This window comes from Shewanella sp. SM20, assembly GCF_025654545.1.
Classification (GTDB): domain Bacteria; phylum Pseudomonadota; class Gammaproteobacteria; order Enterobacterales; family Shewanellaceae; genus Shewanella; species Shewanella oncorhynchi.
On sequence record NZ_JAKKRK010000033.1, the window covers coordinates 1 to 57,671 of the forward strand.

Genomic DNA, 57,671 nt, shown 5'->3' on the forward strand with positions numbered 1-57,671 from the left:
GTTCAATGCCTGTTGTGTTCAATGCCTGTTGTGGCTAGTTGGTTTACACGCACAGCAACAGGGCTGGGATAAGCATTTTCAGGCCAATACCATTGGGCATCGAACGGTACTCTCAACGATTCGCTTGGGATTGGAGGTACTCAGGCGGCCTGATTATCAAATCACGGAGAAAGAATTGCTGGCGGCCTGGGTATTATTCGCCAATCAGTTGCTCAAATATGGCTATGCTATGGCTGATTTATGAGGGGATCCTTCAGAGCTAGGTGGGCTTTACGAGGTATCTTTATTTAAAGGTGAAAAAAATAGTGATTACGCTTACATCAAAGCATATACGAAGTAAGCACTTAGCAATCAAAATAATGTCGGCGCCAAAAAGCGCAAAAGTGCATTTTAAAAGAGGTGTTAACTATTCTTTATCAAGGTCCATTGTTAAATTTCGCTGCGTAAGCTATTAATCGTGGCTAACTTGCTTAAAGAGATATGACTGCTGAGATTGTTCGTTTGGTTTTCATGTCACGCTTAGGTGCTGTTTCAGACTAACAGAATACGATTTAGCTCGCGGCATTTGCACTTCTGTATGCAGCAGATGCCGCCGTTGAGCCTATAGGGACATTTCTTGTTAAACGAAGGGCGGCGAGTCACTAGAATGACAGTGCTTAATAGCTTAACGATTAACTTCCATAATAAATCAAGTGTTTAAGCCTTTTTTATCACCAAAGACTGGTCTGCATTGGGGAGCGTCGATTTTTCTTCTGCTGAGCGATAAGTTTGTCTGCTATTGGTATTCTGAACTCCATTCAACAGCTTAAGAATGCCACTTACACAGATCTTTTCGCGCTCTCGAACTACATGTCCGGCCTTTTTCTATGCTTAATTTACAATCTCTGGTAGGGCTTCTCTTAAAAGTTCCAACTCCTTTTTGTTTGCTTTAATCCAAAGTTTTTTCAAGTTTGGTATCGAAGCCAAGATTTCTACTGTCTCTTTAGTCTTAATTACATTTGTTTCAACAAGATACAACGCAAAAATATTTTTATTTCCACGCAACTCGTCAATACTGGACAACTGTGGGTTTCCACTGAGGTCTAAAATTTTTACGTTGTCCAGCGTTGAAATGATAGAACCAAAATCTAACTTTTGACATTTATTTAAAGATAAGTAGCTTAAATTCTGGGTGTTTCCGGTAATTTCAGAGAGTTTGCTTGCATGGGATACACTTAATGATTCAACTGAGTCTGAGCATAAATTAATTGACTCTAATGAACGAACAATGGAGCAGTTTAATGAAATTGCGACATCAACTTTTAGATTAATAACTTTGGAGTTGAATATATTTACATGCTTAATCCCGTCAACCAATTCAGATGATTCATTTTGCTCAACATAACCTTTCCGAATGAATGCCATTATGGCTTTCCAATCATCTCGCTGCCACTCAGCGTTATATACATAATCCAATATTGGTAATATAGAATCGAAGGTAGGTAATGAATTTTCCCATCTCTGCCATTCTGAAACATTTTCTGGTGCTAACTTTATATATTTCTTAAAAGATGAAATGTCCATATTATCACTTAATTAAAATTGGGTTGTCGAATTCAGAACGTTGATCTCTTCCGGTATATTTTTGCATTTCTTTTGAGAAGCGCCTCTAAATTCTGATGATTTATTCTGTCACGCTATCCCTTTACTCACTCTTATTTGAGCTGACTAAAGCTTTAAAGCGAAGGTCACTCTTGCTCAGAGGGGTAAGTGCCTCGGCTTGGGTGAGATATTGCATAGTGATGTGGATAGCATCTTGATGGTGACTAAATTCCCTAAAAATACGCTTTGCAATCAGCAGATTTAATTGATGTGTAGCTAATGAGGCATGCTCATGCTTTATCTGTAAAATAACATCTTCTAGGGAGATAGGGGGAATTTCTTCCAAGGTTATAAGAAAGGCTTTTGCGACAGTCCTGGCGTGTGATAAATAGTCTGAGTGCGCATCTAAGGCGTAAATATGCTTGAAAATGTGTTTGGGTAGGGCTTTATTGCCGTTGCGATAAAAAGATTCGCCATCAAAACAAATATCCCCTAGTCCTTCCATTATCTGTCTAGGGTTATCCGATAGAGAAAGCGCTTCAATTTCTTTTTGGTATTCCGAAAACTGATCCATATTCTCGACCTTACTGGCAATACAGTGTGACTTTTCGACTATTGAAGTGGGAAGGCTGACAATCTTAGCAAATCCACAAGGTTAAAGCGTAACGGTCTGAATAAAATCAACATCATTTCTGCAAACTCAAGCTTAATTTCGGTATAAAAAAATGCCACTACAAGGGGTTAGTGGCATAAATGCATAAGTCGGGCACACGCTTAAAAGGGTGGGTAGAAGACTGACATCTTGGCTGGGAACCGTTGCAACATCAGTCTCTACGCCGGGAAGTGGGTAAAACCTTTGGGTGTAGGGTAGTAAAACGGCGCGTTATTCCATGCTTACTGGGCCGTCGATTTTGTTAAATTTCACATCGCCAGAACCCGCCGCAAGAATCGTTAATCCCTTAGTGTTAAAGACATTAATGTCGCCTGATCCATCTGTAATGGTCACAGGACTCTGCACATTGGCGACTTCGATGTTGCCTGAACCATCATCGATGGCGATATTGCCGCGAACATCAGTCACCTTGATGGCACCAGAGCCATCTTCAACGGTTAGGTTGCCGTTGATTTGACTGACTTCAATGTCCCCTGAACCATCATCAATGCTGACATTGTTACCGCCGTTGATAGTGAGTTCACCCGAACCGTCTTTGACGTTCATGTCCGACGTCATCTTGCTGATCAAAATAGCCCCTGAACTGTCATCTATATCCAGTGTAAAGTTCGCAGGGACTTGCAGTTTTAGGTCTATATAGGGCGAGTTATTATTAGAATCTGCTTGCTCAAAGTTGGCCTTGAGCTTGGCTTTATTGGCTTTTTTCTCAAGGGTGAGAATGACTTTGCTGTCATCGTTGCCATCCTTATTGCTATAGATGTCGGCGACGAGTTTAATTTGGCTGAGGCCTTCGACACCGATAATTTCCAAGCTGCCTGCGCCTGTTTCTGCAATCAGGCCTTGTAAATCTTGGCTATCTAGTGTGAGTTCGCGTTGTTGGTGGTCTAAGTCTGGCATGCCTGCTGCGTTCACATTAAGAATGCAGCCAGTGAGCGATACCCCAGCAGTAAAAAACACTATAAAAGCGAGGGTGAATATAAATGGGCGTAGTGACATGTTAGCTTCCTTGTTTATCTGGCACTCGATTTTTTGGGTGAGTGCTGAGTCGTCTTGCGATGAATAAGACATTGCACAGCCCATGCCAATTTTAATTTTTATTTATAATCAATTAGTTAAGCCGAAAAGTGTCCGGGGTTCACTGTGCGGACATGTCCGCTACATGGGTGATTTACTCATAGATTAGTGAAATTGCTCATTTATTAAGTTAGTTTAAGCTCCGTAAGTCACGCGGAATCAAAAATACAAAAAAGACAAGAAGGGATGCTGATGGATTATTTAACAACAAACAAAACGGCTTGGGATGCGCGCACTCGGGTACATTTAACTTCTGATTTTTATGATGTGGCGGGCTTTCTTAGTGGTAAGACTTCGCTGCGGGAAATTGAGCTAGGTGAACTCGAGGTTGCAGGTAAAAGTTTGCTGCATCTGCAATGTCATTTCGGCTTAGACACCTTGTCGTGGGCGCGAATAGGGGCGAGAGTCACAGGCGTCGATTTGTCAGAAGTCGCGATTGTTGAAGCGCAAAAGCTGGCAGAACGGACACAGTTGTCCGCCGAGTTTATCTGTAGCGATGTTTACAGTGTGGCGAGCAAGGTTGAGCCTCACGATATTGTGTTTACGTCCTATGGTGCCATTGTTTGGCTGCCGGATTTAACCCTATGGGCGCAAACGGTTGCCGACTGTTTAACACCCGGCGGACAGTTTTACATGGCCGAGTTCCATCCTGCGCAGCAGTTGTTCGATGGCTATAGCTATTTTAATCGGGGTGAGCCAGACATAGAGCTGGAAGGCACATATACCGAAAATACCGGTGATGATCAGCAAACCTTAATGTGCTGGTCGCACAGTTTATCTGAAGTGATCAATGCGTTATTGCAGGCGGGCTTAGTGTTGGAGTTTTTCCACGAATTTGATTTCAGCCCCTATAACTGCTTTGAAGGGCTCGAAGCGCAAGAAGATGGTCGTTATGTGTTAACACACCAAGGGCAGAAGGTGCCCTTGGTGTATAGCATCAGTGCGCGTAAGCCTGCGTAATCACAACCTTTTGTAATCGCGATGATCAACGACTACGGTAAACCGGATACTTAAGGTATTGGTTATCGTAGTAAGGGCTACGTTCATAGAACCAGCGTAGGCGTGCCTCAGGATCGGCGGCAAACTCTGCATTGGTCAGTGCTTTGTCGAACTCAGCTTGTAGCTTAGGATCATCTTTTAGCATCTTGGCCGCCAGTGGCTCTACCGCATAATCTTCAATGTATTCAGTATGAGTGAAGATAGGATTGAAGAACCCCCATTGCAGTAAAGAATCTGGTGATTGCGGCTCAAGCAGTAAAATCGTCAGATCGCCTAGCGGTTGATCTGTACTGATTTTAATGGTGCCAGCGGGCAGAGTGGTGCTGATTTTGGTTAACTCTGACTCGGCTTTGACCGTTTGGCGGCCCTCAAAATCCTTAGTGTTAAACACGGGATTGCTGAGGGTATATTGCTGCAATTTTAACTCGGTTGGCTTTTTGAGCGTGGTCATGCGAATGCCATGCACGTTAAGACGATCAATCACTTGAGTCCATTGAGCGGGAATATAGTAAGCACTCGGACGAGTGACCTTAATGTCGGGCACAGTTTCAGCCATCACAGGCAAGTTAGGGTAAAGCTTAGGTTCACCTGTCCAGCGCACAACTTCAGCACCACTGATGGGGCTCTTTTCAAGTTGATAATCTATGCCTTTAAAATCCCAGCCTTTTTCTAATGGTGCTAATTTCCAAGTAAGGGTGATTAGCGGTGAGGCGCGGTATTTATCTTCTTGAATCGCACTCTTAAGTTTTGTCGCCTGTTCACCCACGGTTTTGAGGGTTTGCGCTAACATCACATAAGTGCCGAGCACCCTTTGCTTAAAGGGCTTTAGGCTGTGGTTTTCAACCAGAATGGTGGGCAAATGGCGAGCATCGCCATAACCGTTAGAGAAGCGCGGGCTTGGATTCCACAGCGACATACCCTTGTTAATATCGGCGTTATCCACGGCAAAAATCAGTGCGCCGGGAATATGGCCTTGTTCCGTTAATGCGGCTTCAACCGCAGGTCTGTAGCTGTTTTCGAGCCAGCGGTAGCTCGCAGGGCTTAAGCCTTGGGCAAGGTTATAACCAAAGGTAACATCGTATTGATAGTCGATGCCGTCGGTAACATGGACATCGATATACAGATCCGGTTGCCATACGTTGATTGCGCGCAGCATGTGCTGCATTTCTAAGCTGTCGGCCTTAGCATAATCGCGGTTAAGGTTGAGATTATTAGCCGTAGTGCGCCAGCCCATATTCACAGGGCCACGTTGATTTACACGATTAAATTCGCCGCTGCGCTCATGGGCATCAACACTAAAAATAGGCACAAACAAGAGGTTAGCTTTATCGAGCAGGGCACTTTTATCGCCTTGGATAATGTCACGTAGTAGCATCATGCCGGCATCCTTACCGTCGATTTCTCCTGCATGAATTCCCGCCTGCACTAGCACTGTCGGCTTAGTGTTTTGTTTGAGGCGTGCCGATTCATTAATGCCTTCGCTGCTGGCGATATACATCCAAATATCGCGCCCTTGTGGGCTCTTACCTAAGCTAACCTTTTGTAATTTATCTGTCTCGCCCGCGAGTTTGTCGAGCCAAGCGATAGTGGCATCGTAGCTTGGACTTTCAATACCGCCACTTTGCTCAAAGGGAGTCGCCCACTCGCTATCAACACTTAACATGAGCGATTCGCTGGCGCCAGACCAAGTGATGTTTGGCGGTAAAATCGCATCGTTGACAAAGGTGTTGGCTCGTTCAGGAATGGGCGCTGGTTGTGCTTCTGGCGCCGTAACTGTGGTATCGGCCAGTACATTAGTCGCAGTTTCAGTCGCTTGGCTATTCGCTGCTGGACTTGCATCCTGTGACGTTGTGATTACTGGGGAGCCAACTGCCAATGTTTCTGTGGTAGAGGCTTGCGCCATAGTGGCTGCCGGAGTTGTTTGGGCTGTGGTTTTCGCATCATTGGCAAAAGCATTCCCAGGGTACAGATTGCCCGTAGAGAGACAGGCAATGGCGATAACGGAGAAAGAAAACAAGCGCATGAAAAGAGTCCATCTATCGAATTTTTATTAGGACGGTATCTTTTCATTAAACGCCCCGTTAACGCAAGGGCGGCTAAGGGTTATCCGGCATTTCTGACATGGATTTAAGCACTAAGCGAAATGGGAAAATCGACTAAGCCGTTTTGTTGGGCGTTATCTGAGAAGCTGGCCGCTTGTGATAGGCAATGTCGATAATGGCAATGTCTTTATAAAGTGCTTCGACGGCAATCGCGAGCTGATAAATTAGCCAGCTATAACCTGTGAGCGCAAATCCCTGCGGCACTTGGTCGTTTACGGCTGTCACTGGATCTGCGGTTGATGCTTGAGTGGCTGCGACTAGGGCAAGCTGGAGTCTGTGTTGCAATTCTTGATCTAAGCATTCTGGCAGTGTCGGCAATTGTTGAGCTTTACCCGCTACAAATTCTGCAAGTTGTTGCAAATAGAAGGCAAGCTCAGAGGCAACCGCATTAATCTGCAGATAGGCGTCTTTGTCTTCTTCCTGCCAGCGGGTTAAGGGTAAGAGTTCAAGTAAGGTGATTAAGCGCACTTGTTTATTGGCTAACTGCGACAGTAGCACTTTGTGTTTTTTGAGGGTTTGACTTTCCCATTCCAAGGAGAAAAACAGTTTCTTTTGAGTGAGTACGGCTTTCATCGCAGCCTCTAGTCTAGCGCGAAAATCGAGCTCATGATTGGCGGGTGCCTTAAGGTGCTCGGCTAATACTTCGGCCATATTGTCGATGGCATGGGTGAGTTGGGAGCGCCAATCTTGTTTAGCTTTAATCGGAAAAATGAACAGTGAGACCAAAATAGCAATCACGCAGCCGGAGAGGATGTTGGCCGTGCGCCATAGTGCCTCAGAGGTGTCATGGTTGGCGTCGCCGACGACGATTATGATGGTAAATCCGGCCACTAAATAGGCATAGCTGTAACGTCCGGCCGAGATAAAACAAATCAAGCTAACGGCTAAGATCAGCAGGCTCATAATTAGCCAATAACTGTCCACAGTGGCAACTAACATCACCCCATAAGCTGAGCCTAAACAAGTGCCTATAGCCCTTTGTAGCGACTTTTCAATCGCGCCGCCTACCTGAGGTAAGCTCATCATAATGATCACTATCGTGACCATACTCCAAATAAAATGCGGTGGCGCCCAAATGGCATTAATAGTGACAGCAACGAGTAAGGCTAGCCCGAGCTTTAGGGCGTGGATTGAGCGGAAATGGCGATAGATAAAGTCGGCAAAGGGTGTGGCTGGGGCAAATACAGACATAGGGCAAAATTCCTTTGAGCTAACTTAGCGATGTTAATCTGGTGGCAGTATCGCAGAAAAACCATGTCACTTGCGGCCATAGCGCCATAAAGAAATGTAAATTGCGAAATCTAGCAAATTGAGCTTAGTGGATGGCGCGGGAGAGATCACATTAACACTCAGATTAAATAGGCTTAACTGATGCGTGTAGAGGCAGGCCATTATATCGTGCTGCAGATAAAAAAGGCTTGAATAAGCGTTGCCTATTCAAGCCTATATTCAAAGTGTTTGAGTTAGCTTAAGCTGCGCTCACTATCCGCTTTAACGTCAACTTCTGTGTATTTATCCATGATCAAGGCACAAGCAGCATCGCCAGTGATATTGAGTGCGGTACGGATCATGTCAAAAACCCTGTCTAACGCAAACAGCAAAGGTAAACCATCGATAGGAATTCCTGCAGCTAACAGCACTGCCACCACTAAGAAGGATGGGCCCGGCACACCAGCTTGACCAATTGCACCTAAGGTTGAGGTGAAAATGATGGCCGCATAGGCTGTCATCGACAGATCAACGTTATACATTTGGGCGAAGAACATGGCCACTAAACCATAATAAATCGCGTTGCCGCTCATATTAATGGTGGCGCCTAACGGCAATACAAAAGCCGTGGTTGCCTTAGAGACTTTAAGATCTTCCTCACAGGTTTCCATATTCACTGGCAGAGTCGCCATTGAAGAGGCGGTCGATAATGCCATCACCTGTGGTTTCTTCATTGCCGAAATAAACTGGCGCGCCGACACTCTTGAGAAGAGTTGTACCACTAATGGGAAGAAGATAAAGCCGTAGATCAGAATCGCAGCCACAAATACGGCGAATAACTTAAACACGACTTCTAGTGCATCGAAACCGAAGGTACCGACAGAATCGGCCATCAAACCAAATACACCGATAGGGGCAATGATCATCACGCAGTTGATCATCCACACAAAGGCATCGACGACTGTGTTGAGTGCGGCCAAAATAGGCTTAGCGCCATCGCCTTTAACTTTAGTCAGTGCGATGCCGAAGAAGATACTAAAGACTAAGATTTGTAATATGTTACCGCCGTTCAGTGACTCGAACACATTGGTTGGGATCATGCCGATAAAGGTATCCATTACCCCGGGCAATGCGCCATGTTCCTTGGTTACTTCCATCAAGTCTGTGCTGCTGTGGGCGGTAAAATCAACGCCTGCACCCGGTTGGAACAGATTACCCATCAAGAGTGCAAGCACAACGGCAAAGCCCGACGTGACAATAAAAAAGCCGAAAGTGCCAATACCAATTTTACCCGCCGATGGGCTATCACCTAAGCTCGCCGCGCCGCTGATGATAGAAACCAATACCAGTGGTATCACTAGCATTTTGATTAAATGGATGAAAATGGTTCCGAGTGGTGCAAACACACTTGCACTCTCGCCCATGATAAAACCCACCAGTGCGCCGATAATCATGGCAATAACCACTTGCACACCAATGTTACCTAATAAACTCTTGCTCTTCATTCTTGCGAAACTCCCCAGTTGCCGCAGCATTTTGTGTCATGCACAGACGATTTGAACCTAGACGACTCAAGCTTTAATGATTAAGGCTTACTCTAGGCTAAAGGTTCACTCTATGTTAAAGGCAAATGCCCGACATTTTTGACCGAGTAAAGTACCACAATTGCATAGTAGGGGATTGTGAAACATCACTAACCTTGGTTTCAAAATAACCAAAGTCTAAATCACGTTAACGTTAAATGAGGAATGCTTAAATTTATGCGCTTAAAAATGAATAAAGCTTATTTAATTATGGAATTTTAACTGCCGAATTGATGAATTGTGATTTTTACTTTGATGGGCGCAGATATCCTCTCGTATTCTTGGGGCGGCTTGAGTCGTTGGTCACCCATCTTTTACTTGTATGAATCATGAGAGTGGTTAATAGCTAAAAAACCTCCATGACCATTCAACTCTGTGACTCACTCAGTTTTCCCTATGACAACTCCATTTCGAGGACATTATGAACATCACCTCATTTTTTGGCCCGCCCGAATCGTTACAGTGTTGGATAAGAAAGTGCGTCGAACAACCTGGATTAAGTTATTGGCTGGTTTATCAAGATCTTGATGAAGGTGAATCCCTGCAACTGACCACTCCATTATTCCCGATAGTGAATGATATGAGAGACCTATCGGATGACGAAATCGATGTCTTTGAGGATAGCTTAGGCCGGAGTGACTATGGTTATCTGCTAAACATGGATCAAATCGAGGATGTGATCGATAACCTCAAGCAGCAAAAAGCCCAGCCAAGTGAGCAGGAACTACTTGAAGCCATTATCTTTTACTATGAGAGAGATGCGTTTATAGATATTTAAGTGTTTATTTTTATTTTGTTGTTTCTATATAAAATAAAATTACGTGTTGTTAGCGGTAAATACCGACGGTTAACGTCGGCATTTGCGTTTAAGGTGAGGTAATAAGTTGTGCACCATTTAGTGGTTATTGAGGTATTGAGCGCCTGTTTATTATGAATTCGATTTCGCAAGCACTCTGAATACCTCTTGAACGCCCTAGGGTATTGCTGGGAAGGTGAATGAGCTGCCAATCCCTAGAGGCAAGCCTAAGGCCCAATATGCCAGTAAGAAACCGCTCCAAAGTAAAAGAAAACTGATTGAAAACGGTAACATCAGTGCCACTAAGGTGCCGATGCCTGATTCCTTAACGTATTTTTGGCAAAACACCACAATCAACGGAAAGTAAGGCATCAACGGGGTGATGATATTAGTGGATGAGTCGCCCACTCGGTAAGCGGCTTGAGTCAAATCCGGTGACACACCTAGTTCCATTAACATGGGCACCATAATGGCACCAATCAATGCCCATTTGGCTGAAGCGGAACCCACTAATAGATTGACGAACGCGGTGAGAAACACAATTCCCACCAAAGTCACGCCCATAGGAAGGGCTAATTCCTTTAACGCCAACGCGCCTTTAATGGCCATTAATGCGCCTAAATTAGATTGACCAAAGGCATAAATAAACTGGGCGCAGAAGAAGGCCATGACGATGTAATAACCCATGCCGCTCATGGATTTGCTCATGCCTTGAATAATGGCTCTGTGATTGTTTGCCGTGCCAGCGACGTAACCATAGACTATGCCGGGCACTAGGAAGAACACAAAAATAATCGCCACAATGGATCGCATTAAGGGGGCCGAGGCACTGGTTAGGGCGCCATCGGTACCACGCCAGGCAGAGTTGTCACCATAGGCGGTAAACACCAGCCCTAAAGCACATAACAACATGGCGGCCATGGCGAATTTGAGTCCGCGGCGCTCATGGGGTTGCAGTTCATCTAGGGTTGGGAGCGTGCTGGGATCGCCATTCACCGCAGTGTTTTTTAGGCGCGGCTCGATAACTTTATCCGTTAAGAACCAGCCAACTAAGATAATTAAAATGGCAGAAGCCGAAGTAAAAAAGATGTTATTCAGTGGGTTAATCGTTAATGTGGCGGCCGCGGGATCGGCCGATAATCTTGCCGCTGCCTGAGTTAAGCCCGCTAACATAGGATCAAGGCTGGATGGCACGCCAACGGTTGCAGAAAAACCGCCGGATACGCCAGCGAAAGCGGCGGCAATACCGGCTAAGGGATGACGACCCGCGGCATAGAAGATCACCGCGCCGAGTGGGATAACGAGTACATAACCCGCATCAACCGCGACATGGCTCAGAATACCCACGGCTATCAATACCGGGGTGAGTAACATCTTGGGGGTAACAGATAAAATGGAGCGCAGCCCTGCATTAATAAAGCCAGTATGTTCAGCAACGCCTAGGCCCAGCATGGCCACAAGCACCACACCTAGCGGCGGGAAAGTCACAAAGGTGGAGACTATGTTCGAGGTAAATGCAGTCAGTGCGCCGCCTTCGAGCATATTGACGACTTGAATGGGGTTACCAGTACGAGGGTCGATTTCATCAAAACTGACACCCGATAATCCCCAAGAGATCAACCAGACTAAGCCCAGAAACATCGCAAATAATACCGCCGGATCAGGCAGTTTATTGCCGACGACTTCGACGCCATTGAGAAATCGCTGGAATCCAGTGACAGGTTTATGATTTTCCATTTGGGTGCCGCTTCCTAAAAATGATGATTGTTATCGGCGATTATAAAAACGCAGCATTAATTTAAGCTTGGTTTAACTAATCGATAAGAAATAAAACACATAAAAATCTATCGCAGTGACTTTAGTGCGGGTGGATTTCATCGTCACTAAATCAATTTAGCCGCAAATAAAAAGCGCGGGTTCATGACTGAACCCGCGCTTTTTTATAGAACGATATTTTTGACTCAATAATCGTACCGAACAGAGCCGCTACGCGCTTATGCCTTTGGACCTGCGTTACGGATAGCGTCTGACACTTGATACTTAGCGAAGTTTTTAGTGAAAGCTTCTGCTAGTTTCTGGGCGTATTCGGCATATAGCGCTTTGTCGCCCCAAGTGTTGATTGGGTTGAGTAAATTGCTGTCTACGCCTGTGACTGCCACAGGAACGGCGAGGTTCAAGGTGTCTAAGTGGACAGTTTCCACATCTTTCAATTCACCGCTGACAATCGCATCGACGATGGCGCGGGTGGTTGGGATGTCAAAACGTTTACCTACACCGTGTGGACCGCCAGTCCAGCCTGTGTTGACTAAGTACACTTGGCTACCGAATGACTCAATGCGCTTCATCAACAGTTCTGCGTACACGCCAGCAGGGCGTGGGAAGAAAGGTGCGCCGAAGCACGTTGAGAAGGTGGATTGAATCGCCGAGGTTGAGCCGATTTCAGTCGAACCTACTTTGGCGGTATAGCCAGACAAGAAGTGGTATGCCGCTTGTTCTTTGGTCAGGATAGAAACCGGTGGTAATACGCCAGATACGTCGCAGGTTAAGAATACAACCGCATGTGGCTCAGCGCCGCAGTTGTCTTCTTTACGTTGGGCAATGTGCTCCAGCGGATAGGCTGCGCGGGTGTTTTCCGTCAGGCTGCTGTCTTTGTAGTTAGGTACGCGGTGTTCGTCCATAACGACGTTTTCAAGCACAGTGCCGAAACGAATCGCATCCCAAATCACGGGCTCATTCTTCTGGCTTAAGTCGATACATTTGGCGTAGCAACCGCCTTCGATGTTGAATACGCCGCCGGGTGCCCAGCCGTGTTCATCGTCACCGATCAGGAAGCGTTTTGGATCGGCAGAAAGTGTGGTTTTACCTGTGCCAGATAAACCGAAAAACAGCGTAGTGTCGCCATCTTTACCTACGTTGGCCGAACAGTGCATAGGTAGCACGCCTTGGGCTGGCAGTAGGAAGTTCTGCACTGAGAACATAGACTTTTTCATTTCGCCAGCGTATTTCAGGCCGGCAAGCAGCACTTTACGTTCAGCGAAGTTTAAAATCACGGTCGCATCTGAGTTAGTGCCATCACGTTCTGGTACGCAAACAAAGTCAGGGGCATTGATGATCTGCCACACTGGTTTGTCTTTACGATTAAATTCTTCAGGAATGATAAATAGATTGCGGGCGAACAGTTGGTGCCAAGCGTATTGTGTAGTAACACGTACTGGTTGGTAATGTTCAGTATCGGCACCGACTTCGAGATCAGATACAAACAGTTCTTTATCGGCTAGGTAAGCTTCAACCCGTGCCCATAAACCTTCAAAAGCACCTGGATCGAAAGCTTGATTGACTGGGCCCCATTCGATATCAGCTTCTGAACTGGGTTCTCTTACAATGAAACGATCGCCAGGTGAGCGACCGCTGCGAGCGCCTGTTTTAGCAACTAATGCGCCATTGGCTGTCAATTCACCTTCGCCGCGTAGCAGGGCAAATTCGACAAGTTGTGCTGTTGAGGGGTTAAAGTGAACGCGGTTTAATCCATCCGCCATAGTGAGGTCTCCATTTGATTTGTAAGGTTATTTTAATATCGATCGTCTGCCGATTTAATTTTATTTATCGCCTGAGTCGTGCTAGGTGACAAAGTGAGGGCGATTGTAGCCTAAGCCGAGTGCAATGTGTGAGGGGATTATAGGTATGAATAAAAAATGGGCGCCAAATAGGGCGCCCATTTTTTAGCGGGAGTCGTTTTACTGCTGGGTTGTTGATGTTTGACCGTTAGCAAATAAGGTTGCTACGTCTATGGCATCAAAGGTGTATTTAGCGTGGCAATATTCGCAACCCATTTCTATCTTGCCATCTTCGGCGAGTATGGCTTCGATTTCTGCTTGATCTAAGGTTTTGATCGCGCCGGCACTGCGTTCATGGGAACAAGTGCATTTAAAGCTCACATCGATAGGATCAAATAAGCGTACTTCTTCCTGATGATAGAGGCGATGTAACACGCTTTCTGCATCAAGAGTAAATAGCTCTTCGGCCTTGATGGTCGACGTCAGTTGGCTCAAGTGTTCGAAGTCGGCGTTGTGATCTTGCTGGCTTGGCAGAATTTGTAGGAACATGCCCGCCGCTTGTTTGCCGTCGGCAAATAACCAAATTCCCGTAGGTAACTGCTCAGATTGATTGAAGTATTCTTCAACACAGGCCGCAAGTGTTGGCTTGTCTAGTGCAACGACACCTTGGTAGCGTTCACCTTCGTCGGGTGTTAAGGTGATGACCATGTAGCCTTGGCCGAAGAGTTCTGTGAGGCTAGCATCATCGGCGAGTTCAGCATTCCAGCGAGCCACACCGCGTAACTCTTGTAAATTGTTACCGTTGATCACCGCTAAAGATACAGGGCCGTTGCCTTGTAACTGTACGCTGATATCACCGCTAAATTTCAATGTAGCGGTTAATAGTGAGGTGGCTGCCATTAATTCACCCAGTAGCACTTGCAGTACGGCTGGGTATTCTTGGGCGCTGATCACTTGTTGATAGCTGTCTTGTAACTGCACCAGTTCACCGCGCACATCGGCATTATCGAACAAGTAGCGGTGTAAAGTATCTTGGTTCATCGTGTATCTCACTGTTAAAGGTCTTTAAAGCGCATGAGCTGGCGTCGTTGCTTTTTATCTGGTTTCTGATCGGGTATCGGGTTATTGAGCATGTGGAGGCGTCGTTGCTCAGCATTAATGGCCCGTTTAGCCAGACTTGTCGCGGTTTCTTCGTACAATTCTTGTGCAATCGCACCACTTTGGCGTAATTGCGATAATTTTTTTATGACGATCTCTTTATCGTCATATCCTTGGCGTATCTTAAGGACGGCGCCTATCTCGGCATTCCTACTAGATTTGGCACGCTGGCCGTTGTAATGTACTTTGCCGCCGTTAATCATTTCTTTGGCGATGGCACGGGTTTTATAAAAACGTGCAGCCCAAAGCCACTTATCGAGTCGAATGTCTGTTTTATCGCTTTGACCTTGAGTCATAGTGTCTCCAGCTAAAAGATCGATGAGTTCACATGCCGAGCAAGAAAATGCGTGAAGAGCATTTCTATTATGTTAAAGGGTGGCGTGCTTCACACCCTTTTATGGCGGGCAAAGTTAGCATAATTGGCCTATTTTCGCCAATTTGAATGCTGTTATGGGCTTGTTGCCAAATGCTGCCTAGGTTAGCATGACACGGTAATCGCCTAATTATTATAATCAGAACAGAGACCTGTATCGAGGGTCCACATAAAATATGGATTTATTAGATAAAGTTATCGCGAAAGCCATTGGCATGCCCCATAAGCCCTTAAGCCGGATAGTCTTCTGGTTGGGTTTTATTGTGATCATGTTGTTAGCCGCGCAAATTACATGGAAATTAGTGCCTACTAGCTCATCACCCAGCGCTTGGTCGCCAACGCCCGTCAACCTGACGGGTAAAGGTGCTGGGCAGGTTGATCTTGCGGGTTTACAGCAGCTTGGTCTCTTTGGTAAGGCAGATGCTAAATCTGAAAAGCCAAAAACTGAGGTTGTTGAGACTGTGACCGACGCGCCTAAGACCACGCTCTCTATTCAGCTCACTGGCGTTGTTGCATCGACAGCGGATCAGAAAGGCTTAGCGATCATTGAGTCAAACGGCAGCCAAGAGACCTACAGCTTAGGCGATAAAATTAAGGGCACTTCGGCATCACTGAAAGAAGTCTATGCCGACCGTATTATCATCACTAACGCTGGCCGTTACGAGACATTAATGCTCGATGGCTTAGTTTACACTAGCCAAAGCCCAGCCAATCAGCAGTTACAACAAGCTAAGACTAATAAGACTGGATCGGCAGTGAGCCGTGTCGATCAACGTAAAAATGCCGAAATCTCCCAAGAACTCGCCGAATCCCGCACCGAATTGTTAGCCGACCCCAGTAAGATCACCGATTATATTGCCATTTCACCTGTCAGACAGGGTGACGCTGTGGCGGGATATCGCTTGAATCCAGGGAAAGACGCCAATTTGTTTAAGCAGGCGGGTTTTAAAGCTAACGATTTAGCCAAATCGATTAATGGATACGACTTGACCGTAATGAGTCAAGCGTTAGAAATGATGAGCCAATTACCCGAGTTAACCGAAGTTTCTATTATGGTTGAGCGGGAAGGACAATTGGTTGAAATCATGTTTAGTTTGCCGCAATAACACGCGTTAGAGGAAAGAAAAAGAATGAATAACAAAAGGATTCGACGCAAGCTGATTGCTGGGGTTGTTGCGGGTGCAGCCATGTTCTCCTCCCAATTCGCTTGGTCTGAACAGTATGCGGCCAACTTTAAAGGCACGGATATTCAAGAATTTATCAATATCGTTGGTAAAAACCTGAATAAGACCATCATAGTTGACCCGACAATTCGCGGCAAAATCAACGTTCGCAGTTATGATCTGTTGAACGATGAACAGTATTACCAGTTTTTCCTCAACGTCTTACAAGTTTACGGTTATGCCATCGTTGAGATGGAAAATAACGTTATTAAAGTCATCAAAGACAAAGATGCCAAAACCGCTGCAATTCGAGTCGCTAACGATAATGACCCCGGCCTTGGTGATGAAATGGTGACGCGTATCGTGGCCTTGTATAACACTGAGGCTAAGCAATTAGCGCCGTTATTACGTCAACTTAATGATAATGCGGGTGGCGGCAACGTAGTGAACTACGACCCCTCCAATGTCTTGATGTTGTCTGGCCGTGCTGCTGTCGTGAACAAGTTAGTCGAAATTATCCGTCGAGTGGATAAGCAAGGCGATACCTCGGTGCAAGTGGTGCCGTTAGAATTTGCCTCCGCGGGTGAAATGGTACGAATTATCGATACCCTTTATCGTGCTACCGCTAACCAATCCCAATTGCCAGGCCAAGCGCCAAAAGTGGTTGCTGACGAACGTATCAATGCCGTAGTCGTGAGCGGTGATGAGAAGAGCCGCCAACGTGTGGTCGAGCTTATCCGTCGTCTCGATGCCGAACAAGCCAGCACAGGTAACACAAAAGTTCGTTATCTACGTTATGCCAAAGCAGAAGATTTAGTTGAAGTGCTGACCGGTTTTGCCCAAAAGTTGGAAGGCGAGAAAGATCCGAGCGCTCAGGCTGCAGGTGGTAAACGCCGTAATGAAATCAATATCATGGCGCATACTGAAACCAACGCCTTAGTGATCAGTGCTGAACCCGATCAGATGCGCACTATCGAGAGCGTGATTAATCAACTCGACATCCGCCGTGCTCAGGTACTCGTAGAAGCCATTATCGTGGAAGTCGCCGAAGGCGATAGCGTCGGCTTTGGGGTCCAATGGGCCGCGAAAGCGGGTGGTGGTACTCAGTTTAATAACTTAGGCCCAACCATAGGTGAAATTGGTGCAGGTGTATGGCAGGCGCAAGATCAAGAAGGGACATTCATCACTAACCCAAATACAGGTGACGTGATTGGCAAAAACCCAGATACTAAAGGTGATGTTACTTTACTTGCTCAAGCCTTAGGTAAAGTGAACGGTATGGCTTGGGGCGTGGCCATGGGCGACTTTGGTGCCTTAATTCAAGCAGTGTCGAGTGACACTAACTCAAACGTACTGGCAACGCCTTCGATTACCACCTTAGATAACCAAGAGGCCTCGTTTATTGTGGGTGACGAAGTGCCTATTCTGACAGGTTCTACCGCCAGCTCGAGCAATAGCAACCCATTCCAAACTGTTGAGCGTAAAGAGGTTGGGGTTAAACTGAAAGTGGTGCCACAGATCAACGAAGGCAGCTCAGTGAAGCTGACGATTGAACAGGAAGTTTCTGGGGTTAACGGTAATACAGGCGTGGATATTTCCTTCGCGACTCGTCGCTTAACCACTACCGTTATGGCGGATTCTGGTCAAATTGTGGTACTCGGTGGTTTGATCAACGAAGAAGTACAAGAAAGTATACAAAAAGTACCGTTCTTGGGTGATATCCCTATTCTAGGACATTTGTTTAAATCTTCTTCGAGTAAAAAAACGAAGAAAAACCTCATGATCTTCATCAAGCCAACGATTATACGTGATGGCATCACGATGGAAGGGATTGCGGGACGTAAATATAATTATTTCAGAGCATTACAGCTTGAACAGCAAGAGCGTGGCGTTAACTTAATGCCTGAGACTAAAGTGCCTGTACTAGATGAATGGAATCAGTCTGAGTATTTACCACCTGAAGTTAACGAGATTTTAGAGCGTTATAAAGAAGGTAAAGGTTTAGAGACCCAGATGCGTAAAACGGATCCAACGCTCAAAACGCTCGATGAAAACAAAAACAAAGATAAAACCAATGAGTGAAATTCAACTATCCCAAGTCGATGACCTTAGCCAAGTCTCTAATGAGCTAGGCCTTGAAGCTGAAGGTGATGAGGTATTTCGTTCGAGCAGTAAAGAGCGTTTACCTTTTGCCTTTGCACACCGCCACGATGTGGTGCTCGCGCTGGGCGAAACGGGCGAGTTAAGCTTGTTCTATACGAGTAAAACACCGTTAACGGCTATGCTCGAAGCGCGGCGTTATTCGGGTGTCGATTTGCCTTTGGTTAAGCTCGAAGTGGCGAAGTTTGAGGCCAAACTCACTCAAGCATATCAGGCGAACTCGTCTGAAGCGCAGCAGTTGATGGAAGACATAGGCAACGAGATGGATTTATTCACCCTTGCCGAAGAGCTGCCGCAGACCGAAGACTTGCTCGAAGGTGATGATGATGCGCCTATCATCAAACTGATTAATGCTTTGTTATCTGAAGCGATTAAAGAAGAAGCGTCAGATATCCATATCGAAACCTACGAGAAACAGCTTGTGGTGCGTTTCCGTATCGATGGTGTACTTAAGGAAGTCCTCAAGCCAAACCGTAAACTGTCGTCGCTGCTAGTGTCGCGGATTAAGGTTATGGCTCGCCTCGATATCGCCGAAAAACGTGTGCCGCAGGATGGCCGTATTTCGCTGCGTATCGCAGGTCGTGCGGTAGATGTGCGGGTATCGACCATGCCATCGAGCCACGGTGAACGTGTTGTACTGCGTCTGCTGGATAAAAATACTGGCAACCTCGATTTAGAACAATTGGGGATGACAGACAGTATTCGCGTTAAGTTTGAAGATCTTATTCGTCGCCCTCACGGGATCATTTTGGTGACTGGCCCAACGGGCTCGGGTAAAAGTACCACTTTGTATGCGGGTTTGACGGAGATCAACTCCAAAGACACCAACATACTCACAGTAGAAGACCCTATCGAATACGAGTTAGACGGTATCGGTCAGACCCAAGTAAACACTAAGGCCGACATGACCTTCGCCCGTGGTCTGCGCGCAATTTTGCGTCAAGATCCCGATGTGGTGATGATAGGTGAGATCCGTGACCTCGAAACTGCGCAAATTGCGGTGCAAGCGTCACTCACTGGCCACATGGTGATTTCAACCCTGCATACCAACACAGCGTCTGGCGCGATTACACGTTTGCAAGACATGGGTGTAGAGCCATTCCTCGTGTCTTCAAGTTTGCTCGGCGTGTTGGCTCAACGTTTGATCCGAACCCTTTGTCCTAAATGTAAAATCGAGCATGTGCCCGATGCGCGTGAGCGTGAGTTACTGGGCATAGCCGCCGATGACGACAGGCGTATTTTCCGTGCCAATGGCTGTAAATCCTGTGGTAACAATGGCTACCGTGGTCGAACCGGTATTCATGAGCTATTACTGGTTGACGATAATGTGCGTGAATTGATCCATGGCGGCCGCGGTGAGTTAGCCATCGAAAAGTATATTCGTCAGTTTGTGCCGAGCATTCGTCACGATGGCATGAGCAAAGTGCTCGCGGGCATCACCACTCTCGAAGAAGTGCTACGTGTGACTCGCGAGGAGTAATTTATGCCAGCATTTGAATATAAGGCACTGGATGCCAAGGGAAAGCAGCTTAAGGGCGTGATTGAGGCGGATACCGCCAGACACGCCCGCAGCCAACTGCGCGATCAGCGCATGATGCCCTTGGAAATACTGCCTGTTACTGAAAAAGAAGCCAAAGCTAAGAGCAGCAGTTTTTCGTTTTTCAAACGTGGTATTTCAGTTGCTGAATTAGCTTTGATCACCCGCCAAATTGCGACCTTAGTGGCCGCGGGTTTACCGATTGAAGAATCCCTTAAAGCCGTTGGTCAGCAGTGCGAGAAAGATCGTCTCGCGAGCATGATTATGGCGGTACGTTCTCGGGTGGTGGAAGGTTATAGTCTGGCCGATTCCTTGGCTGAATTTCCGCATATTTTCGATGATTTATACCGTGCCATGGTGGCCTCGGGTGAAAAATCAGGTCACTTAGAAGTGGTGCTTAATCGTCTGGCGGATTATACCGAGCGACGCCAACAGCTTAAATCTAAGCTGACCCAAGCCATGATTTATCCCGCGGTTTTGACCACAGTGGCGATAGGGGTGATTTCAATCCTGCTAGCAGCGGTTGTGCCTAAAGTGGTCGGACAGTTTGAGCACATGGGCGCTGAGCTTCCCGCCTCGACCCGATTTTTGATCTCGGCCTCTGACTTTGTTCAAAACTATGGTGTGTTTGTGGTCATCGCCTTAGTGCTGCTGTTCGCACTCTTTCGGCGCATGTTAAAGTCACCTGCGTTTCGGATGAAGTACGATAATTTTTTATTGAGCATGCCGGTTGTTGGCCGCGTGAGTAAGGGATTAAATACGGCGCGTTTTGCTCGGACGTTAAGTATCTTATCCGCCAGTTCAGTGCCTTTGCTCGATGGTATGCGTATTGCGAGTGAAGTGTTGCAGAATATGCGAGTGCGCGCCGCAGTTGACGATGCGACCGCACGCGTGCGGGAAGGAACTAGCTTAGGTGCAGCGTTGACTAATACTAAGTTGTTTCCGGCTATGATGTTATACATGATTGCGTCGGGCGAGAAGAGTGGTCAACTTGAGCAGATGTTAGAGCGGGCCGCCGATAACCAAGACAGGGAATTCGAAGGTAACGTCAACATAGCATTGGGTGTATTCGAGCCTATGCTGGTGGTCAGTATGGCGTGTGTTGTGCTCTTTATCGTGATGGCAATTTTGCAGCCAATTTTAGCCTTGAATAACTTGATTAGCGGTTAATTTTTGAATTTATGGATTATGACCAAGTCGATTGGCATAGGATTTTTTAGGAGAAGTAGTCGATGCAAATGAACAAGAAACATCAAGGTTTTACCTTACTCGAAGTGATGGTTGTTATCGTGATTTTAGGGATTTTAGCCTCTATGGTTGTGCCTAACTTGATGGGTAACAAAGATAAGGCTGACCAACAAAAAGCCGTGTCTGACATAGTTGCACTCGAAAATGCCTTAGATATGTATAAGTTAGATAACGGTGTCTATCCATCGACCGAACAAGGCTTAGAAGCATTAGTGCAAAAGCCTACGATTTCGCCTGAGCCACGTAACTACCGTGAAGATGGTTATGTAAAACGTTTGCCAGAAGATCCATGGCGCAATAACTACCTGTTGTTAAGCCCTGGCGAAAACGGCAAGTTAGACATTTTCAGTGCAGGCCCCGATGGTCAACCAGGTACCGAAGATGACATCGGTAACTGGAATTTACAGAATTTCCAATAAGATGCTAAAGCTGCGTCACGCTGGTTTCACCTTAATGGAGGTGATGCTAGTGATTTTGTTGATGGGGCTCACGGCTGCGGCTGTGACTATGTCTATCGGCAATTCTGGGCCGCAACAGGCCTTAGATAGAACGGCGCGGCAGTTTATTGCGGCCACTGAAATGGTGCTTGATGAAACCGTTTTAAGTGGCCAGTTTATTGGTATTGTGATTGAGAAAACCAGTTATCAGTTTGTTTTTTATAAAGAAGGTAAGTGGGAGCCTTTGGATAAAGACAGACTCTTATCTGAAAAGCAAATGGAGCCAGGGGTTGTACTGAACTTAGTGCTCGATGGTTTACCTTTGGTACAAGAGGATGAGAAAGACGATTCTTGGTTCGAAGAACCGCTGATTGAACCCTCTGCCGATGATAAGAAGAAACACCCTGAGCCACAGGTCATGCTATTCCCGAGCGGTGAAATGAGCGCTTTTGAGCTGACGTTTATCGCTAAAACTAACAAAGGCCAGCAGGCCGAAACGTTAGTGGTCGGTGATGCGCTGGGCAGATTAACCATAGGGCGCCCCGATGAAACGCGTTAAGGGCATGACCCTACTCGAAGTGATTGTGGCCCTTGCCGTATTTTCGATTGCGGCCGTGTCTATCACTAAAAGTTTGGGCGAGCAGATGGCAAACATGCCGATTCTGGAATCGCGCACTTTGGCACAGTGGGTGGCTGATAATCAGATGGTCGATGCCAGACTCGATCCACAGTTTCCTGAAATCGGTAAAAAAGAAGGTCAAGTTGAGCTCGCAGGAAAGGATTGGTATTGGCGTAAAGAAGTGGTGAAAACGACGGACGATAATTTTCGTATGATCCGCATAAGTGTGAGTGAAGACGAACGCTATCAGCGTATTGCCGCACAAGTGAGCAGTTATGTCCTTAAAACTAACTAGTGCGCAGCGGGGATTCACCCTGCTGGAAATGCTGATCGCCATCGCGATTTTCGCCATGATAGGTTTGGCTTCTAATGCGGTACTCAGCACAGTGCTGACTAACGATGAAGTGACGCGCGCTTTTTCAACTCGGCTTAAAGCTCTACAACAAGGCTTTGGTGCGATTGAGCGTGATCTCGCGCAAATGGTGGCGCGCACGCCAAGATTACTCGAAGGTGGTCGAGGTTCGACCGTCTTCCAAACAGGCAATGATATTTTAGATTCGGAATCAGAAGCCTTAGTGTTTTACCGTTTAGGCTGGTTAAATCCCGACGGTTTATTACCGCGAGGCAGCTTGCAGTCGGTGGCGTATGTGGTGCATGAAGGGCGGCTGGAACGTTGGTACTTTCCTTATCCTGAGCCTGAGTTTGGCGCCGAGCCGATTAAGACAGTGATTATCGACAAAGTGCTGTCGGTGGAATATTCCTTCTTTATGGAAGACAAGTGGGAGCGCAAAGTCGAGGCGACTAAGTTGCCTAAAGCGATCGCCATGGAGATTGAGATTGAAGGTTTAGGCAAGATCCAACGTAAGTTCTTGTTGCCGCTGGGTGCTGTTGCACCAGAAAAGTCTAAGGATGACGATAATAAAGACGAAAATCCTGACGATACGAACAAAGATAAAGACAAAGATGGTGATGGAGTCGATGATGGCTCGGGGAACGATCCAGGTGACGGTTCTGGTGATGGCGACCCTGAAGATGAGGGCCGCGAATGAGAACCCAATCTCGGTCTAAACAGCGTGGTGTCGCACTGATAGTTGTGCTCTTGATTGTGGCCATGGTGGTGATCATCGCGACAAATATCACTGGCCGTAATCAGTTATCCATGCGTCGAACGTTGAACTTGGCCCAGTACGATCAAGCCTATTGGTACGCGATTTCTGCTGAAGAACTGGCGAAGAAAATTTTAAAACAAGATTTAGACGACTCGGAAGGTCGGGTCCACAGGCAACAATATTGGGCCATGGCCGATGTGGTGTTTCCGGCTGAATACGGTGAAATTGCTGGCAAGATCACAGATATGCGTGCCTGTTTTAACTTAAATGCCTTGTCTGTGACCACGAAAGAGGTGGAAAACAGTCAACCTAAGCTGCCGTTGGCGGCGAAGCAATATAAGGCCTTGTTGGTGAGTTTAGGAATGGACGACTTTAGTGCGGACCGTCTGACCCAGACCTTAAAAGATTATATCGACGAAGACACCACTGCTAGCCCTTATGGTGCCGAAGATGCGGAATACGAAGCGCGAAATGTGCCTTACCGTGCGGCCAATACGCTGATGAATCATCGCAGTGAATTACGGGCAGTGATGGGATACACCCAAGATATCTATTTGAAACTCTTGCCCTATGTATGCGTTATCCCAGGTAATGACAGGCAATTACTGAATGTGAATACCTTGGAAGTCGAGCAAGCGGCACTATTAGCTGGCATGCTCGAAAATCAGATTTCGGTAGGCGAAGCAGAAAGTATCATCAACCAACGCCCCGGTGATGGCTTTGCCAAGATAGATGATTTTTATGAAAGCTCATCCATGGGATCGATCAAGTGGGAAGGTGCCATGAAGTCGAGCTTTGTCATCGATAGCCAATATTTTTTATTGGCCTCGGGGGCGAAGGTTGATAACGCCGTATTTAGAATGGAAAGTGTGCTCAAAAAGAGCGGCGGCAATAAAATGGAAGTGCTCACCCGTCAGTTTGGTGGCCAAAAATAATGGCAGTGCTCACCCGTCAGTTTGGTGGCCAACAATAATGGAAGTGCTCACCCGTCAGGGTTTGATGTTGGTGGCCAAAAATAATGGAAGTGCTCACCCGGCAGGGTTTGATGTTGGTGGACAAAAATAATGGCAGTGCTCACCCGGCAGGGTTTGATGTTGGTGGGCAAAAATAATGGCAGTGCTCACCCGTCAGGGTTTGATGTTGGTGGCCGAAAATAATGGAAGTGCTCACCCGGCAGAATCTGGTGGACAAAAATAATAGCAACGAGCTCAGTCACACTTTCTTGACTGGGACTGGTGGAGAAAAACTGTGAGTGAACGGCTATTTATTCGCTTAGGCAGAACAGCAGAGCAAGCGTGCTCTTGGCTCGTTTGGTCAGAGCAAGAACAGGAAATTATCGCCTCTGGCGAGCTCGCCAATGCCCAAGGTTTGTCGACCTTAACCGAGCGTGCGGGCAATCGTCCCGTCGATGTGTTAGTGCCCGCCGCGGCGATGACGCTCACTAGTGTGCATTTGCCCGAAAAAGGTCAACGCCAAGCCTTGAAAGCCTTGCCTTTTATGCTCGAAGAAGCCTTAGCCGATGATGTCGATGCTATGCATTTTACTGTTGGTCCACGTGATGGTGATGCCTTAAGTGTGGTCGCAGTGGCACATGAGCAAATGCAGACTTGGCTGAGTTGTTTGACCGAAGCGGGTTTAAAAGTGAAGCGCATTGTGCCTGATTGTTTAGCCTTGCCATTGCAAGAGTGCCAATGGGCGGCAATGAATTTTGGCAATGAGCTATTGCTGCGTACCGGATTAGCTTCGGGCCAGAGCTTACCTCTGCCTTGGTTGCCAATTGCGTTAGAACAACTTAAGCCAGTGCAAGGTGAGGTCTCAGTTGCCAGTTATACCGAGATGCAACTCGAGGGGGTCGAGCTTAAGCCGCAGTCACTTGAGCTACCTATGTTAGTGTTAGCCCGCGGTATTTTGCATGCGCCAGTGAATTTACTGAGCGGCGTTTACACGCCGAAGCGTGAATACAGCAAACAGTTGATGATGTGGAAAAGTGCGGCCATCGTTATTGCCATCGCTTGTGTGCTGGCCTTAGTGAATAAAGGGCTGACTATACATCAAGTCAATGGTCAGATTGCCGATCTTAAAGCCCAGAGTGAATCCATTTATCAGCAAGTGATCCCGGGAAATTCGCGCATTGTTAACCTACGTTCGCAGATGGAAAGTCAGTTACGTGCATTGCAGGGACAGGGTAGTGGTGCCGAGTTTTTTGCCATGCTCGATGGTTTACAGGATGCCTTTAAGCAAGTGCCTGAACTTAAACCTAATAGCTTAAGATTCGAAAGCGCTCGTAACGAGATCCGCATGCAAGTGAGTGCGAAAAATTACGCGCAGATCGAGAAGTTTAAAGAGATTGTCGGTCGTCGTTTTCAACTCGATGGCGGCACTATGAATAGCGGTGAAGAGCAAGTCACCAGCACCTTAACCTTGAGGAGCAAATAAGATGGATAATTTGCGGACTTGGTGGCAAGGGCTCGCATCGCGCGAGCAGCAGTTAGTAGGCTTTTGCTCGGTATTTTTAGTCATTGGTATTTTTTATTGGGGTGTTTGGACGCCGATTGCCAATGCTGAAGCCGATGCATTACGTAACCTCAATGCACAGCAACAGACGTTGAACTATGTAAAACAAACGGCGAATAAAATAGCGAGTCTTAAGCAGAACGGTGCTAAGCCAACGACGTCGGGCAGTTTAAGCTCAGTGGTTAACCAAACTGCGGGCAATTATGGGTTAGTGATTACTCGCATGCAGCCCCAAGGCGATAAGATCCAAGTGTGGATGGACGATGTTCCTTTTGATGCCTTGTTAGGTTATTTGAGTGAGTTAGTGCAGAAGAAAGGACTTTCGCTCGAAAGTGTTGATTTGGCTGAGGCCGATGTACCTGGCTATGTCAAAGTGAGACGTATCCAATTAGCGCAATAAATTAAGGTGTAGCTGTGAGTTTGATAAAAAAAGTCATCATAGGCGTACTGATTTATTTAATATTTTTAGTCGTTCTATTCCCCGCTAAGATTGCGATAGCGTTAGCCCCATTGCCCGCGAATATCAGTGTTTCGGGTGTGAGTGGCAGTATTTGGTCTGGCAGCATAGAAACCTTAAGTATGCCGCAGCGCCAGGTAGAGCAAGTGCGTTGGGATCTGAGTCCTTGGGCGCTATTTTTAGGTAAAGTGAAAGTCGATTTTCAAGTGGGCAGCCGCGCAACACCTGTCAGCGCTAAGGGATTAATCTCTTGGTCCATGGGCGGCTTAAGTGCGCAGGGGTTACGTTTCGAAGCGCCGGATAGCTTTTTACTCGGCAATGCAAAACTGCCTTTTAAGACCGAAATCACTGGTGAAGTCAGCCTATTAGTCGAGACGTTAGAGCAAGGTAAACCTTGGTGCGAGCAGCTGTCTGGTAAGCTATTTTTGAATCAAACCAATGTTAAGAATCAGTTTGGTAACTATCCTCTAGGTAATATTGAACTCGGACTGAGTTGTGTCGAAGGCAAAGCGCAATTGGCCACAGATGAAACCAAGAACCAGCTTGGTATTGTTGGTACTTTACAGTTAGATGAAGGCAATATGGTGAAGGTTGAGGCTAAGATTAAAGAAACGGCAGAGCAACCGGAAGATATGCGTGAGTCGCTGAATATTTTAGGTAAGCGTGGTGCGGATGGTTATTTCCCTGTGGTATATCAGGGGCGGATTCCAGGGTTATAGCGCTGTTTTAGATGAGCACTTAAACTTAATGTGAGTGCTCAGATGTGAAGGCCGTAATGCGAGAGTTGCGATTAAATGTCCGATCATAAAACAACGCGATGCATAGAAACGAAGGCACCTTAGGTGCCTTTTTTATAGCCTTTTTATCGCGTTAGATCAGTCAGTAGTGAGTGATAGTCGGTAATTGCGGGAAAATCGTGAAAGACTTTGATTGGTTTTTTACTGTCAGGGTTAGCAATCCCCAATTGATGGCCCACGCCAGCAAGTTTAGCGGCTTTGAGTATGGGTTCGCTATCGTCGATAAAGAGACAGCGACTTGGTTCAAGGTTGAATTGTTTAAACAAGGTCAGCCAGAATTGTGGGTGTTCCTTAGGGTAACCTGTCTCGTGGCTAGAAATCATGTCATCGAGCCCTGCTGCTAGCTCGGTATGTTCAAGCTTTAGAGCAAGACTCTTGGGATGCGCATTGGTCACTAAGATGCGCCGTTTACCTACAGAGGCCAACGCCGCTAAAAATGGCATGCTGTCTTGGCGCAGTTGAATACGATCCACTAAAGTGCGGTGCAAGCCCATAATGTCGAGCTGCAGTTGCTCCTGCCAATAATCGAGACAGTACCAATCGAGCGTGCCTACGACTTTCTCATAGGCGTTCACAACTAATTGCTGCGCTTCGTTGTGGCTCAAACCTTGTTGTCGACTCAATTCCTGCGGTACTAAATTCAGCCAAAAATGATTGTCGAAGTGCAAATCCAATAGGGTGCCATCCATATCGAGCAGAACCGTATCGATAGTCTTCCAGTTAAACATGGGTATTTCCTATTTTTGCAAAACTGAATCACGCTTAGCATTGATTGTTGCACTGCGTAATACTCAGTGATGACGATGATTCGAGTCACTTGTATGCTTAAATCTTTGTGCTAGTCTTGGATGATTAATTATTTTTAGTCTGAAAATTAAGCGGTTGGATATGGATATCTGTTCTTTTGCCCTATTAGCTCAAGTTTCAAACTCCCTTAGTTTACAGCAAGAGTTGAATGCTTTGCTGCAACAAGACTGGTTACCCCATGTTAATCAGCGTGATTATATGGGTGGTTGGGATGTTCTCGTCTTACGCTGTGCAGCAGAGTATCGCGGTGCTCATCCTATCTTGCAAGCCTTCTCAATTTCTACCGGTCAGCACTGGCAAGATTTGCCTCAACTCGAATCGAGCCCTGCGTTATGCCATTTTCTACAATCTTTAGCCTGCCCAGTGAAATCCGTGCGTTTGATGCGCTTACATGCGGGGGCAGAAATCAAACCCCATAGAGATCAAGGACTCTGCCTAGAACAAAGCGAGGCAAGACTGCATTTGCCACTGCAAACGAATGAGCAACTCAACTTTTACGTGGACGATAAACGTGTACCCATGCAGGCCGGAGAGCTTTGGTATATCAATGCCGACCAAGTCCATTGGGTTGAAAATAAAGGGCAGGATGCGCGGATCAATTTAGTGATTGATTGCGAGGTCAACACTTGGTTAAGGGAGTTAATCGATGCTGCAAAGATCAGAGCTTGAATTAGGGCATAGTTTGGATGTAGCTGTATTAACTCAGTTTGCTAATGCGCTACTGCTGTCGACCTCAGCGGGGGAGTCTAAACGGCTCATCGATCCCATGCTGAAGCAGTTGTGCCAAATAGCGGCAGTGGAGTTACACCCCGAGTCTTTTTTGGATACTGAGGCGAGCCATACGCCTTTTGGTAAGGCGGTGTCACTCACTACCGCGGCGCAGTGTGCCGAAGATCCCGAGCGGGGCCGAGTCTTCATACAAGGGATTTATCAAGCAATACAAGATCGTCTAAAGGCTCATCCAGGGCAGACTGTGAACATCCTATATGCGGGGACTGGACCTTTTGCTTGGTTATTATTACCTCTGCTGCCGTTATTTTCTGCGAGTCAAATTCAAGTGACCTTGCTCGACATTCATCAAGCCTCGTTAGATAAAGTCACTAAGCTTATTGAACACTTTGATTTAGCTGATCGTATGGTGGAGAGTGTCTGTGCGGATGCCACGCTTTGGCAGCCAAATACAGTCGTAAAGTTTGATGTGATTCTTTCCGAAACCATGAAGCACTTGTTGCAACAGGAGCCGCAAGTGCAAATTTTTACCCATTTACAGGCGTATCTTGCCGATGATGGTGTGCTCATCCCGCAAAATATTGAGTTAGACGCTTGGCTTGAGTGTCGTACTGTGCAGGATTTTGTGGAGACGCATTATTTAGGACCGTTATTCGCGCTCAACCTACAAACAGCACGCTTGCTTGCCAGTGGAGACCGCAGTTTCTTGGCTGGTACATTACAGCTCCCCGATTTCAGCCCGAGTGTGGTAACGCTTAAGTTCACGACTTCCATTCAAGTCTATGGTAATTCCACGCTGAGCGAAAACCAATCCCAACTCACTCTGCCTCGATATCGACGCGAGCATTGGCTTAAGCCTCTTTCATGCCTTGCTTTTCGATATGAACAGGGGGCTCATCCTGATTTTGTATTTGATATCACTGAGCAAAAACCTGTGCTTGTGTCGAGTGACGATCTGAGCTGCTTAGGCATTTATCATTTGCAGCGGCTTTGGCAAAAGATACAGCTACGCAAACGGGGAGTGCCATTCACTGAACTGGCTAATGAATGGCACTTAGATAAAACCTTGCTGGATCTTTGTGGAATAGGGCTAGAGCCGGGTCTAAGAGCTTTATATCAAAACGATCATCAGTTAGCTTTTGTCGCTTACATTCAGCAAATAGCCAAGCTGACAGCCGCGGATATTGCTGGGATTAATCAGCAATTAGGCGCTATTTTCCATGGATTAATGCCATCGGTCACAGTACCAGAAGTCGAAGACTTCAATTCTGCAGAGGTTGAAGACTCAAATCCGGCGGCAGTCCTCAGCGAGTCACAACTCAATTTTTGGCAAAGTGAAGGCTACTTAGTGATCCCGCAAGTACTCACGGCAGAGCAATGCGCCGCAACACGAGATTTTATTTGGCAGCAGTTAGGAGCCAATGAACAAGATCCCACCACTTGGTATCAACCTCATGAGTTTATGCAGAAAATCATGCTGCAACTGTTTCGCCATCCGCAACTGGATGCGAATCGACAAGTCCCCAAAATCCGTCAAGTGTTTGAACAATTGTGGCAGCGAACTGATTTAGTTATGACAACCGATAGAGTCAGTTTTAATCCACCTGAAACGCCAACTTGGCATTTCCCCGGTCCGGATATGCACTGGGATATGCCGCTACAGCTACCCGTTAAGTTTGCGACTCAAGGGTTAATTTATTTAACCGATACCAGTGCCGAACAAGGCGCATTCTGTTGTGTCCCCGGATTTCATCTCAAGATAGAGGAGTGGCTTCTCGAACAGAACAAGCCTGATATTGAGCTTCAGCAACAGGATTGGCATCGCTGGCAAGTAAAACCTATAGCGGCTAAAGCGGGCGATTTAATCATTTGGCACCATGCCTTGCCCCACGGCGCCAGTCCTAATCGTGGGACGTTACCGCGTATGGTGCAATACATTAACTTTTACCCTATGGCTTCCTAATGGTTGATTTTAAAGAACAACAGCAACGCTATTGGTTGTTAGTTCATAATCCAGCCGCCCTGAGGGAGCTTGGCAAGGTTATGACTCTCACCAACTTTTGCCAATATTTGCGGCTTTTTTGGTACTTACCAGACTGTGGCGATGATACGTTACTGGCCATCTTGCATACTGGTAATCGACAAAGGATAGAGCCGGATTATTCACTCTTCTGCCAGTTTTGGGCGCCAGCAGACTATGACCCTAAACGCAGAGTATTAGAGTGGATGTCCGCCGCAGAAAAACCGATTCATCCTTTCTACTCGGAGCATATTTCTGCCGTGCGGGGTCAGTTATTGTCCGCCTTGATCAAACCCCAAACTGCTCTGTTACCTGCGCCAAATCTTTCTGGGCTAGTAGAACAAGTGCAGCCTGCCGGATTTATATTTCACCTCTCTCGCTGTGGATCTACCTTAGTGTCGCGCAGTTTTGCGGGGTTATCTAAATGCAGGGCGTTATCTGAATCGCCTTTGCTGACTCAAGTGCTATTGGATAGGAACCTATCAGACACTGAAAGACGCGCAGCTTTAATATTTTGCATTAATACCCAAGGTCAGTTGTTTCATCCTGAACAGCATTTGTTGATTAAATGGAATGCGTGGGATTTGCAGTTTTGGCCATTGATCCTATCACTTTATCCTCAAGTTCCCGTGTTATTGCTACTTAGGGACCCCGTCGAGATCTTAGCCTCACAGCAAAAGTCTGCTGGATATCATATGGTGCGACAACCGTCTCGACCTTTATTCCGTGAATTATCAGTACCAGAGGAGGGGGAGTCGATACTGGATTATCAATGTAAGGTATTGCGCTTGTTATTGGGTTATGGGTTAGAGATGAGTCAGCGTAACCAAGTGATGGTCGTGGATTATCAGGAGTTGTTACCCGCGATAGCGAATAAAATCGCAAACTGGTTTTCGTTGGCTCTCTCTAAAGAAGAGTGCAGCCAAGTCGAACAATGTCAGTTAATACACTCTAAAACAGCCACGCAGCCCTTTGTAGCAGATTCACAATCTAAACAAAGTTTTTTTTCGGCTAAGCAAAAAGAACAGATCCACCGTTATTGTAACTGGTCTAATCTTCACCTTTTTGAAACTAAAGGTTAACATAAATCTTGTATTTTTGTGTGATGTGAACTAGCTTTAGCCAACTATCTATATTAAAAAATATCAGCAAGTTAACGTTTTTATTCTAGGGATGGAAAATGCAACCATGTACTTCCAAGTCGTTAGCCTTTTTTATTCTGCGAACGCATTTCCCTGAGTCACTCTTTAAACCTGTCATTCGATTTGTTGAGTTTTGCCCGTTAGCCCCGAGCTGCCACGACGAATTAAAGAACTATAAAGCGCTGTTAGAGTTACTTATTACAGGGAATGTATTTGATGGTAGAAGACATCGTATTACCTAAAGCCTATTCATTGCGTTATGCGTATAAAAATGACGATGCTTTTGTATTTGCACTATTTTGTTCTGCAAGGACGGAATTGTCTCTATTACCGCTTCCCCCACAGCAACGAGAGCTGTTAGTGCAACAACAATACCGCTTACAGCAAGCGAGTTACGCTGCCCAATACCCTCAAGCGGTGACTCTAATCATTGAATATCAATCAATTTCTATTGGCAAAATCATACTTAATCCCTCTGTTAACGGTGTCTATATCGTCGATTTTGTCATCGCACCGCAATTTCGTGGCTATGGTTATGGTTCAGTCATTTTGGACTCGGTAAAAGCCTATGCCCAAGCAAAAGAGGCGAGTGTGAGTCTGAGTGTTGATCGACAAAATATGCGTGCGAAACAGTTATATCTTCGCTTGGGTTTCTTACCTTTTGAAATATCACCTACTCAAGAGTGGCTATCGTGGCCATCACCATAGGTAGTGTTGTTTGAGGGAAGAGGAAAGCGTTTGTAATCAAACAGATGATGTATAGATAGGTTTATTTTTATTAAGGAGTCATGGATGTCTGATTTTTTTCTCGGAGAAATTAAGCTTCTCCCATACAACTGGGCACCTAAGTATTGGACTTTGTGTGCAGGGCAATTATTGCCAATCAACACCAACCAAGCGCTTTTTTCACTCTTGGGTACGACCTACGGTGGCGACGGCGTAACAACCTTTGCGCTTCCTGATTTGCGTGGTCGTGTACCGGTTCACCCTAATGTCGGCGCAGGTTTGCCTCAGGGCAGTAAGGCGGGTGTGGAAAATGTAACACTCGGACTCAATAACTTGCCTGCACATAATCACCTTGTGATGGCCAGTTCTACTGCCGGCGATACCACGTTGTTTGCAGGCAATAATATTGCCGCCGCCAAAAATGCAGCTGGTGAGGTCAATTTGTATGGGTCCACTGCAAGTTTACAAGCGTTGGACCCTGCAACGGTATCCAGTACTGGTGGCAATCAAGCCCATGAAAATTGTCAGCCTTCACTGGTAATGAATTATTGCATTGCCACTCAAGGCATTTACCCTTCACGTAACTAGAGGAGAATCACTATGGATCCTTATATCGGTGATATCCGTCTTTTTGCGGGTAGTTTTGCACCTAGAGGTTGGATGTTGTGCGCTGGTCAGCTATTAAGTATTAGTGAGCAAAGCACTCTTTTCGCAATTATCGGAACCACTTATGGTGGTGATGGGGTAACAACATTTCAATTGCCGGATTTGCGCGGTCGCCTTCCGGTTGGACAGGGTAATGGCCCTGGTCTGACTCCCCGTGTTATCGGTCAGCAGTTTGGTGTTGAATCCGTTACCTTATTAACGCCGCAAATACCTTCACACAGCCATAGTTTGTCGGCGAGTACTGCAAGTCCCTCCACATCACCTAGCCCTATGGGTAATGTCTTTGCCCACAGTAATACCGATAATATTTATGCTCCTTTGCCATCTAGCGGTGCCGATCCCCAAGTTATGAATGCACTCAGTGTGCAAGCCTCAGGGGGAACACAACCACACAATAACATCATGCCTACTACAGCGATAAATTACATCATATGTATTGAAGGCATTTTCCCATCGCGTAATTAAGGAGCGAAATTATGGATCCATTTATAGGTGAAATCCGTTTGTTGCCATTCAGCTTCGCTCCCCACAATTGGGCGCTGTGTAATGGCCAAATATTGTCAATCGCAAGTAATACCGCGTTGTTTTCAATTATCGGAATTACTTATGGTGGCAATGGTACAACCACATTCCAATTGCCTAATTTGCAGGGGCAGACCGTAGTTGGTGTAGGTCAGGGCCCCGGGCTTAGAACCTGGGATTGGGGCGAACAGTTTGGTGAAAATGGGGTGACGCTGATCTCCACTGAAATGCCAGCACACAACCACACGCTGACCGGTTTGAATAATCAGGGGACTTTGCCTTCTCCGGCAGCGAATACCTATCTTGCGAAGGATGGACGTGGTGGTGGCATAGTCAACTATATGCAGGCAGCACCAGGTACGTTAAATACCACTATGGCACCACAGACTTTAGGTCTAAATGGTGGTGGTCTACCCCATGAAAACCGTCAGCCATTTATCGCATTGAATTATTGTATTGCCCTTTATGGTGTATTTCCGGCACGCAATTAATTGATGAATGATCCCGGCATGTTTGTCGGGAAGTTTTTAATAAATATTTTTAATTAGTAAGTCACATTAATGCCAAACAAATTACATTTTATTTCAGGTTTACCGCGTGCTGGCTCGACGCTCCTCGCAGGTATACTTCGGCAAAATCCACGCTTTCATGCGGCTATCAGTAGCCCTGTAGCGGGGCTTGTGAATGGTGCCCTCGAGCAAATGGGGGCTGGTAGTGAGTCCTATTCATTTTTCGATGAACATAAACGTAAGGTCATTTGTCGGGCATTAATTGATGCTTATTATCAAGATAAAAATCATCCGGTTATTTTCGACACAAATCGTCACTGGACTGCCCGTCTACATCAATTGGTAGAGTTGGTTGATGATTTTAAAGTGATTTGTTGTGTGCGTAATCCGGCTTGGATTATGGATAGTTTTGAAGTGATTTACCGTAAAAACCCATTTGATTACAGCCGTATGTTCAATGCGGCCTCGCGTCAGACGGTTTATAGCCGCTGCGAGTCATTAATCAATGCTGGTGGTGCGGTTGGAAGTGCATGGACCGCACTCAAGGAAGCCTATTACGGCGAGTTTTCTGATCGCTTGCTATTAGTGGATTATGATCTGCTTACCCAGCATCCGGCACGCACGCTGGAGTTAATCTATCGTTTTATTGGCGAACCGCAATTCGATCACGATTTTAATAATGTCGACTATGCTGAAAATGAGTTTGACCACAATCTTGGGGTCAAAGGTTTGCATAGCGTTAAGCGGAAAGTGGAATACAAAAGTAGGCGCAGTATTTTACCGCCTGACTTATTTATGAAGTATCAAGAAATGGACTTCTGGCTGGATAGTACTGGCACTGCAGCCAATATTATTGCAAGTAAAAAACCTGTAGCACCTAACGCAAAAAATGAAGGGAATCACTTATCATGAGACACGCACTGCTTAGTGGGCTTTCCTCGCTGTTATTACCATTCGGACTCTATGGTGCTGGTGCTATTGCAGCGCCGAGTTATCAGCGATCCTATTTGAGTTCATCGATAAGTGCATCGACCGATCTATTATTGCGTTCAGACACCTCTCTACCACAGGATCTAATTGATTTATCTGGTGATCAACTGGATATCCAGAGTGCACATCCGGTGCGTGAGCTGGTGATTGTTGATGGCGCAGTGGCTGAAGCTGATAAATCGGTATTGCTTCGCGCCCTTAAACCTAGTGTTCAATTGGTAGAGTTAGATTCTTCTATCGCTGGATTACCGCAATTAATTAATGTACTTGATGGTCACAAAAATCTCGCAGCTATTCATGTGGTTTCCCACGCACAAGCTGGTGTGATACTGCTAGGCAATTCACGTATTACCCCAGAGACAATCCAGCAAGAAGTGCAGGCATTTGCTGCGCTAAAAGGCGCGGTGCGTGAAGGTGGCGATTTATTATTTTATGGTTGTGATTTGGCCGCGAATGAAAGCGGTGAAGCGCTGCTGGATATCATTAGCAATAACACGGGTTTGGATGTTGCCGCCTCCAATAATTTAACCGGTAATGCCGAGTTGCAGGGCGACTGGGATTTAGAAGTTACCCGCGGAAATATTGAATCTACTTTGGTGTTTTCTGAAAAAGCATTAAGGGATTTTTCAGAGGTGTTAGCGCCAATTGTAGATGGCACTTATGATTTTGCAGGTTGGAGTGGACAGGGAACTGCACAGCTCAGCACAACCCATTTCAGATTAACAGCTAAGGGGGGGGATGGAGTCACTCAAAATCTAGGTAATGGCCTTGGCAATTTTGCTTACATGCATGGTGGTGCGACTAGCACTAACCATTATTTTTATTTGCGCGCCGATGGTACCAATACTACTGCATTTGAGTTAACGGGATTAACGGGAGGCGAGTACGCTGGCTACTCTAGTGAATTTACTAATCTGCGTATTGTCGGTTACCTGCAGAGTGGCGGAACGGTTACGTCATCTGTTGTTAACGGAGTCCCAGGTGCTCAAAACTTCGCCTTTGGTGCTGGGCAGTTAGGATCTTTTTCTGGCGTTAAGCTAAAAGGGTTCAAATTATTTTTTGATTGTGCAAGTGCTTGTACTTTGCCAAATGATGGGCCGGAGAACTTTGAGTTTCGTAGCTTCACAGTCGCGAATGCAATAGATACTCCTCCTCTACCTACAGTAAGTGATGCCCGAATCAGCATTTCCGGCGCAACTGGCACCAGTGGTGCTTACAAGATTGGCGATACAGTTACCGCTACTTGGAATAATACTGCAAGTGGCGATAATAATTCTGGTGTTACCGGTGTAACGGTTGATTTTTCACAATTCGGCGGTGGTGCTGCTGTTGTTGCAAGCAATAGCAGTAATACCTGGACTGCAAGCTACACAATCACCGCAGGTGCCATCGATAATACGGCGCGCAATGTGAGTGTCACTGCTACGAATGCAGGTGGCAGCGATACTACAGCGGATAGCACCAATGCTACCGTCGATAGCATCGCGCCTACTGTGACAGATGGACGCATCAGTATTTCCGGCGCAACTGGAACCAGCGGTGCCTACAAAATTGGCGATACGGTTACGGCGACCTGGAACAACACGGCTGGTGGTGATAACAATACCGATACGATTAGTTCAGCTACCGTCAACTTCACACAATTTGGTGGTGGTGCTGCAGTGGCCGCAACCAATAGTTCGGGAACCTGGACTGCAACCTACACCATAGTCGCTGGTGCGATTGATAACACCAACCGCAATATCTCCTTCAGTGCAACCGATAACGCCGGCAATGCCACAACCGCAGCAGATACTACTGGTGCGACGATTGATAATATTGCTCCGACCCTGAGCGGTATTGCGCTCAGCGGTACTCCTGCTTCAACTGATTCGAGCATGGCATTTGTTGCCAGTTTCAGTGAGTCAGTAAGCAACATATCAACCGATGACTTTACCTTGGCGACAACTTCAGGAACCGCTACGGGAAATATTGCCAGCGTGTCGGCAGCGTCGGGTACCAGCGTTAATATCAATATCAACGGCATTAGTGGCAACGGCGTCTTCAAGTTGAATTTAAATGGTTCAACCAATATTGCTGACGACGCAGGTAATGCGGGTATTGCGGCTTATAGCAGTGGTGCAACCCACACAGTTGCTATTCCAACTGCGCCTGCTGCACCAACCATAGGCACAGCCACCGCAGGCGATGGCCAAGCATCAGTAACCTTTAGTGCCCCCGGCAATAATGGCGGTTCAGCAATTACTACTTACACCGCTACGGCTAACCCCGGTGGTGCATTTGGCACCTGTGCTGGGCCCGCAGCTTGTACTGCTACAGTTACTGGTCTTAGCAATGGCTCGGCTTACACTTTTACCGTTACCGCGACTAATGGCATAGGCACCAGTACGGCCTCCGGTGCTTCCAACTCAGTAACTCCCAAAGGTGCTCAAACCATCACCTTCGGTAATCCTGGAGCGCAAAACTTTGGTACCACACCAACGCTCAGTGCGACAGCAACATCCAGCTTGACCCCAACCTTCAGTTCATCCACTACCGGTGTTTGTACCATCACCAGCGGCGGCGCCCTGACCTTTGTGACGGCGGGTTCTTGTACTATCGATGCAGATCAGGCAGGCAATACGGCTTGGAATGCGGCCACTACGGTTACCCAAACTTTCACCGTGAATGCGATAGTTCCTGATGCACCAACCATCGGCACTGCCACTGTAGGTGATACTGAAGCAACGGTGACATTTACTGCACCAGCCAGTACGGGTGGGGCTGCGATTATTGCCAGCGGTTACACCGTCACCGCTAATCCAGGTGGTGCAACCGGTACGGGTTCAAGTTCGCCAATTACAGTAACTGGGCTGATGAACGGAGTGGCCTATACTTTTACGGTAACCGCGACCAACTCAGCAGGGACGGGTGCAGCATCGGCAGCTTCCAACTCGATCATTCCGGCATCACCACAGACGATTACCTTTGCTAATCCAGGAACACGGAACTTTGGTACTTCGCCAACGCTGACCGCAAGCTCATCGGCAGGTGGTGGTTATGTTGTCACTTTCACCTCATCTACCACCAGTGTTTGTACTATTACCAGTGGCGGTGTGTTGACCTTTATAACGACAGGAACCTGTACGGTCAATGCGGATCAGGCGGGCGATTTGTCTTTCCTGGCTGCACCGCAGGTGAGCCAGTCTTTCAGCGTTAGCCCCGTAGTTCCCGGCGCACCAACCATAGGGACTGCAATCGCCGGTGATACCCAGGCCAGTGTTGCATTTGTTGCCCCAGTGAATATTGGTGGCTCGGCGATTACCGGTTATACCGTGACGGTAAACCCGGCGGATGTCGTTCCAGTACACGGTGGTTCATCTCCGATTGTGGTGACCGGTTTAACCAATGGCCAAGCGTACACCTTTACTGTAACTGCCGATAATGTGGCGGGTACTGGCTCTGCATCGGCCGCATCCAACTCGATTACTCCGGCAGCAATCCAAACCATCACTTTTGCTGCCCCAAGTGCACAGAACTTTGGTACTACGCCAACATTAACGGCTACAGCTGATTCAGGCTTAACACCTGTCTTTACTTCATCCACTACGGGCGTTTGTACTATTACCTCCGGTGGTGCACTGACCTTTGTGACGGCCGGTAGCTGTACTATTAATGCAGATCAAGCAGGTAATAGTAGCTATTTACCAGCAACACAGGTGAGCAGAACCTTTGCGGTAAATGCTGTCGTGGCTGGAGCGCCAACCATAGGAGCCGCAATCGCTGGGGATAGCCAAGCGGTTGTTAGCTTCACTGCACCGATATTTAATGGCGGTTCATCAATTACGGCTTATACAGTGACATCTAGCCCCGGTGGTTTTACGGGTTCGGGAGCAGGATCTCCAATTACAGTTACAGGGCTTTCAAATGGTACGGCCTATACATTTAGTGTTACTGCGGCGAATACTGTGGGAAGTGGTAATGCTTCAAGTGCGAGTAACTCTGTGACGCCAAATGGTGCACCGACTATTAGTGGTTCGCCGATATTAATAGTGAATCAGGATGCTTCGTACCAGTTTACGCCAACAGCGTCTGACTCTGTGGGAGATACACTTAGCTTTAGTATTAGTAATAAACCTACGTGGGCAACGTTTAATACCGCGACAGGTATGTTGTCTGGTATTCCATTAAATCAAGATGTTGGTGTGACTAACGGAATTGTTATCAGCGTTTCTGATGGCGCTTTATCCGCGAGTCTACCAGCGTTTAATTTAACTGTGACGAACGTCAACGATGCACCGACGATTAGTTCTATGGCTATGACTGCAGCGACCCAAGATGCAGCGTATAGCTACATCTTTACGGCTGCGGATACTGATGTGGGCGATGTACTTACGTTAAGCGCGACAACTAAGCCTAGCTGGCTAAGCTTTAACGTCGCGACTGGTGTATTAAGCGGCACGCCTACTAATGCTGATGTGGGTTCTCACCCAGTGACGCTGAGGGTGACAGACGCAGATGGCTTAACGGCTGACCAATCCTTCATGGTTATTGTGACCAACGTCAACGATGCACCTGTGATTAGCTCTCCAGCCATCACTACAGCAACTCAAGATATAGCTTACAGTTACACAGTGATAGCTACAGACTTAGATGTGGGTGCTGTGTTAACCCTCAGTGTAGTGACCAAACCGAGCTGGTTGAGTTTCAACTCGGTGACAGGTTTACTCAGTGGTACGCCGAGCAATGCGGATGTGGGCAGTCATGCTGTGTTACTGCGAGTGACGGACGCTGACGGATTAACAGCAGATCAATCGTTTAGTATTACAGTCACTAATAGCAACGACGCACCTACCATCACTTCAACAGCAACTACGGCCGCTGTGCAAGAGGCTGTTTACAGCTATACCTTTGCCGCTACAGATGTCGATGTGGACGACGTACTGACATTGAGTGCGGTGACGATACCGAGCTGGTTGAGTTTCAACGCGGCGACGGGTTTACTCAGCGGCACGCCTGGCAATGCTGATGTGGGCAGTCACCCGGTCACCTTACGTGTGACGGATACGGATGGCTTAACGGCTGAGCAGTCCTTTAGCATTACAGTGACTAACGTTAACGATGCGCCTGTTGCGACGAGTGCAAGTGTGACCTTAGAGGAAGATAGCTCTGTGATGATCACGCTTACTGGGGAGGATGCAGATAGTGATCCTCTTACCTATGAAGTGGTGAGCCAACCTGAATCGGGCACTTTGGAGCAGCATGGAACTGTGTGGTTATACACACCGGAGAAAGATTTCAACGGTGCAGATCAGATAAGCTTTATTGCTAAGGATGCTGAACTGAGTTCTGAGCCTGCAACTATCACCATTAATGTCACGCCAGTGAATGATGACCCACAAGCTGTCGATGATAATTACACTCTAGCCAGCACCGCGGATGATAAATACACACTAGCTGCGCTAGAGAATGATGTTGATGTGGACGGTGATACTTTGACTATCGATGGCGCGGCGGCAGACATAGGTAGTGTGCAGATTACTGCTGATGGACTCATATTTACTGCCCCTGCAGCTTATGTTGGTCCGGTCGCACTTCGTTATACCATTAGTGACGGTCAGAAAGGGCGCGCAAGTGCAAAAGTCAACTTACTGGTAGAAGGTGGGGAGGCTGACAATTTACCTGTTATTACTGTACCTAGTGATGTTGAGGTTAATGCAACAGGCTTGTTCACTCGAGTGGATCTAGGGTTTGCGAAGGCCGTCGATCGTAATGGTCATCCACTGCCCGTTTCTTTGGTCGATAAGCGTTTATTCTTTGCCCCTGGTAGTTATCTTGCTTACTGGCAAGCCGTAGATCGTGATGGCAATAAAGCGACTAAGGCTCAGAAAGTAAAAGTGCATCCATTAATTTCCTTGAGTAAAGATCAAGTCGTGGGTGAGGGTAATGAGGTTGTTGTTAGTATTCACTTAAACGGTGTAGCGCCTGAGTATCCAATATCAGTTCCTTATACGGTTGCAGGTTCCGCGGACAGCAATGATCATGACTTAGTCGATGCGGTAGTGGAGATTACTTCAGGTACATTGGCCCATATTCACTTTAGAACCATAGAGGATGGGGAAGTTGAGGCTGAAGAAGATGTGTTGATCAGCCTAGATCCAAGTTTGAATTTAGGCAGTAAGAAGCAAACACAAGTGTCGATCACTGAGGCTAACATTGCCCCGAGTGTGACTCTTGAGGTGACTCAAGCGGGTGAACGTCAGTTGATCGTGGCACAAAATGGTGGCGAGGTTCATATTCATGCGCAGATTAGCGATGCCAACATGAACGATACTTTGACATCTGTATGGTCGAGTGGCGCGCTGAACTTGCAGTCCGATGATGCGGGGATGTTCTTCTTGCCGACAGAGGTCTTGCCTGGCATTTATCCTGTGAGCCTGACTGTGACGGATAGCGGCTTACCCGCGCTGTCTACCACGGAGAAAGTTTATATTGTTGTGCGCCCATCTTTGCCACCTCTGACGGGGACTGATACCGACGGTGATTTGATCCCTGATAACCAAGAGGGATTTACCGATACAGACCGCGATGGCATTCCAGATTACTTGGATGCAATCAATGATTGTAACGTGATGCCTGAAGGTGAGTTGCAGCCTGTGTACTTTCTGGCAGAGGGGCAAGCGGGCGTGTGCTTACGCTTAGGTAATATTGCACTGATGCAAGAGCAAAGTGGTATTCAACTATTACCTAATCTGGTTCCTGAAGACAGTATCGCGGCCAATGTGGGGGGGATTTTTGACTTCATTGCTACAGGACTACCGCAACAAGGGCAGAGTTACAGTCTGGTGATACCACAACGTTCGCCAGTTCCTGCCAATGCAGTATATCGTAAGTATCAAGCCCAAAATGGTTGGAAGGATTTTGTGATTAATGCGCGCAATAGTGTTGCCAGTAGTGAAGGCGAGCGTGGTTTCTGCCCTCCTCCTGGAGATAATCGTTGGACTTCTGGATTAACTGAAGGCCATTGGTGTGTGCAGTTAACCATAGAAGATGGTGGGCCCAACGATGACGATGGCGTCGCTAACCGAACCATTGTCGACCCAAGTGGCGTGTCAGTGATACTCAATGGTAACCATTTACCTGTGGCGAACCCAGATACGGCATCTTTACCTTGGAATCAGAGTCTCGATGTCGATGTGCTCGCCAATGATACGGATAGCGATGGTGATGCCTTGAGGGTAACACAAGTCACCAGCGAGTTCGGAACCGTAGTTATCTTGGCTAATCAGCAGTTAAGTTACACGCCAGCAACCGATTTTATCGGTACAGATGTGCTGGTGTATAGCATTACCGATGGTAAAGGTGGTACTGCGAGTAGTGAGTTGACTGTGATTGTTAATGGCAATACGGCACCTACGACAGTGAACGATAGTGCTGCCATAGATGACAGAACGAGCTTGTTACTCGATGTGTTGAGTAATGACAATGATCCCGATGGCAACGTTTTAACCTTAGTCAGCGCAACCGCGCAGCAAGGAACGGTTTCTGTTGAATCTAATAAGCTACGTTATATCCCTAAAACTGGATTTGATGGAGTCGATACTGTGAGTTATCAGATTAGTGATGGATTGGGCGGCGAAGCAACTGGGCAAGCGTTAATCACAGTTAAGGCATACCAAGATGTGGTGATAGATAACAAGTCGGGTGGAGGCAGTATGTCCTTATGGGCATTAGGTTTGATTCTTACAATGGGATTAATTCGCCGTAAGGAATTACATAAATTAGTCTTGGGCGCTGTGTTGCTCGCAGGCTCCGTTAATCAAGCAAATGCGGCTGATAACTGGTATGTCGAGGGATTTGTCGGGCAAGCTCAGGTTGATAGCAGCAGGCGAGATCTACAGCCACAAGCGGGGACAGGCTTTGTAACATCGGTTGATGATAAAGATACTGCTTTGGGTGTGAGTATCGGTTATCAATGGACTCCCTTTGTTGCCATCGAATTTGGCTATGCCGACTTTGGTAATGGGACTGCGAGGATTGAGGGCGCAAGTCTCACCCCTGAGCAATATCATGAGCAGGTCAAAGCCGTGACGCCAGTATTGGCCGATGGTGTCATGCTGGGATTACGTTTCACTTTACTCCAACATGAAGCTTGGCGGTTTGAATTACCCATCGGGTTGTTTAGGTGGCAAGCGGATATCAGTAGCACTATGGGCAATAGCCGTTTAACTACAGAGCTTGATGGTACAGATTGGTATGCGGGCGTGCGTTTTAGCTATCAATTTAGTGAGTCATGGTCTGTAGGTTTGGGATCTCAATATGTGGACATCGAGCCTAATGATTTCCTCAGTTACCAGCTCAATCTACGATATCAATTTTAAGCGTTAGCATATCAAAAGGGGCATTCGCCCCTTTTTACTATCCAATAAAAACATCATATTTGAGAATATTTTGAAGGTGTTCACTTAAGGCTGGGCTGGGTTTGTGATGCATATCGCAAAGGATTTGTGGCTTACCATTAGGAGCATGTAATAAATTCAGGTTGTAGATTAAAGACAGGATAGTAAGATTGTCACTTACCTTATTTAATTTATCGCTTTTTTATCCAGAGGCAGTTATGTCGCAACGGCAGAATAAGCCGGAAATATTGCATACCGAAGTTGTCGCGAGAAGCCGATTATTTCAAATTGAGCAAGTGCATCTTAAGTTCTCCAATGGTGTAGAGCGCCAATATGAACGCATGAAAGGCGGTAGTCGTGGCGCTGTGATGATAGTGCCTATTCATCAAGGGAAAATGCTACTGGCACGCGAATATGCTGCAGGAACTGATAATTACGAACTCGGTTTCCCAAAAGGTTTGATCGATCCCGGTGAGACAGCAATAGAAGCTGCTAATCGTGAATTACAGGAAGAAATTGGCTTTGGATCGAATAAGCTCACTTTACTGAAAGAACTCAGCCTAGCTCCGGGTTATTTCTCTAGTAAGATGCAAATTTTTCTTGCAGAAGATCTGTATGATAGTCGCCTTGAAGGTGATGAGCCTGAGCCAATTGATGTGGTGCCTTGGTCGCTCGCCGATTGGGAAGCCTTGCTCGATGATGTCGATTTTTCTGAATCCCGTAGTGTGAGCGCGTTGTTTTTGGCGCAAAAATATTTACATAAATAATCTTTTTCCTTTTAAGCGTTCAGAGTTTGCACGCTTGCAAAACATTCGCTCAGCAGGCGATTGGAGTTGTTATGAAGCCAGAAGAGTTGATCGACGAAGTTATTGCGATTGCGACCGATGCAGGGATAACTATCCGTGACATTTATCTCAAAGGTAATTTTGAGCGAGAAATGAAGTCTGACAATACCCCTGTCACTTCCGCAGATTTAGCGGCTAACAAGATCATTTGTGACCGATTAACCGCCTTAACGCCTGATATTCCTGTGTTATCTGAAGAAGCCGCTGACATTCCGTTGAGTGTGCGTGAATCTTGGAAGCGCTATTGGTTGGTGGATCCGCTCGATGGTACGGGGGAGTTTATCGCCGGCAGTGGTGATTTTTCAGTCATTATTGCGCTGGTGGAACACAATCGTCCCGTGATGGGCGTAGTTTATGTGCCTATGACGCAAGTGTGTTATTACGCTATTGCTGGTTTAGGGGCGTACAAGCGCACGGATAAACAAGAAGTGCGTATTAGCAGTCGCCAAATTGAGCACCGTGAAAAGGTATCCCTAAGATTAGCCGTAAGTCGCCGTCAGGACCCTCAATCTGTGTTGACCCTATTCAACCATCCCAAACACTGCGAGTTAGTCGTGATGGGGGGCGCAGCGTTAAAGAGTTGTCTTGTCGCCGAAGGTCGTGCTGATTGTTATGTACGAGTCGGACCAACGGGTGAGTGGGACACGGGAGCTGCGCAAATTATCGTCGAGGAAGCGGGTGGACAGCTGATGGATACTGAGCTGCAACCGTTAACCTACAATGAGCGCGAGAGCTTAGAAAACCCTAACTTCATCGTAGTTGGCGCACCCAACTTAGAGTGGGATAAGATTTTAATAGGTGAATGATTTTCAAATGCAGTCTATACGTCCGGTATTAAAGTCAGAGTTATTCGCAGTTTATCAGCTCGAACAGGCCATTTTTGGTGAGCATAGCTATCCCGATTTTTTCTTCCGTCAGGGATTTGATTGTTGGCCAGAGCAATTTTTAGTGGCCGTGGATGCAGATAATCAGCTACAAGGCTATTTGCTCAGTGCCCAGAGTAGCGATCCTAACTGCATGTGGATATTATCTGTCGCAGTGAGTGAAAATGCTCGCGGGAAGGGATTTGGCAAACGTTTGATGCAACAATGTTTAGCCGAGTTGCCCGTGTCAGTTGAGCGGGTGTGTTTAACCGTTGATCCGAGTAACCCTGCCCATGGCTTATATCAGCATTTAGGTTTCATTGATTCAACTTTTGAAGCCGATTATTTTGGCGATGGCGCAGATAGGGTTGTGATGACTTATCGCAGGCCTTAAATCGCGCGCTTATCTTTGAACCAAAGATTATCCTCAAATAAAAATCACCTTTGAATTAAGAATGATTTTTAAATCAAAATAATGGACGGTGTGCTGACTGAGTGTGCCGTTTTTTATGCTCTTTTAGGTGATGTCATCCCACGGATCCAGTTCGGCTTGCTGAGGGAATCTAATTCGAGTGCCTATCTTTATCCATCATCTTCAATAGTATCCTTCATTATTTACCCTCTTCTGTACGTAAAACAAACTTATTTTGAACGTTGTTTTTTATTTTAACTGCTGTTAGTCTCTTGCTATTCAACAGGGGATGAGACCTATGGCCAGACGAAAAGAACACAGCCATGATGAAATTCGCGCGATGGCAATACAAGCGGCAACTGAGTTACTGATAGATCAAGGTGCCATAGGGCTCAGCTTACGCAAAGTGGCCAGCCAAATTGGTTATGTCCCTAGTACCTTGATCAATATTTTCGGCAGCTACAACTATTTATTACTGGCAGTTTCTGAGTCAACGCTTAGGACTTTGCACGACCGATTGACGGGTGTTCGTGCGGCCGACAGTTTAGGTAAAATTATTGCAATGGCTTGGGAGTATAGTCAATTCGCCCATGAGCAGCGCCAAGCTTTTAAGCTGGTTTTTGAGCTGCAATTACTCGATTCTGAACCCTTGCCCGAATCGCAAGGGCAATTGATTGCGGGGTTATTTACTCTGATTGAGCGTGAATTGGCGCAACTATTTCCCGAGGTTACGCCGGTGCAGCATCTCAGTATGAGCCGGGTATTATGGGGGGGAATTCATGGGCTGACCTCTCTGTCACTCGATAATAAGCTCTTCGCTGAGTCATTATCACTGCGGGATTTACTCAAGAGTCACGTACAAGCTTATTTACAAGGAATGGGTTACCAGAAGGAACTATCATGCTGCTAACAAAACGTTTTTTACCCTATTTTGCGACTCAGTGCTTAGGCGCATTGAATGACAACATCTATAAAAATGTGTTGCTGTTATTAGTGACCTTTAGCCAAGTGAAAGACCTACCCATAAGCGTCGATATGTTTGTGAACTTGGCGGCTGGGGTGTTCATTTTGCCATTTTTCCTCTTTTCGGCCCATGCGGGTGTGGTCGCCGATAATATGGATAAGGCTAAACTCATTCGCCGATTGAAACTACTCGAAGTCATCATCATGTTTAGCGCCGCGATTGCGATTCTGAGCGAGAGCTACATGATGATGTTATTACTATTATTTTTAACGGGTAGTCAGTCTGCATACTTCGGTCCGGTTAAATATTCCTTGTTACCCCAAGCGTTGAAAGAGGACGAGTTAGTCACAGGCAACGCTTGGGTTGAAATGGGCACTTTTCTCTCTATTCTGGTGGGCACTTTGAGTGCGGGGATCTTGGTTTCTAATGAAAACGGTACGCTTTGGTCGGCGATTACTGTTGCTGTATTAGCCTTTGCAGGATATTTATCGAGCCGAGCGATTCCTGCATTACCCCCGCAGGGCGTCATTGAAAAAATACGTTTCAGGCCGTTATCGGGCACTTGGCGTAGCATCAAAAAAGCCCGTCAAACGCCTTCAATCTGGATGGCTATCCTCGCTATCAGTTGGTTTTGGTTTTTAGGTGCGACCTATCTGACTCAGTTTCCTAACTTTGCTAAGCTGCATTTGCATTCTGGTGCGACTGTGGTGTCATTATTATTAGGCATGTTTTCCATCGGGATTGCTGTTGGCTCCTTCGTTTGTGAACGTTTCTCCTACGGCCATGTGGAGCTCGGTTTACTGCCATTTGGGGTATTGGGATTAACTATTTTTGGTGTCGATTTGCTTTGGGCTATTCCACCTGCGCCAGTGGATGCTGGTTTTGTCTATGGATTAAAGGCCTTTATTGGCGAGTCGCAACATTATCGGGTGATGCTGGATTTCTTTATGATCGGCGTTAGCGGCGGTTTGTTTATCGTCCCCCTTTATGCGTTTATTCAATCTCGTTCGCCTAAGGGTGAATGTGCTCAGGCGATTGCCGCCAATAACATTATGAACTCATTGTTTATGGTGGTTTCGGCACTGTTATCTATGCTGTTGCTGGGCGTTGCAGGTTGGACTATTCCACAGTTATTTCTGCTACTCGCCGTGATGAATGCTGTAGTCGCGCTCTATGTTTATTCACAAGTACCAGAATTTACACAACGATTTATCAGTTACTTACTCAGTCATGTCATGTATCGAGTGACAGTCACAGGCCGAGAGAAAATTCCAAAAGAAGGGGCTGGCATCATAGTCTGTAACCATGTGAGTTATGTGGATGCATTGATTATTATGGGAGCGTCGACACGGCCAATCCGCTTTGTGATGGATAAATCCATCAGCGAAATTCCTCTGTTGAAGTATTTGTTCCGCCATGCAGGTGTGATCCCTATCTGTTCGCCTAAGCAAAGTGAAGAGACCTATAATCGTGCCTTCGAGGCGATTCATGAAGCGCTCGCCAATGACGAGTTGGTATGTATTTTCCCTGAGGGTCGACTCACACCTGACGGTGAACTTGGCGATTTTCGTCCCGGAATTGATAAGATTTTGGCCAGAGATCCTGTGCCAGTCATTCCTATGGCATTGCACGGATTATGGGGATCTTACTTTAGCCACAAGGGCGGACATGCCTTAGCTAAAATGCCCAAGCGTTTTTGGTCAAGGGTGTCGGTGGATTTAACGGATGCCGTCGATGGTAAGCTTGCGAATAAGGAATCTTTGAGAGTCCAAGTGGCTTGCCTGCTGGGCAAGTTTTAAATTCGTTAAGGCATGAAATAAAGTGATAGCCGCGGATCTAATGTTCGCGGTTATCTCATTTATGCGTGGGTAATTTATCGAGTTTGATAACTATCCAACCACTCATGCATCGCTTGATGTGAGCCTTTAAAAAGAACACGTTCGGACTTTTTCTGTAATTGGTATTGATACATAGGATCGTAATACTTGTGCAATAACAGGTTTATCCAGACTAAGTGCAGCGAAGTGTCATTCTGGTTGATTTGTTGATCGAGGGCTTGTTGCATCAAATCTTGCAGTTCTTGATGTTGTTTTCCGCCTAGACGTTTGCGAATGCTCACTAAACTCTGTAATAGATATTCACTGAAAGCCGCAAAACCTGCTTCCGGCCCTAGGCGCTCACAGAAGCCGCTATACATTTTATGCACATATTCATAGCGTAAGCGTTCGAGCCTCGCATCGTCCGACTCTTCTAGCACTAAAACATTAGCGGCTTGCATGGCATTGTAAAATGTCTGCGGCAGCGCCGAACGCCCAATCAGGAAGCTTTCATCCTCGAGCAGTAAACACGCCGCGCCACTTGTTTGGTGCTGTAGCAAGGCAATGGCGAGTTGATTTTCAAAGTTAATCTGCGTTGGCTGTGGGTCGATATTCTTTCCAAAACTAGAGCCTCTGTGATTGGCTATCCCTTCAAGATCAACCGCTTCTTTACGCTGTAGTAGAAAATCGGTTTTACCGCAGCCCGTCATCCCGCTCAAACTCAATAACGGTTGCTGAGCGGGTGCCGCTTCAATCACGCCAATCAGATATTGGCGCATGGCCTTATAGCCACCCTGAATATAGGGGACTTCGATCCCCGCTTCTTTGAGCCATTGCTGAGTGAGTTGCGAGCGCAGGCCGCCGCGAAAGCAATAAAGGTAAGCATTAGGATTGGCTTTAACATAGCTAGCCCAAGCCTCGATTCTCTGTTGCTTGATGGGACCATTCACCAGTGAATGACCTAATGCAATCGCGGCTTGCTGACCAAATTGCTTATAACAAGTACCGACTTTTTCCCTTTCACTATCCAGCATCAAGGGCAAGTTGGTCGAGTTGGGAAACGCGCCCCGAGTGAACTCTATGGGCGCTCGCACATCCATCATCGGATGTTGGTTGAGGAAAATTTCTCGATATTGCTCTGCGGCTACAATAGCGCTTGGCATCAGCACAACACCACATTCGCTGCAGTGGTCGGTGTTTCCAGTGACCCAATGCAGATTGGGGTTATGTGGTTCGCATCGAGTAGGGCAATTAATTCCGCTTCAGCTGCGGCCGAGACGGCAACTAACAGGCCACCACTGGTTTGCGGATCGCACAGTATCGCTTTTTGATGCTCGCTGAGCTCGGGGAGATGCTCGCCATAACTATCGTAATTACGGTGAGTTCCGCCAGGAACACAACCTAAGGCCAAATAATCTAAGGCGCGTGGTAACAATGGCACTGCATCAAATTTAAGCTTCGCAGTGAGGTTGGCGCCTTGGCACATTTCGAGTAAGTGTCCCGCCAGTCCAAAACCTGTGACATCGGTCAGGGCATTTACACCGCTAATTTTTGCAATGGTCGCGCCTATAGTATTGAGTTGGCACATGGCATTTACCGCAATGAGACTATCTTCATCGCGGAGTTTTTTCTGTTTTTGCGCTGTGGTTAAAATACCAATGCCGATAGGTTTAGTGAGATATAAACGATCGCCGGCTTTAGCGGTATCATTCTGTTTTAAATCACTTAAGGCAATTTGCCCGGTAACCGCGAGACCAAAAATAGGTTCGGGTGCGTCTATGCTATGACCACCGGCTAGCATGATCCCCGCTTCCATGCAGGCTTGTCTGCCGCCATCGACCACTTGCTGTGCGATTTCTGCGGGTAGTTTATTGATTGGCCAACCTAAAATTGCAATCGCCATAATAGGCGTGCCGCCCATGGCATAAATATCGCTGATCGCATTGGTCGCTGCGATACGACCGAAGGTGAATGGATCGTCAACAATTGGCATAAAAAAATCGGTAGTGCTAATGATGCCTATGTCATCATTGAGTTTGTACACTGCAGCATCGTCGCGGCTCTGATTGCCAACCAGCAGATTTGGATCGGTAAATACAGGTAATTGCGAGGCTAAGATAGTGCTGAGCACTTTAGGGGATATTTTGCAGCCACAACCTGCGCCATGACTATATTCTGTTAGCTTGATTGATTCTGGGAGTGTAACTGGGGAATCTGACATGATCTCAACAGCCTATTTAAGTGATTAAGGCATCATCATAATCAGATACGGCCACCATGCAAGGTGGCCGTATGACTTTCGGGCAGAATTGTGGCTTAGCTATAAGTTGCGGTCAGGCTGTGCCAATGTTTTTGCTGGACTAAGAAACGCGCCTTTAGCTCTTCAACTTGTTGCAATAGTTGCTGATCGACAAGTTGTTTACGCTTGGCCTCAAGCAAGGTTTTCTGTGCTTGATAGTAATCCATTAAGTGCAGCTTTAATAACTCATACTCTGCTTGGATTTTTTCAATAATTTCATCAGCATTAGGCAGGTTATTAACCTTCCGCTTGGTACGTAATAACTGCATCTGTAAGCGTGCGCTCTCGATACGTTCCTGTGGACTCGTACGCAAATCCTTAGCTAATCCCAACCAAGATAATGACTTAATCAACCATTTGGTTGGATCGTAGTGCCACCATTTAATGCCATTACGATAGTCATTTTCGAAAATATGATGGAAATTATGATAACCCTCACCGTAGGTCAACATGGCCAAGAAGCCATTATCGCGGGCGGTATTCTTATCGGTATAAGGCTGACTGCCCCACACGTGGGCTAAAGAGTTGATAAAGAAAGTGCAGTGATGCACCACCACTAAACGCAATAAACCCGCCATCAATAACATAGACAGCACGTCACCATTGAGCCAGCCAAGCAGTGCTGGCAGTCCAATGTTCATCAGCAAAACGAGTGCGAGGTAATGTTTGTGTTGCCACATGACAATACGGTCATTTTGCAGATCACGCACATTTTGATAATCGTGATAGCGTTGCGACTGATACTCACGCAGCATCCAACCGATATGGCTGTACCAGAATCCCATTTTGGCTGAGTACGGGTCCTTGTCGTTATCATCTACGTGCTTGTGGTGGACTCTGTGATCAGATGCCCAGTGCAATGCACTGTTTTGTAATGCTAAAGCACCACCAAGGGCATATATAAAACGCACCGCCGGATGGGCTTTATAGGCCTTGTGTGACCAGAGTCTGTGATAACCCGCGGTGATTGACAGGCCACTGGCAAAGGCTAAAACAATAAAAGCGATCCATTCACTAGCACCATAGCCATGAACAATACCGCGCCATGGAACTAAAATTACTGCACTGAGGAAAGTGATGGCAAACAGACTGACATTAAGCCAGATGATAGGGGGTTTTTTCATTATAGGTTTCCAAAATTCGCTTTTGAGCGTACATCTGTAAGCTAATTTAGCTTAGCTATATTGTTTGGTCAAGGACGATAGGGCTGTGTTTAATGCCTAAAAGCGGTATTATCGCGTTATTACATTCAGTTAGCGGATTTAAGAATGGGTATTCGAGCACAGCAAAAAGAGAAAACTCGCAGAGCTTTAGTCGATGCGGCCTTTAATCAGCTAAGTGCTGAGCGCAGTTTCTCAAGTCTGAGTTTACGAGAAGTTGCTCGGGAAGCTAATATCGCGCCGACATCTTTTTATCGCCATTTTAAAGATATGAACGAACTCGGTCTTACTATGGTTGACGAGGGCGGGTTAACCCTAAGGCAGATGATGCGTAAAGGCCGTCAGCGAGCTGAAGTGGGTGGCAGTGTGATCCGTATTTCCGTTGATACCTTTATGGAAGTGCTTGATTCTAATCCAAACGTATTCCGTATCTTATTGCATGAACGTTCAGGAACCTCAGCAGCGTTCCGTGCGGCAGTTGCCCGCGAAATTGAGCATTTTATTTCTGAATTGGCTCATTATACCGAAGCCAAAGCGGGGCGAACCCCCTTGCTAGCTCGTGCACAGGCTGAAGCTTTAGTTACACTGGTGTTTAATGCCGGCGCTTCCGCATTAGATATGAAACGGGCTGACCGCAAAATTCTTGCCGATCAATTAGTCATGCAATTGCGCATGGTCGCCAAAGGCGCCGAGGCTTTGCAGCATAAGGTTGAACACCGCTAATCTGAGTGAGATGTAGATTTACTAAAATAATGGAGCCTAAGGCTCCATTATTTTTAGCGAATTTACGTTTAAGTGTTATGCAGTCGAGCTCAGTGTATCTGAAGTGATTAACGACGCTCGAGTAGTACACCCGTTTCCATGTGATCTGTGTAAAAGATTTCCAATCTACGTGTGTCCATGCAAGTCCATCGATGTTTCATATCAAATTGATTCTATAAGATTTTATTTTTATTGTTGTCCATGAGTATCTCTGGGGATACAATAAAAACTCACCCGTCACCGTACCCCCAGCCGTACCCAGAATTGTTGAGGTTTACTCATGACCACAAAGCGAATTAGCAGCAATGCCACATTACAAGCATTGAGTCCGCAAGATAAAGAGTACCTAATCCCAGATAAAAAAATTGAGGGGCTCAACATCCGCGTCCGCCCAACTGGCACTATGACTTGGGTATTTCGATTTCAAGTTGGTAAGAAGCACGAAAAAATCTCAATGGGCCGATACGACAAGTCGAGACCCGAAACCGGGATGACATTAGAGCAGGCAAGAAAAGAGGCCGGGCGTTTCCGTAGTTGGCTAGAAAATAACAAGAATCCTAAGCAAGAATTGTTAAGAGAGCATCGTGAGCAAGAGGAAGCGAAAACATTTGATAATGCTTTTGTGAGTTTTGATGAGAAGCAGCTTTCAAAGCAATTGCGGGGTTCTCAGGCAAGAGCCATCTATTTGCGCGACATAAAGCCGTATCTTGGCAACATTAAATTAGCTGATTTGAGAATGAATGATCTCAATAAAGTGTTTGATGCTAAGGTGGATAAAAATGGTCGGAGGATGGCTGGCGCCATAGGGGTGTGTCACAAGATCATCAATCAGGTTATCAAGCATGCCTTGGCGTTGAATATGATCGATACGCATCCTGCTCCGCTATTGAGGGCGAGAGATGTGGGTGGCGGGACGAAAATCACCAGGCGAAATCTAAGCTTCTCCGAGCTGAAAATATTGCTAACAAGTTTGCCTTCTTGGCGAACGGATGCTACCAATATTCGGCTATTAAATTTCTTACTTGGGTGTGGACAAAGGATCAGTGCGGTACTTGAAATGCGCTGGAGTGAAATTGATTTTGATAAGCAGCTTTGGCTGCTGCCTGCGAGTTCAGAAGATCGGCACACTAAGAGCCAAGACAGTCGCCAAGTGCCACTAAGCGACTACCTTGTTAAACAGCTGCTAGAGCAACGTGAGAGTGTCCCTAGTCATTGGAAATTGGTATGGCCTCAGGTTGGCTTAGATAAAGTACAAGAGCCCTCTGCGATTCGCTCTCATATCAAACGCAACCTGCCGTCAAATCTTGAACATTTCTCGCCTCATGACTTACGCCGTACTTTTATCAGTCGATGCAGTGAAATGGGACTAGATATAGTGGCAATTGAAAAGACGGTTGGTCATCAGCTTCCTGGGATGCTGCGAGTCTATAATCATCATGATTACCTGAATGAGCAATTATCAGTATTACAAGCTTGGGGAGAGAAGCTCGAAACACTGATGATTGAGAATGTCGTACCTTTATCACCACAGAAACTTGCTTAAAATATCAACTAAAAAGAGGAGGGTATTTATAAGCAAGCATGATTATTTCGATGAGCGAAGGGAAGCATTAGAGAAATTGTCGCAATATTTGAAATTGATAATAAACACCTCATGCTGAAATAATAACTATTTAGCTCTAGCTCAGTTAAAAGCTTTTAACTGAGCTAGAGCTAAAGCTAAAGCTAAAGCTAAAGCTAAAGCTAAAGCTAAAGCTAAAGCTAAAGCTAAAGCTAAAGCTAAAGCTAAAGTCAACAGTCCGATTTAAATACCGGTATGCCTCTAACAAGAGCTTTGTCGATCATTTTATTCAAATGGTCACTTATTCGTCATTGTAGAACCAGTAAATTATTAGTTTACTTACCGAGATGTCCATAAGTATCAGATCACATCTCCAGCCTTTCTTACTTTTGCTCCTGAGTTAATAATCTTCGTAATTTTGGAGTCAGCCAAAAAAACCTCGCTGAATTGGGCTTTGTTTTCCCTTATAAATCCTCTAAGAGCATTGTAGGTTCGCAGACGGTAAGCCCCGAGTTCTGGCAGTGAGGCTTTCATGTTGAAATTGTGCTTTTTGATAATGGATTCCACTTCACTGAATATTATAGGGACAGTTTGCTCTATGTGAGCTGGCTCGGTCTCAATAAGGGTGGGCGGAATACGGTTCACCTCCTCTTTCAGCAGCCGGTCGATAAGTTTATTAGTCACTTCGATGCTGTCTCCTAGGACAAAGAAGAGATCCCAAGCGAAGCGTTCCAGCTGGCGAAAGTTTCCCGGCCAAGGGGAATGTAATATTTTTTCCATGACTCCCTCTTCGTAAACCGTGAAAAGCTGTGACAAAAGCTGTTTCGCCTTTCCATTGCTGGTAAATACAGGCAAATCTAAGGATTTCCATCGGTAGAGCGTCAGAATGTGGGTTAACAACTCTAGAGCATTGTCTTTTGCAAAAAGCTCGTTGAGTGATTTGAATTTCACAACGTCACGAATACGATGAAACAAATCGCGACGTAACCGACCTTCTGCCAGTAGGAGCTCGACGGGTTCATTGACAGCGAGTACCACTTTGACATCGTATTTTTTCTTAGTCGCATCATCACCTACTTTACTAATCCAGACGTCATTACTAATGGCAGACAGTAAATCCAACAACTGTGTTTGTGAGGCCAGACTTGCGCTTTGTAGTTCATCGAGGAAAAGCACGCCGTTATGTGATTCTTCAAAAAATCCTTTTTTGTTGGTTGCTCCGGTAAATGCACCGCTTGTCGATCCTCGCATACGGGTTTCCAGCAATGTTTCACTGACGGCGGCAAGGTTAATCTCAACCATTGTCTTACCCATTTTCGTGGCGAGATGTTTTGCCGCCGCACTTTTACCAGTCCCAGTATCTCCTTCAATAAGTAGAGGGCCAGGCTTGATGTGAATGCCCGTATCCTCATCCATTCGCAGCTGTGAATTCCTAGCAAAGAGCGAGGCCAGCACGTTTCGGAAGATTGAATCGCCAGCAGCGGCCTTATGCCCAGATTTTGCCAACGCGATGGAGGTGTTTCCTGAACTAAGCAAAACCGAAAGCGAACCGATAAACTCATTACGCTTATCAACTTGGTACAACGCTGAGCCTGACGGGGCACTATCTGGTAGCAAAAAAACGGTTTTGCGCATCACAATAGCTCGCGCTCGGTTGATAAAATCGCGGTCATTACCCAGATCGTATCGGTCTATTATCCCTACAGCTTTGAAAATATTACTCTCATTTTGCAAGACTAGACTTGGTCCCTTATCTGCAATTAGCTCAACCCACTGCATAAATTCCGGATATTTTTTCACCAAAACTAGGATGTTTTCCTGTTTCACGAGCAACTCCAGCGCCAGCCTCCATTCGTTCAGCACGGCCTGAGAAATCATATCGGTAATATCTGAGGTAAACGAAATTGTCTGCTCGCAGGACAATTCTGTACTGACCTGATGCCAATAAAATGCTAAATCGGCTGGAGATTTTTCTTCGCTAAAATTGATCACACGGAAATTCATAATGTCGAAATCATTATTAAGTGAAACACTTAGCGATGTTTTCATTACTAAAACAAAAAGTCAACATTGAGCGATGAATATATAAAACATTGTTTTATATGTATTAAAAAATATTTTTAAAGTTGGCACATACTTCGCAATAGTCATATCAGTCTTCTATATAGGAGCGAGAGCCATGACTACTTCTAAAATTAACCAAAGAGAAATCAACATGACTATCCAAATTGCTAGTCCAGACCAAATCAGTAAACTGTTAGCCTTTATTGGCGTAAAAGCCAAAGGGACACAATTTGAAGTCGCGGCCAGCTTGCTGCAAAGCGTTGAAAACGAACTGCATGACTTCTGCAAAGCACGCCGTATTACGGTTCAGTTTGAAGACCCATCGACCGATCGTATAATTTACTTTTGTACCACTGGGGTGGTAACTGGCACGGTGATGGGCGCGATTTTAGGCGGTGTGCTCGGCGCGTTAACAGGGGCAGTGCTAGGGACTGCGGCTGGGGCAGCCTTAGCGCAGATACGTATTACTGTCACCCCGGTAGCCGATAGCGGCAACCTTGTTCTGACGTTAGTCTAACTTATTACAGTAAACGCAGGTGCAGCGGCACAACGCAGCACCTGCTCAAAAGGAAATAAATAATGACCAAACCTCTTTCACTCGTTGATGTTTTACAACGATCCCTAGCGCAGAAAAAAGAAGACATTACTCCACTGCTTAAATACCTTGGCACCACCCAGGAGGAACTAAAGCTACAGATGGAGCGCAGCAGTACCCATTCAGATGCGCAAAAAATTGCCGATTACCTGTGCAAAATGGGCAGCAACGATATCGCCAGAATATTTCGCAGCGGTAAAGGCGTTGAGTATAAAGAAATCGTCTGCGATGTTGGTGAAAAGCTCAAGGTTCAAGGGATCAGTGAAAACAATTCGGTAGAGAAAAACGAAGAATTAATTATTCAGCATATGTTTTCTGATGCACTGAAGAAAATGAGCGATGAAGAACGCAGCGCGCTGATGCGTTCTATGAATCTTTCAGAAAAAGATCAGGGAGCAATACTGGCGGGCACATTATTGGCTTCGCAGGTGATGCTTAACCAATTTGGTGGCTTCGCGGTGTATCGGATGACCGTCATTCTGGCCAACATGCTGGCCCGCTCACTTCTGGGTAATGGCCTCAACTTTGCAGCAAATGCAGCGCTGGTAAGAGGGGTCGGGGCATTTCTAGGGCCAATTGGTTGGATTGTTTCCGGCACATGGCTGGCGGTAGAAATTGCTGGCCCAGCTTTTCGAAAAACAGTCCCGGCGATCATACACATTGCAATGTTGCGTCAAAACGTATTGAAACGCCTGAC

The 57,671-nt window shown here is 46.4% G+C and carries 47 protein-coding genes and 1 pseudogene (1 of these 48 running past the window's edge); 33 read left to right on the forward strand and 15 right to left on the reverse strand.

The features are described from left to right. Nucleotides 1-244: pseudogene (locus L5M18_RS14360) on the forward strand (IS4 family transposase); the annotation flags it as partial. A gap of 626 nt (nucleotides 245-870) precedes the next feature. On the opposite strand, the gene L5M18_RS14365 reads toward L5M18_RS14360, so the two are convergent. The 3 genes from L5M18_RS14365 to L5M18_RS14375 all read right to left on the reverse strand — a co-directional run bounded on the left by L5M18_RS14365 (nucleotide 871) and on the right by L5M18_RS14375 (nucleotide 3,250). Beyond that, nucleotides 871-1,563, reverse strand: a complete 693-nt coding sequence (locus L5M18_RS14365) for a hypothetical protein (protein WP_263197467.1) — start codon at nucleotides 1,561-1,563, stop codon at nucleotides 871-873. A gap of 121 nt (nucleotides 1,564-1,684) precedes the next feature. After that, nucleotides 1,685-2,155 carry a hypothetical protein gene (locus L5M18_RS14370; RefSeq protein WP_263197469.1) on the reverse strand — a complete coding sequence of 157 codons (471 nt, stop codon included), beginning with the start codon at nucleotides 2,153-2,155 and terminating at the stop codon, nucleotides 1,685-1,687. Nucleotides 2,156-2,464: 309 nt separating this feature from the next. Next, a complete protein-coding gene (locus L5M18_RS14375) occupies nucleotides 2,465-3,250 on the reverse strand; it encodes a hypothetical protein (RefSeq protein ID WP_263197471.1) in 786 nt (261 codons plus the stop codon). Between the two features lie 270 nt (nucleotides 3,251-3,520). On the opposite strand from L5M18_RS14375, the gene L5M18_RS14380 reads away from it, so the two are divergent. Beyond that, complete coding sequence (locus L5M18_RS14380; protein WP_263197472.1) at nucleotides 3,521-4,288, forward strand: class I SAM-dependent methyltransferase; 768 nt, start codon at nucleotides 3,521-3,523, stop codon at nucleotides 4,286-4,288. 25 nt (nucleotides 4,289-4,313) lie between these two features. Here L5M18_RS14380 and L5M18_RS14385 read toward each other — a convergent pair whose 3' ends face one another. The 3 genes from L5M18_RS14385 to L5M18_RS14395 all read right to left on the reverse strand — a co-directional run bounded on the left by L5M18_RS14385 (nucleotide 4,314) and on the right by L5M18_RS14395 (nucleotide 9,143). Next, the gene (locus L5M18_RS14385) at nucleotides 4,314-6,350 is read right to left on the reverse strand and encodes a M14 family metallopeptidase (RefSeq protein WP_263197473.1); all 2,037 of its coding nucleotides are present in this window, start codon (nucleotides 6,348-6,350) and stop codon (nucleotides 4,314-4,316) included. Nucleotides 6,351-6,483: 133 nt separating this feature from the next. Then, nucleotides 6,484-7,620: an FUSC family protein gene (locus L5M18_RS14390; RefSeq protein ID WP_173242572.1), complete on the reverse strand. Its 1,137-nt coding sequence runs from the start codon at nucleotides 7,618-7,620 to the stop codon at nucleotides 6,484-6,486. 272 nt (nucleotides 7,621-7,892) lie between these two features. Further along, entirely contained in the window at nucleotides 7,893-9,143 is a 1,251-nt protein-coding gene (locus L5M18_RS14395; protein ID WP_105250986.1) for a dicarboxylate/amino acid:cation symporter, read from the reverse strand. 499 nt (nucleotides 9,144-9,642) lie between these two features. Here L5M18_RS14395 and L5M18_RS14400 point away from each other — a divergent pair, with 499 nt between their 5' ends. Further along, on the forward strand, nucleotides 9,643-9,999 hold the full coding sequence (locus L5M18_RS14400; protein WP_263197475.1) for a hypothetical protein: 357 nt from the start codon (nucleotides 9,643-9,645) through the stop codon (nucleotides 9,997-9,999). A gap of 195 nt (nucleotides 10,000-10,194) precedes the next feature. Here the strand turns inward: L5M18_RS14400 and L5M18_RS14405 are convergent, their stop codons facing one another. The 4 genes from L5M18_RS14405 to hslR form a co-directional block, all read right to left on the reverse strand. Continuing rightward, the gene (locus L5M18_RS14405; RefSeq protein ID WP_263197478.1) at nucleotides 10,195-11,754 is read right to left on the reverse strand and encodes an AbgT family transporter; all 1,560 of its coding nucleotides are present in this window, start codon (nucleotides 11,752-11,754) and stop codon (nucleotides 10,195-10,197) included. 257 nt (nucleotides 11,755-12,011) lie between these two features. Further along, nucleotides 12,012-13,553: a phosphoenolpyruvate carboxykinase gene (locus L5M18_RS14410; protein ID WP_173497001.1), complete on the reverse strand. Its 1,542-nt coding sequence runs from the start codon at nucleotides 13,551-13,553 to the stop codon at nucleotides 12,012-12,014. Nucleotides 13,554-13,751: 198 nt separating this feature from the next. Further along, nucleotides 13,752-14,612 (reverse strand): Hsp33 family molecular chaperone HslO, encoded by an 861-nt coding sequence (gene hslO, locus L5M18_RS14415; RefSeq protein ID WP_105250990.1) that lies wholly within the window; start codon nucleotides 14,610-14,612, stop codon nucleotides 13,752-13,754. 14 nt (nucleotides 14,613-14,626) lie between these two features. Next, on the reverse strand, nucleotides 14,627-15,025 hold the full coding sequence (gene hslR / locus L5M18_RS14420; protein WP_011848177.1) for a ribosome-associated heat shock protein Hsp15: 399 nt from the start codon (nucleotides 15,023-15,025) through the stop codon (nucleotides 14,627-14,629). Between the two features lie 253 nt (nucleotides 15,026-15,278). Between hslR and gspC the strand changes: the two genes are divergently transcribed. The 12 genes from gspC to L5M18_RS14480 all read left to right on the forward strand — a co-directional run bounded on the left by gspC (nucleotide 15,279) and on the right by L5M18_RS14480 (nucleotide 27,065). Next, nucleotides 15,279-16,208 (forward strand): type II secretion system protein GspC, encoded by a 930-nt coding sequence (gene gspC / locus L5M18_RS14425; protein WP_131525237.1) that lies wholly within the window; start codon nucleotides 15,279-15,281, stop codon nucleotides 16,206-16,208. 24 nt (nucleotides 16,209-16,232) lie between these two features. Next, nucleotides 16,233-18,347, forward strand: a complete 2,115-nt coding sequence (gene gspD / locus L5M18_RS14430) for a type II secretion system secretin GspD (protein ID WP_113941578.1) — start codon at nucleotides 16,233-16,235, stop codon at nucleotides 18,345-18,347. Next, the gene (gene gspE, locus L5M18_RS14435; RefSeq protein ID WP_105250994.1) at nucleotides 18,340-19,905 is read left to right on the forward strand and encodes a type II secretion system ATPase GspE; all 1,566 of its coding nucleotides are present in this window, start codon (nucleotides 18,340-18,342) and stop codon (nucleotides 19,903-19,905) included. The genes gspD and gspE overlap by 8 nt, the downstream gene beginning before the upstream one ends. A 3-nt stretch (nucleotides 19,906-19,908) precedes the next feature. Next, a complete protein-coding gene (gene gspF / locus L5M18_RS14440; protein WP_105250995.1) occupies nucleotides 19,909-21,132 on the forward strand; it encodes a type II secretion system inner membrane protein GspF in 1,224 nt (407 codons plus the stop codon). 62 nt (nucleotides 21,133-21,194) lie between these two features. Next, complete coding sequence (gene gspG, locus L5M18_RS14445) at nucleotides 21,195-21,629, forward strand: type II secretion system major pseudopilin GspG (protein ID WP_105250996.1); 435 nt, start codon at nucleotides 21,195-21,197, stop codon at nucleotides 21,627-21,629. Nucleotide 21,630: 1 nt separating this feature from the next. Beyond that, entirely contained in the window at nucleotides 21,631-22,206 is a 576-nt protein-coding gene (gspH, locus tag L5M18_RS14450) for a type II secretion system minor pseudopilin GspH (protein ID WP_113941577.1), read from the forward strand. After that, entirely contained in the window at nucleotides 22,193-22,561 is a 369-nt protein-coding gene (gene gspI / locus L5M18_RS14455; RefSeq protein WP_105250998.1) for a type II secretion system minor pseudopilin GspI, read from the forward strand. Before gspH ends, gspI begins: the two co-directional genes overlap by 14 nt. After that, nucleotides 22,542-23,315 carry a type II secretion system minor pseudopilin GspJ gene (gene gspJ / locus L5M18_RS14460; protein WP_263170018.1) on the forward strand — a complete coding sequence of 258 codons (774 nt, stop codon included), beginning with the start codon at nucleotides 22,542-22,544 and terminating at the stop codon, nucleotides 23,313-23,315. Before gspI ends, gspJ begins: the two co-directional genes overlap by 20 nt. Next, on the forward strand, nucleotides 23,312-24,310 hold the full coding sequence (gspK, locus tag L5M18_RS14465; protein ID WP_105251000.1) for a type II secretion system minor pseudopilin GspK: 999 nt from the start codon (nucleotides 23,312-23,314) through the stop codon (nucleotides 24,308-24,310). The genes gspJ and gspK overlap by 4 nt, the downstream gene beginning before the upstream one ends. A 313-nt stretch (nucleotides 24,311-24,623) precedes the next feature. Further along, a complete protein-coding gene (gspL, locus tag L5M18_RS14470) occupies nucleotides 24,624-25,811 on the forward strand; it encodes a type II secretion system protein GspL (RefSeq protein ID WP_173242587.1) in 1,188 nt (395 codons plus the stop codon). Between the two features lies 1 nt (nucleotide 25,812). Beyond that, a complete protein-coding gene (locus L5M18_RS14475) occupies nucleotides 25,813-26,289 on the forward strand; it encodes a type II secretion system protein M (protein WP_105251002.1) in 477 nt (158 codons plus the stop codon). A gap of 14 nt (nucleotides 26,290-26,303) precedes the next feature. After that, nucleotides 26,304-27,065 carry a type II secretion system protein N gene (locus tag L5M18_RS14480; protein ID WP_113941574.1) on the forward strand — a complete coding sequence of 254 codons (762 nt, stop codon included), beginning with the start codon at nucleotides 26,304-26,306 and terminating at the stop codon, nucleotides 27,063-27,065. Between the two features lie 143 nt (nucleotides 27,066-27,208). Here the strand turns inward: L5M18_RS14480 and yrfG are convergent, their stop codons facing one another. Beyond that, nucleotides 27,209-27,871 (reverse strand): GMP/IMP nucleotidase, encoded by a 663-nt coding sequence (gene yrfG, locus L5M18_RS14485; RefSeq protein WP_113941573.1) that lies wholly within the window; start codon nucleotides 27,869-27,871, stop codon nucleotides 27,209-27,211. A gap of 160 nt (nucleotides 27,872-28,031) precedes the next feature. Here yrfG and L5M18_RS14490 point away from each other — a divergent pair, with 160 nt between their 5' ends. From L5M18_RS14490 to L5M18_RS14555, 14 genes are all read left to right on the forward strand, one after another. After that, on the forward strand, nucleotides 28,032-28,619 hold the full coding sequence (locus L5M18_RS14490; RefSeq protein ID WP_263197480.1) for an aspartyl/asparaginyl beta-hydroxylase domain-containing protein: 588 nt from the start codon (nucleotides 28,032-28,034) through the stop codon (nucleotides 28,617-28,619). Beyond that, nucleotides 28,597-30,642, forward strand: a complete 2,046-nt coding sequence (locus tag L5M18_RS14495; RefSeq protein WP_263197483.1) for a phytanoyl-CoA dioxygenase family protein — start codon at nucleotides 28,597-28,599, stop codon at nucleotides 30,640-30,642. The genes L5M18_RS14490 and L5M18_RS14495 overlap by 23 nt, the downstream gene beginning before the upstream one ends. After that, the gene (locus L5M18_RS14500) at nucleotides 30,642-31,781 is read left to right on the forward strand and encodes a sulfotransferase family protein (RefSeq protein ID WP_263175860.1); all 1,140 of its coding nucleotides are present in this window, start codon (nucleotides 30,642-30,644) and stop codon (nucleotides 31,779-31,781) included. Before L5M18_RS14495 ends, L5M18_RS14500 begins: the two co-directional genes overlap by 1 nt. A 276-nt stretch (nucleotides 31,782-32,057) precedes the next feature. After that, nucleotides 32,058-32,549 carry a GNAT family N-acetyltransferase gene (locus L5M18_RS14505; protein ID WP_263197484.1) on the forward strand — a complete coding sequence of 164 codons (492 nt, stop codon included), beginning with the start codon at nucleotides 32,058-32,060 and terminating at the stop codon, nucleotides 32,547-32,549. Nucleotides 32,550-32,633: 84 nt separating this feature from the next. Then, on the forward strand, nucleotides 32,634-33,155 hold the full coding sequence (locus L5M18_RS14510) for a phage tail protein (RefSeq protein WP_263197485.1): 522 nt from the start codon (nucleotides 32,634-32,636) through the stop codon (nucleotides 33,153-33,155). Nucleotides 33,156-33,167: 12 nt separating this feature from the next. Continuing rightward, nucleotides 33,168-33,698, forward strand: coding sequence for a phage tail protein (locus L5M18_RS14515; protein WP_168826978.1), 531 nt, complete (start codon nucleotides 33,168-33,170; stop codon nucleotides 33,696-33,698). Nucleotides 33,699-33,709: 11 nt separating this feature from the next. Next, a complete protein-coding gene (locus tag L5M18_RS14520) occupies nucleotides 33,710-34,246 on the forward strand; it encodes a phage tail protein (protein ID WP_113941567.1) in 537 nt (178 codons plus the stop codon). 69 nt (nucleotides 34,247-34,315) lie between these two features. Then, nucleotides 34,316-35,176: a sulfotransferase family protein gene (locus L5M18_RS14525; RefSeq protein ID WP_212600796.1), complete on the forward strand. Its 861-nt coding sequence runs from the start codon at nucleotides 34,316-34,318 to the stop codon at nucleotides 35,174-35,176. Next, on the forward strand, nucleotides 35,173-43,614 hold the full coding sequence (locus L5M18_RS14530) for an Ig-like domain-containing protein (RefSeq protein WP_263197486.1): 8,442 nt from the start codon (nucleotides 35,173-35,175) through the stop codon (nucleotides 43,612-43,614). Before L5M18_RS14525 ends, L5M18_RS14530 begins: the two co-directional genes overlap by 4 nt. Before the next feature lie 236 nt (nucleotides 43,615-43,850). Further along, nucleotides 43,851-44,399, forward strand: a complete 549-nt coding sequence (nudE, locus tag L5M18_RS14535) for an ADP compounds hydrolase NudE (RefSeq protein ID WP_263197487.1) — start codon at nucleotides 43,851-43,853, stop codon at nucleotides 44,397-44,399. 71 nt (nucleotides 44,400-44,470) lie between these two features. Further along, nucleotides 44,471-45,283, forward strand: a complete 813-nt coding sequence (gene cysQ / locus L5M18_RS14540) for a 3'(2'),5'-bisphosphate nucleotidase CysQ (RefSeq protein WP_011848162.1) — start codon at nucleotides 44,471-44,473, stop codon at nucleotides 45,281-45,283. Nucleotides 45,284-45,290: 7 nt separating this feature from the next. Then, a complete protein-coding gene (locus L5M18_RS14545; RefSeq protein ID WP_263170315.1) occupies nucleotides 45,291-45,734 on the forward strand; it encodes a GNAT family N-acetyltransferase in 444 nt (147 codons plus the stop codon). Nucleotides 45,735-46,050: 316 nt separating this feature from the next. After that, nucleotides 46,051-46,662, forward strand: coding sequence for a TetR/AcrR family transcriptional regulator (locus L5M18_RS14550; RefSeq protein WP_263175856.1), 612 nt, complete (start codon nucleotides 46,051-46,053; stop codon nucleotides 46,660-46,662). Further along, the gene (locus L5M18_RS14555) at nucleotides 46,653-48,515 is read left to right on the forward strand and encodes an MFS transporter (protein ID WP_263197488.1); all 1,863 of its coding nucleotides are present in this window, start codon (nucleotides 46,653-46,655) and stop codon (nucleotides 48,513-48,515) included. The genes L5M18_RS14550 and L5M18_RS14555 overlap by 10 nt, the downstream gene beginning before the upstream one ends. Nucleotides 48,516-48,589: 74 nt before the next feature. On the opposite strand, the gene mnmH is transcribed toward L5M18_RS14555, so the two are convergent. The 3 genes from mnmH to L5M18_RS14570 form a co-directional block, all read right to left on the reverse strand. After that, nucleotides 48,590-49,696, reverse strand: a complete 1,107-nt coding sequence (gene mnmH, locus L5M18_RS14560) for a tRNA 2-selenouridine(34) synthase MnmH (protein ID WP_263197489.1) — start codon at nucleotides 49,694-49,696, stop codon at nucleotides 48,590-48,592. Beyond that, a complete protein-coding gene (gene selD / locus L5M18_RS14565) occupies nucleotides 49,696-50,754 on the reverse strand; it encodes a selenide, water dikinase SelD (RefSeq protein WP_105251019.1) in 1,059 nt (352 codons plus the stop codon). The genes mnmH and selD overlap by 1 nt, the downstream gene beginning before the upstream one ends. 95 nt (nucleotides 50,755-50,849) lie before the next feature. Beyond that, entirely contained in the window at nucleotides 50,850-51,956 is a 1,107-nt protein-coding gene (locus L5M18_RS14570; protein ID WP_168826995.1) for an acyl-CoA desaturase, read from the reverse strand. A gap of 144 nt (nucleotides 51,957-52,100) precedes the next feature. Between L5M18_RS14570 and fabR the strand changes: the two genes are divergently transcribed. Next, nucleotides 52,101-52,715 (forward strand): HTH-type transcriptional repressor FabR, encoded by a 615-nt coding sequence (fabR, locus tag L5M18_RS14575; RefSeq protein WP_105251021.1) that lies wholly within the window; start codon nucleotides 52,101-52,103, stop codon nucleotides 52,713-52,715. A 319-nt stretch (nucleotides 52,716-53,034) separates the two neighbouring features. Further along, nucleotides 53,035-54,297 (forward strand): tyrosine-type recombinase/integrase, encoded by a 1,263-nt coding sequence (locus L5M18_RS14580; protein ID WP_263197490.1) that lies wholly within the window; start codon nucleotides 53,035-53,037, stop codon nucleotides 54,295-54,297. A gap of 378 nt (nucleotides 54,298-54,675) precedes the next feature. Here the strand turns inward: L5M18_RS14580 and L5M18_RS14585 are convergent, their stop codons facing one another. Beyond that, nucleotides 54,676-56,364 carry a sigma 54-interacting transcriptional regulator gene (locus L5M18_RS14585; RefSeq protein WP_099457742.1) on the reverse strand — a complete coding sequence of 563 codons (1,689 nt, stop codon included), beginning with the start codon at nucleotides 56,362-56,364 and terminating at the stop codon, nucleotides 54,676-54,678. Between the two features lie 130 nt (nucleotides 56,365-56,494). Here L5M18_RS14585 and L5M18_RS14590 point away from each other — a divergent pair, with 130 nt between their 5' ends. Together L5M18_RS14590 and L5M18_RS14595 are read left to right on the forward strand one after the other, a co-directional pair. Next, nucleotides 56,495-56,896: a hypothetical protein gene (locus L5M18_RS14590; RefSeq protein ID WP_263197493.1), complete on the forward strand. Its 402-nt coding sequence runs from the start codon at nucleotides 56,495-56,497 to the stop codon at nucleotides 56,894-56,896. Between the two features lie 62 nt (nucleotides 56,897-56,958). After that, nucleotides 56,959-57,671, forward strand: partial view of a GTPase gene (locus tag L5M18_RS14595; protein WP_263197495.1) — the 5' portion only. 544 nt of this gene lie beyond the right edge of the window; only the first 713 of its 1,257 coding nucleotides appear in the window; its start codon is at nucleotides 56,959-56,961; its stop codon lies beyond the right edge, outside the window.

What these genes read in the sequence shown, in the direction of transcription:
- L5M18_RS14365 (WP_263197467.1), bottom strand. Translation starts at nt 1,563, where the DNA reads ATGGACATTTCATCTTTTAAGAAATATATAAAGTTAGCACCAGAAAAT.
- L5M18_RS14370 (WP_263197469.1), bottom strand. Translation starts at nt 2,155, where the DNA reads ATGGATCAGTTTTCGGAATACCAAAAAGAAATTGAAGCGCTTTCTCTA.
- L5M18_RS14375 (WP_263197471.1), bottom strand. Translation starts at nt 3,250, where the DNA reads ATGTCACTACGCCCATTTATATTCACCCTCGCTTTTATAGTGTTTTTT.
- L5M18_RS14380 (WP_263197472.1), top strand. Translation starts at nt 3,521, where the DNA reads ATGGATTATTTAACAACAAACAAAACGGCTTGGGATGCGCGCACTCGG.
- L5M18_RS14385 (WP_263197473.1), bottom strand. Translation starts at nt 6,350, where the DNA reads ATGCGCTTGTTTTCTTTCTCCGTTATCGCCATTGCCTGTCTCTCTACG.
- L5M18_RS14390 (WP_173242572.1), bottom strand. Translation starts at nt 7,620, where the DNA reads ATGTCTGTATTTGCCCCAGCCACACCCTTTGCCGACTTTATCTATCGC.
- L5M18_RS14395 (WP_105250986.1), bottom strand. Translation starts at nt 9,143, where the DNA reads ATGAAGAGCAAGAGTTTATTAGGTAACATTGGTGTGCAAGTGGTTATT.
- L5M18_RS14400 (WP_263197475.1), top strand. Translation starts at nt 9,643, where the DNA reads ATGAACATCACCTCATTTTTTGGCCCGCCCGAATCGTTACAGTGTTGG.
- L5M18_RS14405 (WP_263197478.1), bottom strand. Translation starts at nt 11,754, where the DNA reads ATGGAAAATCATAAACCTGTCACTGGATTCCAGCGATTTCTCAATGGC.
- L5M18_RS14410 (WP_173497001.1), bottom strand. Translation starts at nt 13,553, where the DNA reads ATGGCGGATGGATTAAACCGCGTTCACTTTAACCCCTCAACAGCACAA.
- hslO (WP_105250990.1), bottom strand. Translation starts at nt 14,612, where the DNA reads ATGAACCAAGATACTTTACACCGCTACTTGTTCGATAATGCCGATGTG.
- hslR (WP_011848177.1), bottom strand. Translation starts at nt 15,025, where the DNA reads ATGACTCAAGGTCAAAGCGATAAAACAGACATTCGACTCGATAAGTGG.
- gspC (WP_131525237.1), top strand. Translation starts at nt 15,279, where the DNA reads ATGGATTTATTAGATAAAGTTATCGCGAAAGCCATTGGCATGCCCCAT.
- gspD (WP_113941578.1), top strand. Translation starts at nt 16,233, where the DNA reads ATGAATAACAAAAGGATTCGACGCAAGCTGATTGCTGGGGTTGTTGCG.
- gspE (WP_105250994.1), top strand. Translation starts at nt 18,340, where the DNA reads ATGAGTGAAATTCAACTATCCCAAGTCGATGACCTTAGCCAAGTCTCT.
- gspF (WP_105250995.1), top strand. Translation starts at nt 19,909, where the DNA reads ATGCCAGCATTTGAATATAAGGCACTGGATGCCAAGGGAAAGCAGCTT.
- gspG (WP_105250996.1), top strand. Translation starts at nt 21,195, where the DNA reads ATGCAAATGAACAAGAAACATCAAGGTTTTACCTTACTCGAAGTGATG.
- gspH (WP_113941577.1), top strand. Translation starts at nt 21,631, where the DNA reads ATGCTAAAGCTGCGTCACGCTGGTTTCACCTTAATGGAGGTGATGCTA.
- gspI (WP_105250998.1), top strand. Translation starts at nt 22,193, where the DNA reads ATGAAACGCGTTAAGGGCATGACCCTACTCGAAGTGATTGTGGCCCTT.
- gspJ (WP_263170018.1), top strand. Translation starts at nt 22,542, where the DNA reads ATGTCCTTAAAACTAACTAGTGCGCAGCGGGGATTCACCCTGCTGGAA.
- gspK (WP_105251000.1), top strand. Translation starts at nt 23,312, where the DNA reads ATGAGAACCCAATCTCGGTCTAAACAGCGTGGTGTCGCACTGATAGTT.
- L5M18_RS14475 (WP_105251002.1), top strand. Translation starts at nt 25,813, where the DNA reads ATGGATAATTTGCGGACTTGGTGGCAAGGGCTCGCATCGCGCGAGCAG.
- yrfG (WP_113941573.1), bottom strand. Translation starts at nt 27,871, where the DNA reads ATGTTTAACTGGAAGACTATCGATACGGTTCTGCTCGATATGGATGGC.
- L5M18_RS14490 (WP_263197480.1), top strand. Translation starts at nt 28,032, where the DNA reads ATGGATATCTGTTCTTTTGCCCTATTAGCTCAAGTTTCAAACTCCCTT.
- L5M18_RS14495 (WP_263197483.1), top strand. Translation starts at nt 28,597, where the DNA reads ATGCTGCAAAGATCAGAGCTTGAATTAGGGCATAGTTTGGATGTAGCT.
- L5M18_RS14500 (WP_263175860.1), top strand. Translation starts at nt 30,642, where the DNA reads ATGGTTGATTTTAAAGAACAACAGCAACGCTATTGGTTGTTAGTTCAT.
- L5M18_RS14505 (WP_263197484.1), top strand. Translation starts at nt 32,058, where the DNA reads ATGGTAGAAGACATCGTATTACCTAAAGCCTATTCATTGCGTTATGCG.
- L5M18_RS14510 (WP_263197485.1), top strand. Translation starts at nt 32,634, where the DNA reads ATGTCTGATTTTTTTCTCGGAGAAATTAAGCTTCTCCCATACAACTGG.
- L5M18_RS14515 (WP_168826978.1), top strand. Translation starts at nt 33,168, where the DNA reads ATGGATCCTTATATCGGTGATATCCGTCTTTTTGCGGGTAGTTTTGCA.
- L5M18_RS14520 (WP_113941567.1), top strand. Translation starts at nt 33,710, where the DNA reads ATGGATCCATTTATAGGTGAAATCCGTTTGTTGCCATTCAGCTTCGCT.
- L5M18_RS14525 (WP_212600796.1), top strand. Translation starts at nt 34,316, where the DNA reads ATGCCAAACAAATTACATTTTATTTCAGGTTTACCGCGTGCTGGCTCG.
- L5M18_RS14530 (WP_263197486.1), top strand. Translation starts at nt 35,173, where the DNA reads ATGAGACACGCACTGCTTAGTGGGCTTTCCTCGCTGTTATTACCATTC.
- nudE (WP_263197487.1), top strand. Translation starts at nt 43,851, where the DNA reads ATGTCGCAACGGCAGAATAAGCCGGAAATATTGCATACCGAAGTTGTC.
- cysQ (WP_011848162.1), top strand. Translation starts at nt 44,471, where the DNA reads ATGAAGCCAGAAGAGTTGATCGACGAAGTTATTGCGATTGCGACCGAT.
- L5M18_RS14545 (WP_263170315.1), top strand. Translation starts at nt 45,291, where the DNA reads ATGCAGTCTATACGTCCGGTATTAAAGTCAGAGTTATTCGCAGTTTAT.
- L5M18_RS14550 (WP_263175856.1), top strand. Translation starts at nt 46,051, where the DNA reads ATGGCCAGACGAAAAGAACACAGCCATGATGAAATTCGCGCGATGGCA.
- L5M18_RS14555 (WP_263197488.1), top strand. Translation starts at nt 46,653, where the DNA reads ATGCTGCTAACAAAACGTTTTTTACCCTATTTTGCGACTCAGTGCTTA.
- mnmH (WP_263197489.1), bottom strand. Translation starts at nt 49,696, where the DNA reads ATGCCAAGCGCTATTGTAGCCGCAGAGCAATATCGAGAAATTTTCCTC.
- selD (WP_105251019.1), bottom strand. Translation starts at nt 50,754, where the DNA reads ATGTCAGATTCCCCAGTTACACTCCCAGAATCAATCAAGCTAACAGAA.
- L5M18_RS14570 (WP_168826995.1), bottom strand. Translation starts at nt 51,956, where the DNA reads ATGAAAAAACCCCCTATCATCTGGCTTAATGTCAGTCTGTTTGCCATC.
- fabR (WP_105251021.1), top strand. Translation starts at nt 52,101, where the DNA reads ATGGGTATTCGAGCACAGCAAAAAGAGAAAACTCGCAGAGCTTTAGTC.
- L5M18_RS14580 (WP_263197490.1), top strand. Translation starts at nt 53,035, where the DNA reads ATGACCACAAAGCGAATTAGCAGCAATGCCACATTACAAGCATTGAGT.
- L5M18_RS14585 (WP_099457742.1), bottom strand. Translation starts at nt 56,364, where the DNA reads ATGAAAACATCGCTAAGTGTTTCACTTAATAATGATTTCGACATTATG.
- L5M18_RS14590 (WP_263197493.1), top strand. Translation starts at nt 56,495, where the DNA reads ATGACTACTTCTAAAATTAACCAAAGAGAAATCAACATGACTATCCAA.